We start from the raw sequence: 55,441 nt of genomic DNA on the forward strand, positions 1-55,441 counted from the left end.
GTCCGCGGCCTCGTGCGCCCGCCGCCGGAGCAGCTCCCGGGCCGCCGGGGGCGCCCCGGCCACCAGCGCGACGACCCGGACCGGATCGCTGTGGTGCTCGACCAGCGCCGCCAGCCGCGCCGCCTTCCGGTTGGCCGAGGGCCGGACGCCGAGCCTCGCCAGTACGCGGCCCAGCTCGTCGGAGGCCGCGCCCGCGAACAGCCGCCCGAGCGGCGCGTCGAGCCCCAGGGGCGAACCCCACGTGTTCCGCAGCGGCGCCGCCGTCCGCAACAACCCCTCGCCGGCCGGCCACACCAGGGCGTGGTCGGCCAACTCCTCCAGCACCGCGTCCAACCCGCGGGCGCGGTCGCCGTCCACCGCGTCCAGCAGCCCGGCCAACTCCTCCCGCGACCCGGACGCCGGCGCGACGACGGCCTCCGCCACCTGCAGACCGGGCAACGTCAGCCGCGCCAACGCCAACGCCACCGACGCCGGACGCTCAAGGCGCTCCGCCAACTCCCCCACCGACCGCGGCTCCGGCGCCACCGCGGCATCCGGCCGCGCCACCAGCACCCGCTCCAACCCGGCCGCACCCAGCCCGTACAACCACCCGGCCAGCACCGACCCACCCTCCCCACCGACGGAACACCGCACCCACCGGGCCGCCCCACCCTCCCGGACCCGCCCGCGACCCCCAGCATGGCGCACCCCCGCGAGCGGGGTACGACGAAGCCCCGAAAACCACCCCCCGCCCTCCGGCCGCCCCCGCCCGGCCCCCAGCGCACCGACGCCCCGGCCCGTGCCGTGCCCCCGCCCCGGTGACAGCAGGGCCCGGCGTCGGGCCGGCGCAGACCCGGATCTCCACGCCCTCCACGCACCCCGCGGCGCCCTCACCCCCAAGGGCCCCGGGCCGACCGAGTCCGAGCGGGTCATCCACCACCGGCACCTCGCCTCTCCGGTCGAACCCCCGTACACCGCTGGTGAACGGGACCGGAACCCGGACCAGAGACCAGGGACCGGCCCCGCGGACCGGCTCGTGCCGCCCGGCCGGGTCCCCTCAGGATCGGCGGTGCGGTCGGCGCAGGGTGGTGCGGGCGGGGAGGCAGGTGCCGAGGGCGGCGAGGGAGGCCGTGCCGAGGAGGACCAGGGCGAGTTCGGGAACGGGGACGGCCGCCCCGGCGGTGCCGCGGGTGATCCCCTCGGCGTAGGTGCCGAGCACCGTGAGGGCGACGGCCAGGCCGAGCACGGTGGCGAGGGTGACGGCGGCGGTGGTCTCCCAGCCGAGCATCCGCCGGATCTGGCGGCGGGTGGCACCGGCCAGGGCCAGCGCGGTGAACTCGTGGCGGCGGTCGGCGATGCCCATGGCCAGGGTGTTGACGACGGCGATGGCCACGAAGGTGATGATCAGCCCGAGCATGACGTAGCCGATCTGCGCGCCGGACCGGTCCGTCGCGGCGGCGGAGGCCCGGTCGAGCACCCCGAGCCCGGGGTCGCCGCGCAGGGCGGCGGTGAGCGCCTGCCGGGTCAGGCCGTCGCCGCGGACCAGCAGTTCGTCGTCCAGCGGCACGTCGACGTGGGCGGCGACCAGGTGGTGCGCGAGGGTCAGGTCGCCGAAGCCCAGGCCGCGGCCGTAGAGCGCGACCACCGTCACCTCCGCCGGGGTGCCGTCGGCGAGGGTCAGCCGGACGCGCTGGCCGAGCCGGTAGCCCAGCCCGTCCGCGGCCGCCGCCGTGTCGTCCGCCAGCCGGTCGAGGTCGCCGGCGGTGACGCCGAGGTCCAGGGTGTCGGCCAGCCGCCCGGGGGTGACGGCCTGCACGCCGCGCCGGGTGAGCCCGTCCCGGACCTGACTGTGCAGGACCCGGGTCACCGTCCGGACGCCCGGCACCGCGGCGAGCGCCTCGGCGGCGGAGGCCGGGGCGTGCGGGCCGACCACGAAGTCGGCGGTGCTGCCGCGCTCGCGCTGGGCGGCGGCCGCGTGCCCGGTGGTGGCCTGGGTGAACAGGATGGTGCAGGCCATCGCGATCAGCAGGGTCAGCGGCACGACCACCGACGCCAGCCGGTGCGCCCCGGCCCGCAGGTGCTGGACGGCGAGCCAGCCGCCGGTCCGGGACACGCGCAGCGGCAGGGACAGCACGGCCGCCCCGGCTCCGGCCACCGGCGGACCGAGCAGCGAGAGCGCCGTGCACCACAGCAGCACGGCGAGGAAGCAGACCGGGGTCGACGCCTGGTCGGAGTGCAGGACGGTCAGCAGGGCGGTCAGCACGGTCGCGCCGGCCGTGGCCAGCACCCCGAAGCCGATCCGGACCGGAGCCAGGCGCGGCGGCTCCGTCTCCGCCTCGCCGAGCGCCTCGACCGGCCTGATCGCGGTCGCCCGCCGCGCCGAGATCCGGGCCGCCACCCAGCCGGCCGCCAGCGTGACGGCCGCGGCGCCCAGCGCCGGGACGGGCGAGAACACCACGGGCAGGTTCGCCGGGACGACGCCGAGCGCGACGAACCGGCCGTACAGCCAACCGCCCAGCGGCAGACCGGCGGCGGCACCCGGAGTCCCGGCGGACAGGCCGAGCACCAGCGCCTCGCCGCCGATCATCCTCCGGACCTGCCGCCCGGTCGCGGCCACCGCCCGCAGCACCGCGATCTCCCGTTGCCGCTGCCGGATCGACAGGCCGAAGGTGCCGACCACGATCAGCAGGGCGACCAGCAGCGAGGTGCCGGCCAGCACGGCGCCCGTGCTGACCAGGCGCACCCCGGCCCCGGCGGCGTCCGGGAACTCCGCCCGCCCCCGGTCGTCGCCGGTGCGGACCACCGCGCCCGGGGCGCCCGCCAGCAGCGCCCGGACGTCGGCGGCGGCCGTCGGCGCGGACGGGAAGACGCCGATCGCGCTGACCAGCCCGTCGTGGCCGGCGAGCGTCCGGGCCCGGCCGGTGGTGAAGAAGACCGCGGCCTGGCTGTCGAAGCCCCGCGCGGTGACCCCGACCACCCGCACGCCCAGCGTTCCCGAGGGAGCCCGGACGACCGTGGCGGAGCCGGGCGTCAGGTGCGCCCGGGCCGCGGTGCCCGCGTCGACGACCACCTCGTCGTCGGCGGCGGGCGCGCGGCCGGCGGCCAGGGCGAGACCGGCCAGCGGCGCGGACTCCCAGCCGTGGCCCCACGAACCGCGGTCCAGGCCGCCGGGCAGCAGCGCCGGGAAGGTCACCTCGGTGGCGACCGCCCGCACCGACGGCAGCGCCGCGACGCGCTCCGCGAGGGCGGCCGGCACCCAGGCGCGGTCCGCGATCGGCTTGGCCTTCTCCTTGACCTTGCCCTTCCCCTTGTCCACGGCGGCGTGCACCTCCTGGTCGCCGGACACGACGATCGGCGCGGCCGCGTAGCGCTCCGGCCGGACGCTGCCGACCAGGCCGGTGACCAGCAGCGTCCCGCAGCCGCAGACCAGGGCCGCGGCGCAGAACAGGGCGACGAAGGCGCCGGCGAACCCGGCCCGGCGGTGCCGGAGGGTGGCGAGCGCGAGTCCCAGCATCACCGGTTCCACGCCCCCAGCCGGATCATCCGGTCGGCGACCTTGGCGGCGGTCGGTCCGGTCATGGTGTCGGCGACCCGCCCGTCGGCCAGGAACAGCACCTCGTCGGCGTAGGACGCGGCGACCGGGTCGTGGGTGACCATGACGAGGGTCTGGCCGAACTCGTCGACGGTCTGCCGCAGCAGGACCAGCACCTCACGGGCCGTCATCGTGTCCAGCGCGCCGGTCGGTTCGTCGGCGAACACCACCTCGGGGTCCGAGATCAGCGCCCGGGCGATCGCCACCCGCTGCTGCTGGCCGCCGGACAGCTGGCCCGGCCGGTGGCCGGTGCGCTCCCGCAGGCCCACCCGGCGGACGAGTTCCGCCAGCCGTCCGGCGTCGGCCCGGCGCCCGGCCAGCCGCAGCGGCAGCGTGACGTTCTGCTCGACGGTCAGCGCGGAGACCAGGTTGAACGACTGGAACACGAACCCCGCGCGCTCGCGCCGCAGTTCGGTCAGCTCCTTCTCGCTCAGCCGGGACAGGTCGGTGCCGCCGAGCCGGACGGTCCCGGCGGTCGGGCGGTCCAGGCCCGCCGCGCAGTGCAGGAAGGTGCTCTTGCCCGAACCGGACGGCCCCATCACCGCGGTGAAACCGCCCGCCGGCAGCCGCACCGTCACCTCCCGCAGCGCGGCGACCGCGCCCCGCCCCTTGCCGTAGACCTTGCTCACGGCGTCCAACGTGATCGCTTCGCTCATGCCTCCAGCCTCCCGGCCCGCGAACTCCCTTCCCAGGGAAGGGATCACGCGGCACCCGTGACGTCGTCACGGGTAGGGTCGGGCCGTGATCAGACTCCTGCTGGCCGAGGACCAGCACGTGGTGCGCGGGGCACTGGTGGCCCTCCTCGGGCTGGAACCCGACCTGGAGGTCGTCGCGGAGACGGACTCGGCGGACGACGTGCTGCCCCGGGCCCGGGTCTTCCACCCCGACGTGGCGGTCCTGGACATCGAGATGCCGGGTCGGACGGACGGCCTCCAGGCGGCCGCCGCGCTGAAGGAGGAACTGCCGGCCTGCCGGACGCTGGTGCTGACCTCACTGGGCCGACCCGGGCTGCTCCGCCGGGCCCTGGACGCGAAGGTCGACGGCTTCCTGCTGAAGACCGCGCCGCCCGCCGAACTGGTCGCGGCCATCCGCCGGGTGGCGGCCGGAGGAAGGGTGCTGGACCCGGCCCTGGCCGTCGCCGCCTGGGACCTGGCGGACAACCCGCTCACCCCCCGCGAGAACGACGTCCTGCGCGAACTGGCCGGCGGCGCCGAGCCGCCCGAGATCGCCGCCCGCCTGCACCTGTCCACCGGCACGGTGCGCAACGTCCTGACCGCGGTCGTCGGCAAGCTGAACGCCCGCAACCGCACGGACGCCGTCAGGATCGCCCGCGAAACCGGCTGGCTCTGACCGCCGCCGGCCCCCGCGGCTCAACGCGGCGGCACCTCGGCCCGCAGCAGGTACCAGCCGTCGTCCGGCCCGGCGGCCAGGGTGCCGCCCGCCCCGGCCAGCCGGACCGCCAACCCGCCGATCCCGGAGCCGGGCACGGTGACGTCCGCCCCGGCGCCGTCGTTCTCCACCTCCAGCCGCACCGCCTCCCCGGCCGCCGAGACGGCGATCCGCACGTACCGGGCCCGGCTGTGCCGCAGGACGTTGGTGACGGCCTCGCGCAGCACCACAGCCAGCACGGCCCCCGCCGCGTCCGGTACCGGCCCGTCCTCCAGCTCCACGGTGATCCCGGCGGCCTCCAGCACCGCCGCCGCCGAAGCCAGTTCGGCGCCGAAGGACAGCCGGGGGCCGTCGGCGGCCACCGCCCCCAGCTCGGCCCGGCCGCGCTCGGCCAGCCGCACGATGTCCGCCAGCTCGGCCCGGCAGCGGACCGGATCGGCGTCCGCCAGCCGCCGGGCCAGCTCGGCCTTGAGCAGGATCGCGGTCAGACCGTGCCCGAGCAGGTCGTGCAGGTCCCGGGCGGCGCGCAGCCGCTCGGCGACGACGGCGGCCCGGGCCCGCCCGTCCGCCGTCCGTTCCAGCTCCCGCACCAGCCGGACCAGCCGGAGCACCGCGTACACCACCACGCAGGTGATCAGCACGCTCACGGCGGTCAGCGCCACCGTGGCCGCGCCGCCGCCACCGACGGCCCCGGCGGACACCGCCACCGCGCCGGCCAGCGCCGCGCCCGCGCGCAGCGGCAGGGCGATCAGCAGCGAACCGGCCAGGATGCCGGCCGCGCCGATCCAGTTCCGACCCAGCCAGGGGAGCGGTAGCAGCGCCAGCACCGCGGAGGCGAGCAGCGCGGCGCGGGCGTGCCGCGTCGCGTCCCGGATCGAGAAGCGGACCTGGAAGGCGCAGAAGACCGCCGCGCATCCCGCCCCGAGGAGCAGCCGGGGGCCGGGGACGAACATCAACGCCCTGGCGCAGAACACGGCGAGCACGAACCAGTACAGGCCGAGGGCGGTACGCAGCTCCGGCGGGTCCACGGCGGGCGAGGCCGGCGTCGCGGGCACCGACGCCTCCACCGCGAAGCGCCCGTCGGCCTCCAGCCCCGCCGCCAGTCGGCCGCCGACCGCGCGCACCCGCCCCGCCAGGTCGTCGAGCAGGTCCGCGCCGAGCGCCGCCGTCGGCACGCCGTCGCTGACCACCCGCAGCACCACCCGCCCGGCCCGTTCCTCGGTCGAGACCTCGCACCGTCGGGCGTCCCCGACCCGCACCACCGCGGTGACCGCCTCCCGCAGCACCGTCGCCAACACCGTCCCGGCCGGGCCCAGCGGCTCCCGGTGCCCGATCCGCAGCTCGGCCGCGACGCCCGCCGAACCCAGCAGGGCGCGGGCGCTCGCCGCCTCCGGCGCCAGCGAGAGGCTGCGCAGCTCGGCGGCGGCGGCCCGGACCGCCGCCAGCGTCCGGCGGGCCACGCCGATCAACCCGTCCAGCGCCGCCGGATCCCGGCGCTCCGCCGCCGCCCGGATCGCGGCCATGCCCGGGTCCAACCCCCTCCCCATCGTGGACGCGATGCGCAGCCGCTCGCCGGTGACCGCGGAGGCCGCGAGTTCCAGCCGGGCGTCGTGGACCCGGCCCGCCAGCAGCGCCAGCGCGGTCACGGCGTAGAGCATGCCGCCGCCCAGGGCGACCGTCAGCAGCAGGTCGACGGCCTCCCGCACCCCCGGCGCCCGGACCGCCTCCACCAGCACCGCCCCCACCGCCAACACGGCCAGCAGCACCCGACGCCGCTCCACCAGCGACGAAGCCACCGGTAGGCACAGCAGACCGACCGAGACCCCGAGCGGCCCCACCGCGAGGAACCCGACCCCCACCTCCACGACCGCCCACCCGGCCCACCCGGCCCACCCGGGACGTTTCCGGGTGTGCCGCGACTGCAACCCCACCAGCCCGAGGCAGACCCCCACCACCACCGCCCCCACCACCGGCTCCGCAGCGGCCCGCCCGACCCCCCTCAACAGGTGGGCCAGCACCAGCGCCACCGCCACCGCCCCCACCAACCGCCGCCCCACCAGCCCGCGTCGCTTCCCCACCCGCGCATCGTAGGGGGCCCTCGATCAGGCGGAGGGTGCGGGATTCGAACCCGTGCGGGATTTCCCCCAACGCGCTTTCCCATTCGCCTCGATGTCGTTCACCGGGATCCGCGGCCGTCCTGAACAGCAGTGGAGCGAACCGTTGGACGGGGCTTGGACCCGGTTGGACCGGAGTGAACGAGATCAGAAGTGAGACCACGGGACCGCGCGTCCTACTTGCCGTAGTGGTAGCGACACGCGATGACGCACAAGGTGTCGGTCTGCTCCTCCAGGACGTAGACCAGGCGGTGTTCCTGGTCGATTCTGCGGAACCAGGCGCCGATGAGCTCGTGCCGCAGGGGTTCGGGCTTGCCGATGCCCTCGTTGCCGTTTCGGTGGATGTCGTCGATCAGCAGGTTGATGCGCTTGAGGAGTCGGCGGTCGTCCGCCTGCCAGGACAGGTAGTCGGCCCAGCCGTGTTCGGTGAACTGGACTTTCACGCGCCCTGCTCGGTGAGGTCCCCGGGGTCGATCAGTTCGTGGGTCGCCGTACGGCCTTCCCGGTACTCCCGCAGGGAGTGGCGAAGGTGCTCGGCATTGGCCGGGGACCGTAGGAGGTAATCGGTCTCGCGGAGCGAGGCGTACTCGGCCAGCGAGACGACGACCAGCGGCTCGTGGCCGGCGCGTGTGATGACGAGCTCTTCGGCGTCACTCTCGACGGCGTCCAGCGCGGCGGCGAGGTTGCCGCGGAGCTCGGTGGCACTCATCGTCTTCATGACGTACAGAATAACGTACGTCTAGCGAGTGCGCCGGGGTAGGTGGCGGGGGTCGAGCCATTGCTGCGGCCGAGAAGCCGGAAGCGATGGTGCTGGACGGCCGCACTGTCAGGGGCCGGGATGCGCCGGATGATGCGAACCTGCTCGTCGCGGGGGAGCGATGGCCGCCGAATCCGCCGCGCGTGAGTTCCGGCGCGACATCCTCCGGGAATCCGTACCGCGCTTCCGGCGTGCGGCCAGTGCGCGAGCGGAGCGGACGCGACACGACTGATGGCCGGGCCGAGGAACGCCGAAGGCCCGGACCGCAGTTGCGGTCCGGGCCTTCGATCAGGCGGAGGATACGAGATTCGAACTCGTGAGGGGTTGCCCCCAACACGCTTTCCAAGCGTGCGCCCTAGGCCTCTAGGCGAATCCTCCGTGGGAGAGCTTAGTACACGTGGAGGGGTGGTTGCGACCACGGTCTCGCAGGTGGGTGGTGGGGGTGGCCTGGGGATCGGAGTTGGGGGTGGGTGGGGGGAGTGGGGGTCGGGATCCGCTACTCTTGGGGCAGCCCCTCGCGTGGCGCTATCTCTCTGAACTCCCCCAGGGCCGGAAGGCAGCAAGGGTAGGAGGGCTCTGGCGGGTGCGCGAGGGGTCCTTGCGTTTCGTGGGTGTTGGCGGGTGGGCGGCGGCGTTTGTCGGTTGGTCCCGATATCTTCGAGGGTGTGTCCCTAGCCCTGTACCGCCGCTACCGCCCCGAGACCTTCGCGGAGGTCATCGGGCAGGAGCACGTGACCTCCCCCCTCCAGCAGGCCCTGCGCAACAACCGGGTCAACCACGCGTACCTGTTCAGCGGGCCGCGCGGGTGCGGGAAGACGACGAGCGCCCGCATCCTGGCCCGCTGCCTGAACTGCGAGCGGGGGCCGACCCCGGAGCCGTGCGGGGAGTGCCAGTCCTGCCAGGACCTGGCGACGGGCGGGCCGGGTTCGATCGACGTGATCGAGATCGACGCCGCCTCGCACGGTGGTGTGGACGACGCGCGCGATCTGCGGGAGCGGGCGTTCTTCGCGCCGGTGCACAGCCGCTACAAGATCTTCATCCTGGACGAGGCGCACATGGTGACCTCGGCCGGCTTCAACGCGCTGCTGAAGGTGGTGGAGGAGCCGCCGGAGCACCTGAAGTTCATCTTCGCGACCACCGAGCCGGAGAAGGTGATCGGGACGATCCGGTCCCGCACCCACCACTACCCGTTCCGCCTGGTGCCGCCGGGCACGCTGCGCGACTACCTGGCGCAGGTGTGCGGGCGGGAGGCCATCGAGGTCGAGGACGCGGTGTTCCCGCTGGTGGTGCGGGCCGGCGCCGGGTCGGTGCGCGACTCGATGTCGGTGATGGACCAGTTGCTGGCGGGCGCCGGCGAGGCCGGTGTGACGTACCGGATGGCGACGTCGCTGCTGGGCTACACGGACGCGGCGCTGCTGGACGAGGTGGTGGACGCCTTCGCGGCGCAGGACGGCGCGACGGTGTTCCAGGTGGTCGACCGGGTGGTCGAGGGCGGGCACGACCCGCGGCGGTTCGTGACGGACCTGCTGGAGCGGCTGCGCGACCTGGTGATCCTGGCCACGGTGCCGGACGCGGGGGAGAAGAGCCTGATCGACGCCCCGGCCGACCGGATCGCGATCATGCAGGCGCAGGCCGACCGCTTCGGCCCGGCCGAGCTGAGCCGCGCCGCGGACCTGGTGAACACCGGCCTGACCGAGATGCGCGGGAACGCCGCGCCCAGGCTGCAGCTGGAGCTGATCTGCGCCCGGGTGATGCTGCCCGGCGCGTATGGGGACGAGCTCTCGGTGCAGGCCCGGCTGGACAAGCTGGAGCGCCGCGCCGCGACGGGCGGTTTCGCCGCCCCGGTGGCGTTCCAGCCGATGGCCGCCGCGCCGGAGCCCCAGCCGCAGCAACAGCCCCAGCAGCAGCCGCAGCAGCAGGCCCCGGCGCCCGCAGCCGTCCAGCCCACGCCGGCTCCGCAGGCCCCGCAGACCCCGCAGGCCCCCGCACCGGCCGGTCCCGCTCCGGGCGCCTGGCCGATCCCGCGCAGCTTCTCGCCCGGTGAGCAGCCGCCGCAGCAGCAGGCGGCCGCCCCGGCCCCGATGGCCCCGGCTCCGGCTCCGGCGGCACCCGCGCCCGCGTCCGCCCCGGCCCCCGCGCCCGTCCAGCCGCCGATCGGCGTGCAGCCCTCGGTGGCGGCGCAGCAGGGCGCGGGCCAGATCCGGCAGATGTGGCCGCAGATCCTGGAGGCGGTGAAGAACCGCCGCCGGTTCACCTGGATCCTGCTGAGCCAGAACGGCCAGGTGGCCGGGTTCGACGGCAGCACCCTCCAGGTGTCGTTCGTGAACGCGGGCGCCCGGGACAGCTTCGTCGGCAGCCACAGCGACGAGGTGCTGCGGCAGGCGCTGACGGACGCGCTGGGCGTGGACTGGCGGGTGGAGTGCATCGTCGACCCGTCGGGCGCGACGAACCCGCCGGCCGGTCAGCCCGCGGCCCCGCCCGCCCCCGCGGCCGGCGGCTGGGGCGCCCCGGCCCCGCGCCCGGCCGCCCAGCCGCAGCCACCGCAGCCGCAGCCGCCGCAGCAGTGGTCGGCCCCCGCCCCGCAGGCCCCGGCTCCGGCCCCGGCCGCCCCGGTCCAGCAGGCGCCCGCCCCGGTGCCGGCCCCGTCCGCGCAGCCGCCGTCGCCGCAGCGGCAGCAGCCGCACCAGCCGCAGCCGGTGCAGGCCCCGCCCGCCGTGGCGCCGGAGGACGACGTCCCGGAGGAGGACGACCCGGACTTGAACGAGGACGTCTTCTCCGCCCAGGAGCTGATCGTCCGCGAGCTGGGCGCGACGGTGCTGGAGGAGATCCACCACCGCCCGAACTGACCGCCGCCCCGCGCCGCCCCGCCCCGCGCCGGGCAGGACGGCGGACGGCACCGCGGCCGGGAACTGACGTGGGGCCGACGGACGGCCGCGTAGGCTCGGGGGCGAGGTGCCGGCGCGGGCGGTTTCGGCCGGGCGCGCGCCGGTGTGTGCAGTGTCGACGGATCGAGGAGAGTCCCGTGTTCCCTGGTGGGCAGCCGAACATGCAGCAGCTGTTGAAGCAGGCGCAGAAGATGCAGGAGGACCTCGCCCGGGCGCAGCAGGAGCTGGCCGAGGCGAGGGTGTCCGGTTCCGCGGGCGGCGGCCTGGTGGAGGCGACGGCGACCGGTGCGGGCGAGCTGGTCGCGCTGACCATCTCCCCGGCGGCGGTCGACCCGGAGGACACCGAGACCCTGGCCGACCTGGTGGTGGCCGCGGTCCGCGACGCCGCCGCGGCGGCGCAGAAGCTGCAGGCCGAGCGGATGGGCCCGCTGACCCAGGGCCTGGGCGGCGGCGGTATCCCCGGCCTGCCGTTCTGACACCGGGGGCAGCTGCTCGTCCCCGGAGGGCATTCGGTCCGCTCCGGGGGGTATCCGTCTGCCGCCGACGGGGCACCCGCCCGGCAACCGCCCCTCCCGGCAGTCCCGTGGGCCCGCAGACCTGTAGGCCCGCGGACCCGCGGACCCGCCGGGGCGTGCACGCCGGGCGCACGGTCGGGGACCCCCGGTAACGGGTTGTGTGATTTATGGGCCAGTAGGGCGTCGGGCGGTGTGTCCGGTGCCCGATTCGTTGGATGATGGCACCGGAGAAGGCACCGGAGTGCGAACCCCGGACCCCGGTCGAAGGAAGGCGTGACGGTGTACGAGGGCGTGGTGCAGGACCTGATCGACGAACTGGGCAGACTGCCCGGGGTCGGTCCGAAGAGCGCCCAGCGGATCGCCTTCCACATCCTCCAGGCCGATCCGGTGGACGTGCGCCGGCTGGCGCACGCGCTCCAGCAGGTGAAGGAGAAGGTCCGGTTCTGCGCGGTCTGCGGCAATGTCGCGGAGTCCGAGCGGTGCCGGGTCTGCCTGGACCCGCGCCGCGACCTCGCGGTGATCTGCGTGGTGGAGGAGCCCAAGGACGTGGTGGCGATCGAGCGGACGCGCGAGTTCCGCGGTCGCTACCACGTGCTGGGCGGGGCGATCAGCCCGATCGAGGGGGTCGGCCCGGACGACCTGCGGATCCGCGAGCTGATGACCCGGCTCGCGGACGGCACGGTCACCGAGCTGATCCTGGCCACCGACCCCAACCTGGAGGGGGAGGCGACCGCGACCTACCTGGCCCGGCTGTGCAAGCCGATGGGCCTCAAGGTCACCCGGCTGGCGAGCGGACTGCCCGTCGGCGGGGACTTGGAGTACGCCGACGAGGTCACCCTCGGCCGGGCGTTCGAAGGGAGACGACTGCTCGATGTCTGACCGAACCGACACCTCTGAACTGTCCGGACTGCCGGGCCCGCTGGGCCGGACCGAGGCCCCGGACGACTTCGCGGTGCAGATCGCGGACTCGGTGGAGAGCTTCGTGCTGGCCGTCACCGAGGTCGCCAAGGGCGACGAGCCGGGCAGCGCGATCTCGCTGCTGCTGCTGGAGGTCTCCCAGCTGCTGCTGGCGGGCGGCCGGCTGGGCGCGATCGAGGACGTGCTGCCCGAGGACCGCTTCGAGCCGGACACCGGTCCGGAGCCGGACGGGGTGGAGCTGCGCGAGCGGCTCGCCGAGCTGCTGGCGCCGATCGACGTCTACCACGAGGTGTTCGACCCGTACGGTCCGCCGGAGAAGCCGAGCGCGTTCCGGATCTCGGACGACCTGGCGGGCGTGGTCAGCGAGCTGCGGCACGGGCTGACGCACTACCGCGAGGGCCGGGTCTCGGAGGCGCTGTGGTGGTGGCAGTTCTCCTACCTGTCCAACTGGGGCTCGACCTGCTCGGCGGTGCTGCGCGCGCTGCAGTCGCTGGTCGCGCACGTCCGGCTGGACTCGCCGCTGGGCGCGGTGCCGGACGGCGCGGACACCGACGACGACGGGCTGACGGACGAGCAGCTGGAGCAGCAGGCCGGCGACCTGATGGCGGCCGAACTCGGGCTGTAGGCCCACGCGGTCCGCGGGGGCCCGCCTCCGGGTGTTCCGGGTGTGACGCATCTGTCATCGGCACCCCGGAGGCGAAGATTCCGGGTGGCGGGCGGTGCCCGGGCGGCGATTCTTCGGGGCGGGCGGCCGGGACCCGCAGACCTGCCGGTCGGCGGTGACCAGAGTTCGATATCCGCATCTCACGATGCGGAAAGCGTCGGCCGGAGAACCCCTGCTCGTTAGACTGACCGCGACCTACCACCCCAAGTCGAGGAGCCCCCGTGGGCCTTGTCGTGCAGAAGTACGGCGGCTCATCCGTCGCGGATGCCGAAGGCATCAAGCGCGTCGCCCGCCGCATCGTGGACACCAGGAAGGCCGGCCACGAGGTCGTCGTCGTGGTCTCCGCGATGGGTGACACCACGGACGAACTCATCGAGCTCGCGGAACAGGTGACCCCTATTCCGTCCGGCCGCGAGTTCGACATGCTGCTGACCGCCGGAGAGCGCATCTCGATGGCGCTGCTGGCCATGGCGATCCGGACGCTGGGCTTCGACGCCCAGTCGTTCACCGGCAGCCAGGCCGGCGTGATCACCGACTCGACCCACAACAAGGCGCGCATCATCGACGTGACGCCGGGCCGGATCCGGGCCGCCCTGGACGAGGGCAACATCGCGATCGTGGCGGGCTTCCAGGGCGTGTCGCAGGTCTCCAAGGACATCACCACGCTGGGCCGCGGCGGCTCGGACACCACCGCGGTGGCGCTGGCGGCCGCGCTGGGCGCCGAGGTCTGCGAGATCTACACCGACGTGGACGGCGTGTTCACCGCCGACCCGCGGGTGGTCAAGAAGGCCCGCAAGATCGACTGGATCGCCTTCGAGGACATGCTGGAGCTGGCCTCGTCCGGCTCGAAGGTGCTGCTCGACCGCTGCGTCGAGTACGCGCGGCGCTACAACATCCCGATTCACGTACGATCGTCGTTCTCCGGTCTCCCGGGGACGATCGTCAGCGGCACCAACCCGAACCAGAAGCCCGAAGGGGGCGAGATGGAGCAGGCCATCATCTCCGGAGTCGCCCACGACACGTCGGAGGCCAAGGTCACCGTCGTGGGAGTGCCCGACAAGCCGGGCGAGGCGGCCCGGATCTTCCGCGCGATCGCGGACGCCGAGGTCAACATCGACATGGTCGTGCAGAACGTGTCGGCCGCGGCCACCGGCCTGACCGACATCTCCTTCACGCTGCCCACCCACGAGGGGCAGAAGGCCATCGAGGCGCTGAACCGGGTCAAGGAGGGCATCGGCTACGAGTCGCTGCGCTTCGACGACGCGATCGGCAAGATCTCGCTGGTCGGCGCCGGCATGCGCTCCAACCCGGGCGTCACGGCGACGTTCTTCGAGGCGCTCTCCGAGGCGGGCGTGAACATCGAGCTGATCTCCACCTCGGAGATCCGGATCTCGGTGGTCACCCGCGCGGAGGACGTGCCGGAGGCGGTCCGCGCCGTGCACACCGCGTTCGGCCTGGACAGCGAGAGCGACGAGGCGGTCGTCTACGGCGGCACCGGCCGCTGAGCCGGCGCGGCCCGTCCGGGTTCGCCGGATACCCACACCGCAACGGTTGTGTGCGGGACGGGTGAAGCGGACCAGGCCCGTCCGCCGGGTCTGCCAGAATCCCCCTTCGGAGCCAGTGCGCTCGGGAGGGGGATTCCTCTTCCCGCAAGAATGCCCCCGGGCCGGGGCAACCAGGACAGGGGATCGTGTGTCCAACCATCGTGATGAACGTGACCGGGGCGGCGGTGGCGGCCGCCCTGCCCGGGGCGGCCCGGCGGGGCGGTAGTCGGATGGGCTTTGCCGCGGCGGCAACGGACGCGACCGGGGCCAGCGTCGACCAGCTCACCGACACCTACCGGGCCCACTACCGCTCCCTGCTGAGGCTCGCCGCGCTGCTGCTGGACGACCTGTCCTCCTGCGAGGACGTCGTGCAGGAGGCGTTCATCCGGGTGCACGCCGCCCGGCGCCGGGTCCGCGACCCCGAGAAGACGCTCGCCTACCTGCGGCAGACCGTGGTCAACCTGTCCCGGTCGACCCTGCGCCGCCGCCTGCTGCCCAAGCCCATGCCTGACATGGCCAGTGCAGAAGAGGGGGCTTACGATGCGCTGGAGCGCGACGAACTCAAGGCCGCGCTCCGGGGGTTGCAACGCCGTCAGCGGGAGGTACTGGTGCTGCGCTACTACGCGGACCTGACGGAGGCTCAGGTCGCGGAGGTGCTCGGCATTTCCATCGGCTCGGTGAAGGCGTACGGGTCGCGCGGGCTCGCCGCCCTGCGGGTGCGGATGGAGCAGGGCGATGACTGAGGACGGTCCCGCCCGCCCCGAGGGCGGCCTCCCCGGGGGCGCGCCGAGCGAGGGCGGTCTCCCCGGGGGTGCGCCGGGCGGGCGCCTGACCGAGGACCGGCTCCGCGAGCGGCTGCACCGGGCCGTCGCCGCCGTCGAACCCGGACCCGGCGCGCTGCCCCGGCTGCGCGCCGCCGTACCGCGCCGCCGCGCCGTGCGCCGCCGCGCGGTGGGCGGGGCCGTGGTGCTGGCCGCCGCCATCGCCGCGCTGCCGGTGGTGAACGCCACCCAGCCGTTCAGCCTGTCCGGGGACTCCACCGGCGGGCCGGCCGCGCCCGGCCCCGGCAGCAGCCCGACCAGGACGCCCGACAGCCGGCCCGGCCACCCGCACACCACCGCCGCCCTGCCCCCCACCGGCCCGGCCGCGACCGGCCCCGGGGCCTCCGCCGACCCGTCCGCCGCCACCGGACCCGGCAGCTCGCCCGCCGCCGCACCGGCCTGCACCGGCACCGACCTCGGCCGGGCCGACGTCCAGCAGGCCGCCGCCGACCCGGTCAGCGGCAAGGTGTACGGCTGGTTCCGGCTGACCAACACCGGCACCCGCACCTGCCGGCTCCCCGGCCCCGGCACGCTCGCCCTGGGCACCGGGGCGAGCGGCGTCCGCCTGCTCGCGCACAGCGTCGGCGACCCGGCCGGCTCGCTGCCCGACCCGGCGGCGCTGCCCGCCGACGTCCTGCTCGGCGCGGGCGGCTCGTCCCTGGTGCGCTTCGCCTGGGTGCCCACCCGCTGCCCCACCGCCTCCGACTCGCCCACCGGCCCGGCCGGGCCGCCACAGCCCACCCCGGCCGCCAGCGGCGGCGCGCTGCCCGGCAGCGGCAGCGGCACCGACACCGCCGTCGCCGCCGCCGACCCGGCCCCCGGGCCGACCCAGGCCGCCGTCGCGGCCGACCCGACCCCGACCGCCGACCCGAGTTCCGGCGCGACCGCCGGCCCCCCGCCGGCCGTCGCCTTCGCGCTCGGCTACACCCCCGACCCGATCACCGCCGCGGCGGGCCGCCCGGTCGGCACCACGCTGCCGGCGGGCTGCGGCGGCACGGTCTACTGGACCGGTCCGGAGCCCGCCCCCGGCCCCGCCGGCCAGCCCTCGCCGAGCGCCACGCCCTGAGGCACCGGGACCTGAGGCGCCGGGGCCGTCCGGGCCGTCCGGGCCGCCCAGGTCGTCCGGGCCGTCCGGTGCGCACCGGGACCGGCGCCCCGGTGCGGAGCGGTCACGCCTGCCGGGTGGGCAGCACCACCAGCTGGCGCAGGTTCACGTGCCGGGGGCGGCTGGCCGCGTAGGCGACCAGGTCGGCGACGTCCGCGGCGGCGAGCGTGCCGATCGCGTCGAACATCTCGCCGAGCTGGCCGTCCGGGCCCAGCCCCGGGTTGTCGATGTGGGTGCCCAGCTCGGTGTCGGTCAGCCCGGGCTCGACGTTGGTGACCCGCACGTCGCGCGGGCCGTACTCGCTGCGCAGGGCGGCCGAGAGCTGGGTCAGCGCGGCCTTGGTGGCGCCGTAGACCGCGTAGTGAGGGAAGACCACGTCCGCGCCGATCGAGGAGATGTCGACCAGGTCGGCGGTGGCCCCGGCCGCCGCGGCGGCGACCAGGTCGGGGCCGAAGGCGCGGATCATCCGCAGCGCGCCGGTCAGGTTGGTGTCGATCATGCGGGACCACTCGTCGACCCGGCCGTCGCCGATCGGGTTCGGCAGCATCACGCCGGCCGCGTTGACCAGCAGGTCGACCCGGCCGAAGGCGTCGTGGACGAGCCGCCGCGCCGCGTCGACCGAGCCCTGGTCGGTGACGTCGGCGGCCACCGCGAGCGCCCGCGGCCCGAGTTCGGCGGCCAGCGCGGCCAGCCGGTCGGCCCGGCGGGCCAGCAGCGCGACCCGGACGCCGTCCGCGGCCAGCTGCCGGGCGATCGCCTCGCCGATGCCGCTGGCGGCGCCGGTGACGACCGCGGTCCGACCGTTCAGTGCGGGGTAACCCATGGGAATCGCTCTCCTCGAATCGAGTCCGTGCCTGCGTGCTGCGTGCTGCGTGTCTGCGTGCCTGCGTGCCGCGTCCTGCCGACGGGACGAGTCTGGTCGCGGACGGCGGGGCCACCCAGGGCGCTGTTCTTCCTGGGTCCGGGAGAACCACCTTCGCGGCGGCCGGCGCCCCGGACGTATCGTCGGGGCATGAGCGAACTGGGGGAGTTCCTGCGGCAGCGCCGGGGCCGGATCCGACCGTCCGACGTCGGCCTGCCGGAGCTGGGGCGGCGCCGCCGGGTGCCGGGGCTGCGCCGCGAGGAGGTCGCGCAGCTGGCGGGGGTGAGCGTCGACTACTACGTGCGGCTCGAACAGGGCCGGGGCGGCGGCGTCTCCGCGGAGGTGCTGGACGCGGTGGCCCGGGTGCTGCGGCTGGACGGCACCGAGCGCGGCCACCTGCACGCCCTGGCGCACCCGCCGCGCGGGGCGTCCCGGCGTCCGCCCCGGCAGGTCCGGCCGGGGCTGCGGCTGGTGCTGGACGCGCTGGCGACCCCGGCGTTCGCGCTCGGCCGCTGCATGGACGTCCCGGCCTGGAACGCCCCGGCCGACGCGGTGATCGGGTTCTCCGAACTGCCGCCCGGCGAACGCAACATGGCCCGGCACGCCTTCCTCACCGAGGCCGGTGGGCGGCTCTACCGGGACTTCGAGCGGGTCGCCGCCGAGACCGTCGCCCACCTGCGGCTGGACGCGGCCCGGCACCCCGACGACCCCGACCTGGCCGCGCTGCTGGCCGAACTGACCGCCGGGAGCCCGCTGTTCGCCGAGCTGTGGGCCCGGCACGGCGTCCGGGAGAAGGCGTCCGGGCACAAGCTGCTGTGCCACCCGCGGGCCGGGGAGCTGGACTTCGGGTACGAGACGCTGGCCCCGCCCGGCGAGCCGGGGCTGCTGCTGGTCGTCTACACCGTCGAGCCGGGCTCGGTGACGGCCGAGCGGCTGGCGGTGCTCACCGCGGCCGTGCCGTCGGGCCCGGGCCCGGCCCTCGGCCGCTGACCGAGGCCGTACCGCAGGCCGGGCCCGTCTCGATCCGATCCGATCCGGCCGGGCCCGTCTCGATTCGATCCGATCCGGCCCGTCTCGATCCGGCCCGGCCCGGCCCGCTGACCGCGCGGCCGTCGGCGGCGCCCGCCGCGGCCGGTCAGATCCCGAGGGCGTGCGCGCGGGCCCGGGCCCGCTCCAGCAGGGCGTGCACCTCGGCCTGGCGGCGGCCAGGGCGGTCGTTCCACACGTCGGGGGAGGGCACGGGGCGGCCGGTGGCGTGCAGCACCTCCATCACCTGGGCGCGGGCCCGGCGCACCGTGTACGCGGTGCCGTAGCCGTGCGCCAGGACGGCGGTCTGCGCGCCCAGCAGGCAGACCCGGCCCCGGTCGTCCCAGAGCGCGCCCTGCGTCCAGCCGGCCTCGGCGAGGTAGCGGGAGGTCAGCCGCAGGTGCCCGGCGACGGTGACCTCGGCCGGGCGGGCCGGGCGGCGGGCCAGCAGGTCGAGCAGCGAGCGGCGGGGCAGCGGGTGCCCGTGGTTCCAGGGCTGCCGGACGCTGCCGTGGACGCCGGGCGGGTACGGCGCCGGGGCGGCGGGCCCGGACGGTCCGGACGGTCCGGGCAGCGGCGCGGCGGGCCCGGGCAGCCCGGCCAGGTACCGCTCGATCTCCTCGACCAGGCCCAGCTCCCGCGCGAGTTCGCGCGCGTCGAGCCGGTCGAGCGGGGGCGCGGGGACGGTCACGGGGAGACTCCTCCGGTCGATATGTCCGTGTTTGTCACGGTACCGTTGATAGCCCGTCAGGCCCCGCACCGCACCAGCTCCGTGTCCGAACCGATCCCCTCCGCCGCGCCGATCCGTTCCGATCACCCCCCGGCATCGGGTTGGATGAGGACATGAACGAGCAGACGAACGTCGTTCCGGAGTGGGAGCAGCGGTTCCGGGCGGCGCGGGTCTCCCTGCCCGACTGGGCGGACGAGGCACCCGACCGGGCGCTGTACGTGTCCAACGCGACCGGCACCTACGAGGTGTACGCGTGGGACCGCTCCACCGACGAGCACCGCCGGGTCACCGACCGGCCCAACGGCACCACCGACGCCGAACTCGCCCCCGACGGGCAGTGGATCTGGTGGTTCGACGACACCGACGGCGACGAGTTCGGGGTCTGGCGCCGCCAGCCCTTCGCGGGCGGCCCCGACCAGGAAGCGGTCCCGGGCGTGCCCGCCGCGTACTCGGCGGGCCTGGCGCTCGGCCGCGACGGCACCGTGGTGGTCGGCACCTCCACCGACGACGAGGGCACCACCCTGTACCTGCGCCGCCCGGGCGCCGCCGAGCCCGAGGTGGTCTACCACCACGCCGAGTACGGCGGCGTCGGCGACCTCTCGCACGACAGCACCCTGCTGGCCGTCGACCACACCGAGCACGGCGACGCGATGCACTCGGCGATCCGGGTGCTGCGCCTGGCGGACGGCGCCACCGTCGCCGAGCTCGACGAGGTCACCGGCCGGGCCGAGCCGCGCGGCGTCGCCTGCCTGGGCTTCGCGCCCGCCCCCGGCGACACCCGGCTGCTGGTCGCCCACCAGCGCACCGGCCGCTGGGAGCCGATGCTGTGGGACGTCGCGGCCGGCACCGAGACCGAGCTGCGGCTCCGCGACGAGCGGGGCCGCCCGTTCCCCGGCGACCTCTCCGCGCAGTGGCGGCCGGACGCCCGCTCGCTGCTGATCGAGCACGAGTACGAGGCCCGCTCGGAGCTGTTCTCGTACGACCTGGCGGCCGGCGAGCTGACCAGGCTGGACACCCCGCGCGGCACCGTCGCCGGGGCCACCGCCCGCCCCGACGGCACGGTGGAGTTCCTCTGGTCCTCGGCCGCCGAGCCGTCCGCGGTGCGCTCCACCTCCGGCGCGGTGGTGCTGCGGGCCCCCGGCCCGGTCCCGCCCGGCTCGGTGCCGGTCGAGGACGTCTGGGTGGACGGCCCCGGAGGCCGGGTGCACGCCCTGGTGCAGCGCCCGGCCGGGGACGGCCCGCACTCGACCGTCTTCGAGGTGCACGGCGGCCCGACCCACCACGACAGCGACTCCTTCGCCGCCGGACCCGCCGCCTGGCTCGACCACGGCTTCGCCGTCGTCCGGGTCAACTACCGCGGCTCCACCGGCTACGGGCAGGCCTGGACCGACGCCCTCACCGAGCGGGTCGGCCTGATCGAGCTGGAGGACATCGGCGCGGTCCGCGACTGGGCGGTCGCCTCCGGCCTGGCCGACCCGGACCGGCTGGTGCTCTCCGGCGGCTCCTGGGGCGGCTACCTCACCCTGCTCGGCCTCGGCACCCAGCCCGACCACTGGACGCTCGGCCTGGCCGCCGTCCCGGTCGCCGACTACCTCACCGCGTACGACGACGAGATGGAGGCGCTCAAGTCCCTGGACCGGACGCTGTTCGGCGGCACCCCCGAGGAGGTCCCGGAGCGCTGGCGGGCCTCCTCCCCGCTGACCTACGTCGAGCGGGTCAAGGCCCCGGTCTACCTCTCGGCCGGCCTCAACGACCCGCGCTGCCCGATCCGGCAGATCGACAACTACGTGCGGAGGCTGGAGGAGCTCGGCAAGGTCCACGAGGTGTACCGCTACGATGCCGGGCACGGTTCGCTGGTCGTCGACGAGCGGATCAAGCAGCTCCGGTTGGAGATCGACTTCGTCCGGCGCCACCTGGCGCCCGGCACCGTCCGGTGAGCTGCGGCCCGGTGGACGAGGGGGACAACTGATGGGTGGACGCGCCGCGCTGGCCGTCGTCGCGGTCGGCGCCGTCCTGCTGACCGCGGCCGGCTGCTCGTCGAACAGCGGGAGCCACGACTGCGTCCAGGCCGCGGGAGCCGTCGCCGCCGACACCGGGCTCACGCTCGCGGGCCCGGGCAGCGGTCACGCCGCTGCCCGCGGGCCGCTGCTCGCCGGTGCCGACACCGGCAGCGTCGTGCTTGCCAAGAGCGGTGGCGGCAGCCGCAGTTCCAAGGGCGGCTCCAGCAGCCGCGGCTCGAAGGGCTCCAAGAGCTCCGGCTCCAAGAAGACCACCGGCTCCAGCGGCTCCGGCGTCACCCACTACAGCGGCGGCGGCAGCACGGTGGTGCACCACTACCACCACCGCACCACGGGCTCCACCCGCACCGACGACTACGTCGACGACTGCGGCAACCCGTCGCCCGCGCCGGGCATCGTGGGCGGCGACTTCCGGGACGACTGCGCCACCCCGGTCACCGGCACGCCCTCGCCCGCGCCCACCGGCACCGGGGCGGTCGCCGCGGCCCCGCCGGTGCCGTGCGGCACCCCGGGCGCGAGCGTCCCCGCGACGGGGCTGCCGACCGGGCCGCCGTCGAAGCCCCCGTCCCCGGCCGCGGCGCCGTCGCCGTCGAAGTCCCGCTGACGGGGCGCCGACCGGCGGCGGGTCAGTCCAGGACCGGGTCCAGCCCGAGGGCCCGGTCCTGGGCGGCCTCCGCCTCGCGGCGCACGAGCCGGAACCACATGAACACCACGAACCCGGCGAAGACGAACCACTCCAGGGTGTAGCCCAGGTTCTGGAACGCCCGCAGGCTCAGCCCGTCCCCGCCCTGCGGCTGCACCGTGGGCACCGCCGTCAGCCCGGCCTGGACGTCGTCCGCCGCGACCCAGCCGTCGTACACGGGGTAGGGCAGCACGTTCACCAGGGTGGCCGGGCTGATCGTGCCGAGCTGCCCGGCGGGCAGACCGCCCGCCACCGCGCCGCCGCTGCCGCTGTTCTCCGGGGCCTGCAACCGGCCGGTCACACTGACCTGCCCGCCCGGCGCCGCCGGCACCGCCCCCGGATCGCCCGCCACCCAGCCGCGCACCACCGCCACCGCCCGGCCCCCGTCGGTGACCAGCGGCGTCAGCACGTAGGAGCCCTGCCGGCCGCCCACCGTCCGGTCCGGAACGAGCAGTTGGTGCGCGCCGTCGTACGTGCCGGTGACCCGCACCGCCCGGCCCACCGTGTCGGTGCCGACCTTCGCCGCCCCGTCCGGCAGCACCGCCGCCAGCGGCTCCACGTCCGCCCGCGCGGAGGCGGCCGCCGCCCGGTCGTTCTCCTGATAGGTCGAGACCCGGGACTCGAAGCGGTCCAGCTGCCAGGTGCCCAGCATCAGGCAGACCACGATCGCCGCCACCGCGACGACCGTGCCGACGAGCCACCGCGGGCTGAGCAGGAACCGGTACACCCCACCACGGTAACCACTCCTGACATCTCCCCCGATCGCGGGTCACCACCACCCCTCCGCCACGACACCCCCGGAAGGGGAGCGCCGCCGCCCCGCCGCCGGGCACCCCGCCGCCGGGCACCCCGCCGCCGGGCACCCCGGCGCCGGACGCCCCGGCACCGGACGCCCCGGCACCGGCCCGCGTGCCGCCCTGCACCACGAGCGCGCTGCCCGTTGCCACAGTCTCCGCCGGGACGGCACTTCCAAGGCGTGAGAGCCGCCGCTCTGCCGCCGGACGTCCCGGCCCGGGACCGAGTGTCGGCCTTGCATCACCGCCGCGCGGCCCGCGACCGCCCAGGGCCTCGGCGCGGCCGGGCCCGGCCGCCCGGTGGCCGTGGTCCCCCCGACCCTGCCCGCCTCGGGCGACCGTCCGCCCTGTGCCCAGGCTCCCCGCCCCCACGCCGACCTGCGGCCGGTCCTCGGGCGTACCCCTCCCACCCGTCTCTCTCCAATCCGGGATATCCTCCCTGATGTGAGAAACGAAGACCTCCCGGGCGAGGAGGACCACCGCCTGGCCGCCCGTCTCGCCGCCCTGCGCGCCGACCGGGGCTGGTCGTTGGACGAGCTCGCCCGGCGCAGTGGTGTCAGCCGCTCCACGCTGTCCCGGCTGGAGCGTGCCGAGCTCAGCCCCACGGCCGCCCAGCTCGGTCGGCTCTGCGCCGCGTACGGCCGTACCGTCTCCCGGCTGCTGGCGGAGGTGGAGGCCGAGCCGCCCGGTCTGCTGCGTGCCGCCGACCAGCCGCGCTGGCACGACCCGGCCACCGGGTTCGTCCGGCGTTCCGTCTCGCCGCCGCACCCGGGGCTGCGCGCCGAACTGGTCGAGGGCACCCTCCCGCCGGGCGCGGTCATCTCCTACGACGCCCCGCCCGTCCCCGGCCTGGAGCAGCACCTGTGGGTGCTGGACGGAGAGCTGCACCTGGAGTTGGACGGCACCGTGCACCACCTCGCCGCGGGTGACTGCCTCCGCTACCGCCTGCACGGCACCTCCGGTTTCCACTGCCCCGGCCCCCACCTCGTCCGCTACCTGATCGCCCTGGTGCTGCCATGACCCCGACCCCGCTGCTGCTCACCCCCGAGGCCCTGGACGCCCGCCGCGACGCCCTCGCCGACCTGCTGCTGGACGCGGTGGCCGGCGGCGCCTCGGTCGGCTTCCTGGACCGCACCGCCCGCCACGAGGCCGCCGCCTGGTGGGACGGCCTGCGTCCGTCCGTCGCCGCCGGCACCCGGCTGCTCTGGGTGGTCGAGGACGCCGCCGGGCGGGCCCTGGGCACCGTCTCGCTGATCCGCGAGGAGAAGCCGAACGGCCGCCACCGCGCCGAGATCGCCAAGCTCCTGGTCCACCGCACCGCCCGCGGCGCGGGTCTCGGCCGCCGCCTGCTGGCCCACGCCGAGCGGGCCGCCCGCGACACCGGCACCACCCTGCTCCTGCTCGACACCCAGACCGGCAGCCCCGCCGAACACCTCTACCGCACCGCCGGCTGGACCGCCTTCGGCACCGTCCCCGCCCACGCCGCCACCCCGGACGGCACGCTCGCCGACACCACCTACTACTACAAGCGCCTCGACCGCTCCGCCGACCACTGACCCGCGCCCCGGGCCCCGCGCCCGCCGCCCGATGGCAGAAAAGGTGGGGTACGTGTCCTTGCTGCCACCGCCCCTGCCCGCCAGCATGGGGCCATGCCGACCCGCAGTGTGCTGCTCGTCCTGTTCGACGGGGTGCAGAGCCTCGACGTCAGCGGCCCGCTGGAGGTGTTCCACGGCGGTGGCTACCACGTCACCACCGCCTCGCCGGGCGGCCGTCCGGTGCGCACCAGCAGCGGTCTCACCCTGCTGCCCGACACCGACCTCGACCTGGCCGCCCCCGCGCACACCCTGCTGGTCCCCGGCGGGGCCGGCGCCCGCGGCGAGGTCGCGCCCGGGCTGTCGGCCCGGATCGCCGCCCTCGCCGCCGACGCCCGGCGGGTGGTCTCGGTCTGCACCGGCACCTTCCTGCTCGCCGCGGCCGGCCTGCTGGCGGGCCGCCGGGTCACCACCCACTGGCGGCACTGCGCGACGCTGGCCGCCCGCCACCCCGAGCTGACCGTCGACCCGGAGCCGATCTACGTCCGGGACGGGCGCTTCCTGTCCTCGGCCGGTGTCACCGCGGGCATCGACCTGGCGCTGCACCTGGTCGAGGAGGACCTCGGCCGGGAGGTCGCGCTGGCGGTGGCCCGGGAGCTGGTGGTGTTCCTGCGCCGTCCCGGGGGCCAGGCCCAGTTCTCGGTCCAGTTGTCGGCGCAGCTCTCCGAACGGGACCCGGTGCGCGAGGTGCAGCGCTGGATCACCGAGCACCCGGAGGCGGACCTGTCGGTGGAGTCGCTGGCCCGCCGCGCCTCGCTGTCGCCGCGCCAGTTCGCCCGGGTCTTCACCGCGGACGTCGGCGTCACCCCCGGCCGCTACGTGGCCGACGCCCGGCTGGAGGCGGCCCGCCGCCGCCTGGAGGACACCCGGGACGGCGTCGAGCAGATCGCCCGGGCCTGCGGCTACGGCTCGGCCGAGGCGATGCGCCGGGCCTTCGCCCGCACCCTGGCCACCACCCCGGCCGACTACCGCCGCCGCACCCGCTGACGGCCACCGCCGCCAAGCCGCCGCACCGGGGCCGAGGTCACCACTGCGACCAGGGCAGGGTCCAGCCGCTGAGGCCGTTCGCCGGGTCGAGCGGCTGCTTCTTGACCGAGTTCCGGACGATCACGACATCGCCGATCTTCGAGGCGGCGTAGACCTTGCCGGCGGGGGAGTTCTCGTCGCCCTCCGGGGTGTCGAGGATGCCGATGCAGCCGTGGCTGATGTTCCCGTGGCCGGCCACCCCCTGGGCTTCCGGGTTGCCGTGCAGGTAGGTGCCGGAGGAGGTGAGGCGCATCGCGTGCGGGTCCACCGTGTCGTAGCCGGGGCCCTTGAGGCCGACCTGCCCCTTGGAGGTCATCCTCTCCATCCGGCTCTTGGCCGAGATGACCATGGTGCCGTTCCAGGACGGGTTGTCGTCGGTGCCGGCGACGATCGGGATGGTCTGGTCGGGCTTGCCGTCCTCCTTGACCACCATCCGGTGGGCGGCGGCGTCTACCTCGCTGATCCGGGAGCGGGCGATGGTGAAGTGCTCGTCGCGCTGGGTCGCGCCGTACACGCCGGGTGCCAGTTCCACGCTCTTGGTGCGCAGGTGGACCTGGACGGTGGTGCCGGGCTTCCAGTACTCGGCGGGGCGCAGGTCGAGCCGGGTGTCGTTCTCGAACCAGTGGCCCCTGACCTGGGTGCCGTCGGAGGCCTCGACCACGATGGCCTGCTCGACCGCCGCCTTGTTCTTGACCTTCACGCCGCCGAAGTCGACCGAGATGATCATGCCGACGCCGAAGTCCTGGCCGGTCACCACGTTGTCCTCGACCTTGGTGGTCTTCTTGGGGACGAGGGTGGTGAAGGTGCTGGTGGCGGCGGTGGCCACGCCGTCGGCGTCGGTGGCCTCGGCGTTCACCCGGTAGGTCGAGCCGACCGAGAGCCCGCCGGTGACCGGGGTCCAGGTGAGGCCGTCGGGGGCGAGGGCGCCCTCGACCGGCTTGCCGTCCTGGTCGGTGACGGTGACGCCGGTCAGCTTGCCGGTCGCCACCGAGACCTTGACCGCCCCCGGGGCCACGTCCTTCGCGCCGTCCCCCGGCTCGATCGACAGCACGGCCGCGGACGCCTTCGCCCGCGCCGAACCGCTCTCCCCGCCCCGGCCCGCCCCGCCGGAGTCACCCCCGGCACCGGCGTCCCCGCCTCCGCTCCCGCCGGCACCGCACGCGGCCAGCAGCAGCACCCCGCTCAGCACCGCGCCCATCATCGAAACCCGTCGCACGACGGCCCCCCTCCCACCGGTCCATCCGGCTTTCCGGAAGAGGTACACGCACCGAGGGACGCCCGGGTTTCGGCCGCCGGCCCCGAGAAGTGTCACGATTCCGCACGGCCGCCCGCCGTCAGCCCCCGCCACCCGCCGTCAGCCCTCGCCCTCGCCGTCCGGACGCTGGAACTCCGGCTGGTCCAGCAGCCGCAGCCAACTGCCGTCCGGCTGCTGCCGCACCACCTGGGCGCGGGCCCCGGCGCCGTCCTTGGGCGGGGTGGCGGTCAGCGCGATGCCGTCCGCGGCCAGCGTGGGCAGCGGCGGTTCGGGCGTGAACTGCGGCCGGTGGGCGAGGACCCGCTCCCAGAGCGCCTGGATCGCGGCCCGGCCGACCGTCAACTGCCCGGGCGGGTAAGCCATCACCGCGTCCTCCTCGTACAGCGCGGCCACCCCGGCGGCGTCGCCCGCGTTGGAGCGCTCCACGAACAGCCGGGTCAGGTCCTCGGGCCGCATCGCCTTCTCGTACGCGTTCACCGCTGCCTCCTGGTCGTCGTCCTGCGGTGCCTCCAGCCTTCCGCCGCCCGTGCCAGAAGTCCAACAGCTGGTTCTGCTCAGTACTAGAATCAGTACGCATGGAGCTGAGGCAGCTGGAGTACTTCGTCGCGGTCGCCGAGGAGCGCAACTTCACCCGGGCCGCCGAGCGGGTGCACATCAGCCAGTCCGGGGTGAGCGCTCAGATCCGGCAGCTGGAAAGGGAGTTGGGCGCCGAGCTGTTCGACCGCTCGGCCCGGGTGGTGACGCTCACGGTGGCGGGCAAGGCGGCGCTGGAGCACGCCCGGCAGGCGCTGGCCGCGGCCCGCGCGGTGGGGCAGGCGGTCGGCGAGGTCACCGACCTGGTCCGCGGCAGCCTGTGCCTGGGCATGGTCGCGGGCTGCACCCTCACCCCGCTCTTCGACGGCCTGGCCGCCTTCCACCGGGCCCACCCCGGCGTCGAACTCGCCCTGCTGGAGGGCGACTCCGAGCACCTCACCGAGGCCGTCCGCTCCGGCGCCCTCGACCTCGCCCTGATCGGCCGCCCCGCACCCGCGCCCGACGGCCTGGACGCGCACGTGGTGGTCAGCGAACCCCTGGTCGCCGCCGTCCCGCCCGGCCACCCCCTGCTGGACGGGCACGGGGACGGGGACGGCCCCACCCTCGCCGAGCTGCTCGCCCACCCGCTGGTCTGCATGCCCCGGGGCACCGGCCTGCGCGCCGTCCTGGACCGGGACTGCGCCGCCCGCGGCCTGACCCCCCGGATCGCCCTGGAGGCCGGCGCCGCCACCGCGATCGCCGACCTGGCCGTCCGGGGCCTGGGCGTGGCGGTGCTCAGCCGCTCGATGGCCGCGGCCTTCCCGGCCCTGGTGCCCGTCCCGGTCCGCGGCCTGACCACCCCGGCGCTGCTCGCCCTGGTCAACCGCCCGTCCCCGCCCCCGGCCCTGCGCGCCCTGCTCTCCGCGCTGCGCCGCGCCTTCCACCTCCCGGCGTGACGACGGGCCGCCGGAGGCGCTCCGGCGGCCCGTCCCCTCCCACCCCTCAGTTCACGAAGGCCAGTTCGTGCGGCGTGCCGTTGAACCGCAGCCCGCCGTCCTCGGTGACGGTCACGATGTCCTCGATCCGGACGCCGAACCGCCCTGGCAGGTAGACTCCCGGCTCGATCGAGAAGCACATGCCGGGCACCAGCGGCTGGGTCTCGCCCTCGACCAGGTACGGCGGCTCGTGGGTGGTGAGCCCGATGCCGTGGCCGACCCGGTGGATGAAGTACTCGCCGTACCCGCCGTCGGTGATCACCTTGCGGGCCACCCGGTCGATGTCCTGGCAGGTCACCCCGGGCGCGACGGCGTCGAACGCGGCCTGCTGGGCGCGCCGCACCAGGTCGTGGACGGCGAGCACCTCCGCGGGCGGCTCGGTGCCGACGAAGACGGTGCGGGTGGTGTCGGAGCCGTAGCCGTCCTTCAGCCCGCCGAAGTCCAGCACCACGGTGTCGCCGCGCCGGATCAGCCGGTCCCCGGCCTCGTGGTGCGGGTTCGCCCCGTTCGGCCCGGAGCCGACCACGGTGAAGTCGACCTGGCTGTGCCCGTGCTTGACCAGCAGCGCGGCCAGGTCGGCGGCCACCTGGTTCTCGGTCCGCCCGACGAAGGGCATCCCCAGGATCTCCCCGTACGCCAGGTCCGCCGCTGCCCCGGCCGCGGCCAGCCGCTCCAGCTCGTCGTGGTCCTTCACCGCCCGCAGCATCGGCAGCACGTCGGTCAGCGCCGCGTACGAGCTGCCCGGCAGCGCCCGCTGGAGCCCGAGCAGGTGCATCGCCCAGGCGTTGTCGGAGATCCCGTACCGGCCGCGGCCGTCCAGGTTCGGCGCGAGCGCCGCGTACGGGTCGGAGCCGTCCGTCCAGTCGGCCATCCGGACGGCCTCCGCGCCCGGCGCCGCCTCGGCGTCCGGGCGCTCCAACGTCGGTACCAGCAGCACCGGTTCGGCCCCGGCCGCGACTACCAGGGCGGTCAGCCGCTCGGTCGTCGCGGTGGGCCGGTAGCCGGTCAGGTAGGCCAGGTCGGGGCCGGGGGTGACGACCAGTCCGGCCAGCCCGGCGTCCGCGGCGGCGGTCGCGGCGCGGGCCATCCGGGCCTGGAAGTCGGCGGTGGTGAACGGCTCGGGCATGTGCTCTCCCTCTCGGTCAGCGGCGGGCGGGCGGCGGCGGGCGGTCGGCGGTCGGTGGTGGTCGGTCAGCGGCGGGCGGTCGGCGGCGGGCGGTCAGCGGCGGGCGGCGGCCGCGTAGTGGCGCAGGAACAGCGCCTCCACCCGGGCCATGTGCTCGATCTCGGACGGGTCCACGCTCTCGTTGGGCGCGTGGATCAGGCAGCGCGGCTCCTCCACGCCCATCAGGATGAGCTCCGACTCCGGGTACTGCGCCGCCAGCACGTTGCACAGCGGGATCGACCCGCCCTGCCCGAGGAAGGACAGCGGCTTCCCGTAGACCTCCCGCGCGGCCCGGTCGAGCGCCCCGTACGCCGCGCCGTCGGTGGCGGCCTTGAACGGCGAGCCCTTCGACTCCGGCTCGACCGTGACCCGCGCGCCCCACGGCGCCGCCGCCACCAGGTGCGCGGTCAGCGCGTCCTGCGCGGCGCCCGGGTCCATGCCGGGCGGCACCCGCAGGCTGACCCGGGCCCGGGCGGTGCCGGGGATCGCCGCCGCCGAGCCGACCACCGGCGCGCAGTCGATGCCCAGCACCGTCACCGCCGGGCGGGCCCACAGCCGGTCCGCGACCGTCCCGGAGCCGGTCAGGCCGACGCCCTCCAGCACGCCCGCGTCCGCGCGGAACTGCTGCTCGTCGTAGCCGACGCCCTCCCAGGTCCCGCCGTTCTCCAGGCCGTCGATCCGGGTGCCGCCCTCGGCGTCGCGCAGCGAGTCGAGGATGCGGACCAGCGCGGCCAGCGCGTCCGGGGCGGGGCCGCCGAACATCCCGGAGTGCACGTCCGACGCCAGCGTCCGCACCGTCACCACGACGTTCGCCAGGCCGCGCAGCGAGGTGGTCGCGGTCGGCACCCCGACCGCCGCGTTGCCGGTGTCGCACACCAGCAGCACGTCCGCGTGCAGGTCCTCCGGGTGCTGCGGGACGTACGCCTCCAGGCCGCCGGTGCCCTGCTCCTCCGAGCCCTCCGCGACCAGCTTGATCCCGACCGGCAGGTCGTCGCCGAGCGCCCGCAGCGCGGTGAGGTGCATGACGATGTTGCCCTTGCAGTCCGCGGTGCCGCGCCCGTACCAGCGCCCGTCCCGCTCGGTCAGCTCGAACGGGGGCGTGGTCCAGGCGGAGTCGTCCAGCGGCGGCTGCACGTCGTAGTGGCAGTACAGCAGCACGGTCGGCGCGCCGGGCGGCGGCGGGCGGTGCCCGAGGACGGCGTGGCTGCCGTCCGGGGTCTCCGCCAGCCGGACGTCCCGCAGGCCGGCCTCGGTGAACGCGGCGGCCACCCACTCGGCGGCCTCCCGGCACTTCTCCGGCGGCTGCTGCCGCGGGTCGGCGACCGAGGGGATGGCGACCAGCTCGGCCAGGTCCCGCTTCGCCTGCGGCATCAACGCCGCGATCCGGTCGGCGAGTTCGGTGTCGGTGCTCATCTGCTCCCCCTCAGTTCCGGACCGTGTCATCGGTCTTGATGTCCTTGATCTTCTCCTGGTAGTCGTCCAACCGGTCCGGGCAGTAGACGCTCAGCACCAGCGCCTCCGCCTGCACCGTCCGGGCGGCGACGATGACCGGCCGCTGCCCGGGCCCGGCGGCCCCGTTCGACATCTGCAACCGCTGGAAGCCGGTCTTCAGCGCACTCGCCGGGTCCTGGCACACCGCGCCGCCGTCGGTCCCCAGGGTGCGGGCGACCTGGCCGCGGTCCGGCGTCGGGTAGTCGTTCTCCTGGAGCTTCGTGATCAGCTGGTCGGCCTTCCGGTACGACTCGTTGGTGGCGTGCTGCTGGGTGAACGTCAGCAGCCCGATCACCACCATGGCGACCAGCACCACGACCGCGCCGACGTAGATCCACCTGTGCTCGGAAGCCATCCGGGTGCTCATCCGCCCACCTCGCTCCGCCCGCTCACGCTCCGCCCGCTCCATCCGTCCTGTCCGCTCCGCCCGCTCACGCTCCATCCGCTCCGCCCGCTCACGCCGCCTCCTCCTCGATGGCCGCGGCCGCCGCCGGGTCGCGCCACTCGGGCTTGCTGGCCTTCAGGAAGCCGAACGGGACGATCACGCCCAGCAGCAGCAGACCGCCGCCGACGATCCCGATGTACGCCCAGACACTGCCGCCGCCGAACTGCGAGGACGGCACGAACCCGATCACCATCGCCGCCGCCGAGGCCAGCAGGCCCACTACGCACAGCACCCCCAGCGCCGGGGCGCGGTAGCCGCGCGGGTGGTCCGGCCGGAGCCGGCGCAGCCGCATCGCCGCCAGGAACATCAGCAGGTAGACGATCAGGTACACCTGCGTGGTGATCACCGAGAAGATCCAGTACACGCTGGAGACGTTCGGGATCAGCGCGTACATCAGCGCGATGGCCGTGGTCACCACGCCCTGCGCGACCAGGATGTTCTGCTGCACCCCGTGGCTGTTCAGCTTCTGCAGCGAGGGCGGCAGGTAGCCCTCCTGCCGGGAGATCATCAGCAGGCCCTTCGACGGGCCGGCCAGCCAGGTCAGCATGCCGCCCAGCGAGGCCGCGACCAGGCCGACCGCGACCAGCGGCGTCAGCCAGCCGATGTGGAAGTACTGGAAGAACGCGTCGAACGCCTGCATCACGCCCGCCGTCAGCGACAGCTGGTCGGCCGGCACCACCCAGCTGATCGCCAGCGCGGGCAGGATGAAGATCAGCAGCACCAGGCCGACCGCCAGGAACATCGAGCGCGGGAACTCCTTGCCCGGGTTCCTCAGCGAGGAGACGTGCACCGCGTTCATCTCCATGCCCGAGTAGCTCAGGAAGTTGTTGACGATCAGCACCAGGCTCGCCAGGCCCGTCCAGGCCGGCAGCAGGTGGTCCGCCGACATCGGCGCCGCCGAGCCGTTGCCCTGCCCCAGGAACACGAAGCCCAGCACCACCAGCAGCGCGCCCGGGATCAGCGTCCCGATGATCAGCCCCCAGGACGCCAGGCCCGCCACCGCGTTCGTCCCGCGCGAGGACACCCACACGCCGGTCCAGTACAGCACCATGATCACGATCGCGGTGTACAGCCCGTTGCTGGCCAGGCTCGGGTCCACCACGTACGCGATCGTGCTGGCCACGTACGCCAGCAGGCTCGGGTAGTAGAAGATCGTCATCGCGAACTGGCACCACACCGCCAGGAACCCCAACGGCTTCGACAGCCCCTGGGCCACCCAGTTGTAGACCCCGCCCTCCCAGCCCGACGCCAGCTCCGCCGAGACCAGCGCCGTCGGCAGCAGGAACACGATCGCCGGCACCACGTACAGGAACACGCACGCCAGCCCGTACACCGCCATCGTCGGCGACGACCGCAGGCTCGCCACCGAACTGGTCGTCATCAGCGCCAACGTCACCCAGGTCATCCTGGGCGCCGCCACCGCCTTCACCCGCCGCCCCGCAACCGCCGCCGCCCCCTCCGGACCCGGCACATCCGCCGCGCTCATCCACCGCCTCCTCCCGCCGACCCCGCCCACCGGAGCCCGCCCCCCCACCCTCCGGCCCCCGTCCCCACCCCGCATCCGATAACCCGTCACCACCCCCTCCCCCCTCACCGGAACGGCCCAACGGCCCACCCTGACGGGCCGTCGGAACCGGGAGCGGATCGCTAGAGTTCGCCGGCCGCCCGCAGGATCCGGTTCCACCACTCCAGCCGCCCGACCTCCTTCGAGTCGTGCACCTTCCGCGGCCGGAGCCGCTCGTAGCCGGCGACCAGCCGGTCGGCCTTCCGCCGGGTCAGCAGCGGCACCTCGTGGCGGACGACCCCCTCCCACCTCGCCGCGTGGCCTCCGGCTCCTCCCGGTGCAGCAGCTCGACCGGCAGCTCACGGCCGACCGCCCACACCACCAGGTCGGGAGCGTCGGCCAGCAGGTGCCAGTGCGCCTTCGACCGGACCCGGCTCATCGCCTCCACCTCCTCCAGCACCGCCCGCCGGACCGCGATCGCGGTCCGGACCCCGTCGGCCCGGGTCCGCTCGTCGAACAGCGACCGGAACGCACGGCTCGACTGGTCCCGCCACACCTCGTTCCGGCCCTTCCGGTCCAACGCGAGGAACCCCAGCTCCGGCCCGGCCTCCCGGACGAGCAGCGCCAGCGCGGTGGTGGCCTCCCCCACCGAGTAGGACTCCCGGACCGGCCCGCTCCACACCGCCCCCCGCCGCAGCCGGAAGAGGACGCCCCGGCGGGCGAACTCGTCCGCCAACCCGCGCATCACGGGGTTGCGCACCAACAGGTCCTGCGGCGTCGCCGGGTTCTGGAACAGGTGCGCCCGGTCGTGCGCGGCCCGGGCCCGCTCCCGCGCCCCGCCGGTGACGATCCGCACGTCCACCACCGCCCGGGCCAGGTGCTCGGGCGACAGGTCCGGCGCGTGCCGCTCGGCCACCCCGAGGGTCTGGTTCCCGTCGATGCACTCGACCCCGAACAACTGGACGTGCCACACGCTCCGGTCCCGGTCCAGGCAGAAGGAACGCTCGTCCACACCGAGCACCACCCGCCCTCAGACCCCGAACGACTCCGGATCCTCCCGCAGCACCCTCCCGCGCTCCTCGTTCTCCGCACCCGCCACCAGCCCCCGCCGCGCCCCCGTCACCACCGACGCGAGCCCCGCCAACTGGTCCGCCGTCACCCGGACGTCCCACTGCTCGGCCCCCACCTGCCACAGGCACGGCGTCCTCAGCCACGGCCCGTCGTACATCAGCGGAACGCTCGTCGGCTCCTGCGAATCCGGAAACGCCTGCGCCATCGCGTACACGTTCATGCCCACCACAACGCCCCGGAGCCCCCCGGGTGACGCCCCGCACCCACCCCGCAGGCCCACCCCACCCGCACAACGAGGAAGGGCCCTGCCGGATCTCTCCGGCAGGGCCCTTGCCTGCTACTACGAAGTCGGGGTAGCGGGATTTGAACCCACGGCCTCTTCGTCCCGAACGAAGCGCGCTACCAAGCTGCGCTATACCCCGGTCCTGCGGTGTTGCCTTCCGTGTCCGGCGCAACGAGTAGAACTCTACAGGAGGTGGGGCCAGAGACGAAATCCGGTTTCGGGGCTGGTCAGCGGGGGGCGGGGGTGAGGGTGAGGAGGGTGGCTTCGGGGGGGCAGGCGAAGCGGAGGGGGGTGTAGCGGTTGGTGCCGCAGCCGGCGGAGACGTGGAGGTAGGAGCGGTGGTGGGGGGTGGTGTGGGTGGAGAGGCCCTTGACGCGGTCGGTGTCGAGGTCGCAGTTGGTGACCAGGGCGCCGTAGAAGGGGATGCAGAGCTGGCCGCCGTGGGTGTGGCCGGCCAGGATCAGGGGGTAGCCGTCGGCGGTGAAGGCGTCGAGGGAGCGGAGGTAGGGGGCGTGGACGGCGGCGAGGGAGAGGTCGGCGTCGGGGGAGGGGCCGCCGGCGACGGCGGCGTAGCGGTCGTGGCGGATGTGCGGGTCGTCGAGGCCGGTGAACTCGATGTCGAGGCCGGCGACGGTGAGGCGGCCGCGGGCGTTGTTGAGGTTGAGCCAGCCGGCCTGGTCGAAGCCGTCGCGGAGCTTCTGCCAGGGGTTGTGGACGGCGCCGCTGATGCCGCGGCGGCCGCTGCCGTCGGGGTTGTTGAGGCCGTGGACGCCGCTGCGGAGGGCCTTGAGGTAGCGAGTGGGGCTCTTGGGGGTGGGGCCGTAGTAGTCGTTGGAGCCGAAGACGTAGACGCCGGGGAAGTCCATCAGCGGGCTGAGGGCGTCCAGGGCGGCGGGGACCGCGAGCGGGTCGGAGAGGTTGTCCCCGGTGTTGACGACCAGGTCGGGGCGGAGGCCGGCCAGGCTCTTCAGCCAGCGCTGCTTCTTGGCCTGGCCGTTGACCATGTGGATGTCGGAGACCTGGAGGATCCGGACCGGCCGGGCACCGGCGGGCAGGATCGGGACCTCGACGCGGCGCAGCCGGAACGAGCGGACCTCGTACCCGGCGGCGTAGACGAGACAGGCGGCGCCGGTGGCGGCGACACCGAGCGGGACGGAGTACAGCGGTCGCATCGGTCCATGGTCGCAGACGGACCGAACGGGCCGACGGGCACCCGGGGGTGGAGCGGTCCGACGGGGCGTCAGGGGCGGGGCGGACGGTAAAGGAGCGGCGGCGGGGCGGGGCAGGTGCCAGAATCGACGGCATGACGACGCTCAAGGAGCAGCTGCAGGAGGACCTCACGGCTGCGATCAAGGCACGGGACGAGCTGCGCTCGTCCACCCTCCGGCTGACGCTGTCCGCGGTCACCGGCGCGGAGGTGGCGGGCAAGCAGAAGAAGGAGCTGTCCGACGCCGAGGTGCTGCAGGTGATCGGCAAGGAGGCGAAGAAGCGTCGGGAGGCCGCGGAGGCGTTCCAGGGCGCCGGCCGGGCCGAGCAGGCGGAGCGGGAGCGGGCCGAGGGCGAGGTGCTGGACGCGTACCTGCCGAAGCAGCTGACGGACGAGGAGCTGGCGGCCGTGGTGGCCGCCGCGGTGGCGGAGTCCGGGGCGAGCGGCCCGCAGGGCATGGGCGCCGTGATGAAGCTGGTGCGCCCGCAGGTGGAGGGCAAGGCGGACGGCGGCCGGGTGGCCGCCGCCGTGAAGGCCGCCCTGGCCGGCTGAGCGCCGGGGAGTGGCCTGGGGGAGCGGCCTGAAGAGGAGCCCGAGGAGCTGAAGGGCTGACGGGAGCCGCGAACGCCGAACCGCCCGCGAGGAGGATTCCTCGCGGGCGGTTCGCGCGTTCCGATGACAGGCAGTGCGTTCCGGGGCCGCCGCGGCTAGTGGCGGCCGGGCTTGCCGGTGTTCCCCCCGATGACGCCCGGCGGGAGGCTGATGCCGCCGTTGGTGGCGCCGCCGGTGGGCCAGCCGGGGAGGTTGGTGTTCCCCGGGTTCCCGGTGTTCCCCGGGTTCCCGGTGTTGCCGGGGTTCCCGGTGTTGGGGGTGGTGTTGCTGGTCTGGGTGGCGTTGTCGCCGGAGGGGGCGGAGGGGGTGTCGCCGGGGGGCGACGACGGCTGGCTGGGCTGCGGGATGTCGACCTTCTGGAAGCTGGTCACCGGGCTGCCGTCCAGGGCGTCGTTCATGGCCATCTGCCAGATCGGGCCGGGGCCGTCGGAGCCGTAGACCGCGCTGAAGGAGTGGCCGCCGATGCGCATGTTGCGCATCGAGACGTTGCCGCCGACGCCGCCGAGCCAGACCGAGGTGGCCAGGTTCGGGGTGTAGCCGGTGAACCAGGCCGCGTAGCGGTTGTCGGTGGTGCCGGTCTTGCCGGCGATCTGGCGGCCGTCGTCGAGGCCGAGGGCGGAGCCGGTGCCCTTCTCGGTCACGCCGAGCAGCAGGGTGTTGATGCCGTCCGCGGTGGTCTGGGACATCGCCTGGGTGCAGTTGGCGCCGGGGACGCCGAGCTGCTTGCCCTCGCCGTTGGTCACCGAGGTGATCGCGACCGGGGAGCAGTAGAGGCCCCGGGCGGCGAACGCGGCGTAGGCGGTGGCCATCTGCAGCGGGCTGACCTCCTGGGTGCCGAGCGTCATCGAGGCGACCTGCTGGATCTTGCTGCCGTTGGCCAGGGTGCCGAGGCCGAGCTTGTCGGTCATCTGCTTCACCGGGCACAGGCCGACCTGCTGTTCGAGCTGGATGAAGTAGGTGTTGACCGACTTCTGCATGGCGATCTGCAGGCTGTACGGGCCGTGCTCGCTGGTGGACTCGTTGGTCAGCGTCTGCGGGTCGTGGGTGGTGCCCTCGCAGGTGGTCATCCTGGGGTACTCCATGCTGTAGGGCGAGGGGTACTCCTGGCTGATCGGGACACCGGACTCCAGCGCGGCCGCGGCCACGATCGGCTTGAAGGTCGAGCCGGGGGAGAAGCCGTTGCCGCCGCCCATGGACGCGCCGACGTTGAGGTTCAGCACGGTCTGGTTCTTCGAGGTGTCCAGGCCGTACGGGCGGGTCTGGGCCATGGCGAGGATCTTGCCGGTGCCGGGTTCGATCATGGTGCCGGCCGAGGACACCGGGTCGGTCACGTAGACCTTCTTGGTGACCGCGTTGTACATGGCCTTCTGCTTGTCCGGGTCGATGGTGGTGTTGATCTTCAACCCGCCCTGCGACCACAGCTTCTGGCGGTCCGCCGTGGTGGCGCCGAACGCCGGGTCCTGCTTGACCACGTGGCGCACGTAGTCGCAGAAGAAGCCCATGCCCTGGTCGGCGGTGATGCAGCCGTTCTGCGGCTCGGAGTACTTGATGCCGAGCGGCGCGTCCAGGGCGGCCTTGGCCTGCTCCGGGGTGATGTGCTTGTACTCCAGCAGCTTGTTGATCACCGTGTTGCGGCGGGTCTGCGCGGCCTGCGGGTGGGCGATCGGGTCGTACGCCGTGGGGTTCTGCACCAGGCCGGCCAGCATCGCGGCCTCGGGGACGGTGAGGTCCTTGGCGCTCTTGCTGAAGTACCGGTTGGCGGCGGCCTCGACGCCGTACGCCTGGTGGCCGTAGAACGTGATGTTCAGGTAGTTGGTGAGGATCTGGTCCTTGCTCAGGTCCTCTTCCAGCTTGATGGCGTACTTGAGCTCCTGGATCTTGCGGCCCAGGCTCTTCTTGGTGGCTTCGAGGAAGGCCGCCTGGTCGTCGCCGGCCTGCTCGACGAAGACGTTCTTCACGTACTGCTGGGTGAGCGTGGAGGCGCCCTGCGCGGTGGTGCCGGACTCGGCGTTCTTGGTGATCGCGCGGAGCACGCCCTTGAGGTCGACGGCGCCGTGCTCGTAGAACCGGGCGTCCTCGATGTCGACCTGGGCCTGGCGCATCACCGGGGCCATCTGGTCGGCGGTGAGGATGGTGCGGTCGCGGTCGTACACCTTGGCGATCAGGCCGCCCTTGGCGTCGTAGATCATCGACGCCTGGGAGAGGGTGGGCTGCTTGAAGTCGTCCGGGATGTTGTCGAACGAGTCGGCGGTGTCCTTGGCGGTCAGGCCGAACGCTCCGACGGCGGGCAGCGCCATGCCGGCGACCAGGACGCCGGCCAGGATCGAGCCGCCGAGGAACTTGACGCCGTTGCCTGCCTTGTCCGTCAGGGAGCCGGTGGATCGCGTGGGTGCCATGGAGAGAACCCTACGTGCCGGAATCCCGTACAGGGGGGCAGGTGTTCGCCTACGCTTGTCACAGAACTGCGACAGCTTCGCTCTGTCCATCGTCATCACTCTTGTGAGTGATGAGCTTTGTCCGATTCGCGGCGTTCTGTCCGTGATCCGGACGGATGCGTGGCGGGTCGCTGTCGCACACCGTGACGAAAACGCCCCTTCCGGCCCCGGCAAGCCCCCCGACCTGCAATCACTCCAACGAGTGAGCTGCTGGACACCCATAGTCCGATCGGGTCATTCGAGATTGGGCATACAGGGGCTGTTGCGCTGTGCCGTTCTTCCGTAACGTCCTCAACTGGCAACGGTGAATATGCCGTTGCCGCCGTGGGGGAGCCCCGAATCGGGAGAGGACGGCGCCGGGATGGGCTGGGTGGACGACTGGAGCGCGCAGGCGGCGTGCCGCACGAGCGATCCGGATGAACTGTTCGTGCAGGGGGCGGCGCAGAACCGCGCCAAGGCGGTGTGCAGCGGGTGTCCCGTGCGCACCGAGTGCCTCGCGGACGCGCTCGACAACCGGGTCGAGTTCGGCGTCTGGGGCGGGATGACGGAACGCGAGCGGCGGGCGCTGCTGCGCCGGCGGCCGACCGTGGACTCCTGGCGCCGGCTGCTGGAGACCGCGCGCACCGAGTACGAGGAGTCGTTGGCGACCGGGGTGGTCCTGCGGGACTACGCCCAGGCGGTCTGACGCTCCGTCAGGAGGCCGTGGCGGGCGGGTCGTCGACCCGCCCGGCGGGCTCGAAGGTCCGGGCGGCGGGCCGGGCTCACCCGGTGGGCTCGTGCGGTTCGGTGGGTTCGACGGGTGCTTCGGCGGGTTCTTCGGTGGGGGTGCCGAGCAGCTCGCCGACGGCCCGCAGGCCGTCCAGGTCGTGGACGTCGCCGGGGAGGGCGGCCACCTCGACGATCGGCACGTCCGGGTAGACCGAGGCGAAGCGGTTGCGGGTGCGCCGCTCCCTCGTCATGACCTGCATCCGTTCGGCGTGCAGCCGCAGCAGCCCGGCGGCCAGCGTCTCGGCCGCCACGGTGGCGTGCGGCGTGCCGTTCTCCTCCAGCGCCTCGGCGGCGGCCAGCGCGCGTTCGGCGGTGAGCTGCGGGGCGCCGGTGGAGTGCACCCGGTTGAGCACCAGGCCGGCCAGCGGCATCTCGTCGGCGGCCAGCCGGTCGACGAAGTAGGCGGCCTCGCGCAGCGCGTCCCGTTCCGGGGCGGCGACCACCAGGAACGCGGTGCCCTCGGCCTTGAGCAGCTGGTAGGTGCGGTCGGCGCGCTCCCGGAAGCCGCCGAACATCGAGTCCGTCGCGGAGACGAAGGTCTGGATGTCGGTGAGCAGCTGGGCGCCGAAGATCTTGCCGAGGGTGCCGCTGATCAGCCCCACGCCGACGTTGAGGAACTTCATCGCGGAGCGGCCGCCGACCTTGGCGGGGGCGGTCAGCAGCCGGATCACCCGGCCGTCCAGGAAGGAGCCGAGCCGGCTCGGGGCGTCCAGGAAGTCCAGCGCGGAGCGCGACGGCGGGGTGTCGACGACGATCAGGTCCCAGCGGTCCTCGGCCCGGAGCTGGCCGAGCTTCTCCATCGCCATGTACTCCTGGGTGCCCGCGAAACCGGCCGACAGCGACTGGTAGAACGGGTTCTCCATGATCGCCCTGGCGCGTTCGGGCTCCGCGTGGGCCAGCACGACCTCGTCGAAGGTCCGCTTCATGTCCAGCATCATGGCCTGGAGCTCGCCCTCGCCGCGGGTGCCCTTGACCACCCGCGGGGTGTTGTCCAGCTCGCTCAGGCCCATCGACTGGGCCAGCCGGCGGGCCGGGTCGATGGTCAGCACCACGACGCGCCGCCCGCGCTCGGCGGCGCGCAGGCCGATCGCCGCGGCGGTGGTGGTCTTGCCGACGCCACCGGAGCCGCAGCAGACCACGATCCGGGTCTCCGGGTCGTCGATCAGGGTGTCGATGTCCAGCCCGGTCATGCCGCTCCCTGCTTCGCGCCGATCGTCGTGCCCGTGCCGTCCGCCGTGCTCGTGCCGTTCCCCGCGTCAGTGCCCGTGCCCGTGCCCGCGCCGTCCGCCGCCCTCACGCCGCTCCCTGCCGCTTCAGCTCGCCCGCCAGCCGGTACAGCCCGGCCAGGTCCATGCCCTCGCCGATCAGCGGCAACTCGTAGGTGGGGAGCCGCAGTTGCTGGAGGTCGGCGCGCTGGGCGCGTTCCAGTTCGACCCGCTCAGCGTGCTCCCTGGCCTGCTCCAGCAGCGGGTCGAGCAGCGGCTCGACGTGCGCCCGGACGGTCTCCGGCTTGCGCGAGCGCCCGCCCAGGCCGACCTCGCCGAGGGCCAGCGCCACCTCCTCGCGGTGGTCGCCGTCGGCCGCCGCCACCGCCGCCGCGTCCAGTATCGGCGGGCGCACCATGTTGACCAGCACGCCGCCGACCGGCAGGCCGGACTCGCGCAGGTCGGCGATCCCGTCGACGGTCTCCTGCACCGGCATCTCCTCCAGCAGGGTGGTGAAGTGCACCGCCGTCTCGGCGGAGCGCAGCACCCGCATCACCGCCTGCGCCTGGGAGTGGATCGGCCCTATCCGGGCCAGGCCCGCCACCTCGGAGTTGACGTTCAGGAAGCGGGTCAGCCGGCCGGTCGGCGGGGCGTCCATCACCACCGCGTCGTAGCGGCGGCGGCCGTCCGGGCCCTTGCGGCGGGCCGCCTCGCACGCCTTGCCGGTGAGCAGCACGTCGCGCACGCCCGGGGCGACGGTGGTGGCGAAGTCCACGAAGCCGACCTTCTGCAGGGCCTTCCCGGCCCGGCCCAGCTTGTAGAACATGTCCAGGTACTCCAGCAGCGCCTGCTCGGTGTCGATCGCCAGCGCGTGCACCTCGCCGTGGCCCTTGCCGGGCAGGCCGAGCTGGGCGGGCGTCACGGTGGCCACCCGGCGCTCCTCGTACGGCAGCGCGGCGATCTGGAACAGCTCGGCGATGCCCTGCCGGCCCTCCACCTCGATCAGCAGGGTGCGGCGCCCGTCGGCGGCCAGGGCCAGGGCCAGCGCGGCGGCCACCGTGGTCTTGCCGGTGCCGCCCTTGCCGCTGACCACGTGCAGCCTGACGCCCTCCCAGTCCGGCTCGCGCGGCGCTGCCTGCTCGGTCGGCCCCGCCGTACCGCTGGTGCCCGCCACGCCCGCTCTCCGTCCGCCGCTGTCCGTCGCTGTCCGTCGCTCTCGGTCGGGGCCCCGGGGCACCCCTCACCGCGAGGGTAACCAGCGAGCGGTCCCGATGCCGGGAGCATCCCGGGCACCCCGGCGAATCATGCCCCCTTTGTGTCCCACCTCACACCGGTCCGGGCGGCTAGAGTCACCCCCATGACCAAGTGGGAATACGTCACCGTGCCGCTGCTCGTGCACGCCACCAAGCAGATCCTCGACACCTGGGGCCAGGACGGCTGGGAGCTCGTCCAGGTCGTCCCCGGGCCGAACCCGGAGCAGCTGGTCGCGTACCTCAAGCGCGAGAAGGAGTAGCCATGGGCCAGGTCGAGCAGAGGCTCGCCGAGCTCGGGCTGACGCTGCCCGAGGTCGCCGCCCCGGTCGCCGCGTACGTCCCGGCGGTGCGCGACGGCGTGCACGTGCTGACCTCCGGGCAGCTGCCGTTCGTCGCGGGGAAGCTCCCGCTGACCGGCAAGGTCGGCGCCGAGGTCACCGCGGAGGACGCCAGGGAGCTGGCGCAGGTCTGCGCGCTGAACGCGCTGGCCGCGGTCAAGTCGGTGGTCGGTGACCTGGACCGGGTCGAGCAGGTGGTCAAGGTGGTCGGCTTCGTGGCCTCCGCCCCCGACTTCACCGGGCAGCCCGGCGTGGTCAACGGCACCAGCGAGCTGCTGGGCAAGGTCTTCGGCGAGCGCGGCGTGCACGCCCGCAGCGCCGTCGGCGTGGCGGTGCTGCCGCTGGACGCGCCGGTCGAGGTCGAGCTGACGGTCCGGGTCCGGGACTGATCCGGGCGCTGGCCGGGGCCCGTCACCGCTTCCGCGGTGGCGGGCCCTCCGCGTGCCGGGCGGCGGGCCGGGGGGCGCCGGGATGAAGGGCGCCTGGCGGCGGGCGGCGGGTTGTTCCGGGGCGGGGCGGCGGCGGTTAACATCCGTGAACATGCTGGAGATGCCGCCGTCCTGGCCCGCCCGAATCCGCGCCCTGGCCGCCGGGGAGCTCGCCCCCGTCCCGGCCCGGGCCGCCGCCACCGTGGTGCTGCTGCGCGAGGGCCCGGCCGGGCCGGAGGCGTACCTGCTGCGGCGGCGGGCCACCATGGCCTTCGCCGGCGGGATGTACGCCTACCCGGGCGGCGGGGTCGACCCGCGCGACCGGGAGGTGCGCCCGCCGTGGGCCGGGCCGTCCGTCGAGCGGTGGGCCGAGCGGCTCGGGGTGGACGGGCCGACCGCCTGCGCGGTGCTGTGCGCGGCCGTCCGGGAGACCTTCGAGGAGGCCGGGGTGCTGCTGGCCGGGCCGGACGGGCGGACGCTGGTCGAGCCCCGGGACTGGGCGGCCGAGCGGGCCGCACTGGAGCGGCACGAGGTCTCGCTGGCCGAGTTCCTGGCCGCGCACCGGCTGGTGCTGCGCAGCGACCTGCTGGCGCCCTGGGCGCGCTGGGTGACCCCGGAGTTCGAGGAGCGCCGCTTCGACGCCTGGTTCTTCGTCGCCGCGCTGCCGCCCGGGCAGGCCGCCGCGGACACCGTCGGCGAGGCCGACCGGGTCGCCTGGCTGACCCCCGCCGAGGCGGTGGCCGGGTTCGAGGCGGGCGAGTTCGGCATGCTGCCGCCGACCGTCACGGTGCTGCGCGAGCTGCTGTCGCTGCGCACCGCGGCCGAGGCGACGGCGGTGGCGGCGGGGCGCCGGGTGGAGCGGGTGCTGGGCCGGGCGGAGGTGGTCGGGGACCGCATGACGGTGCGCTGGGACGGGTATGACGAGCTGACTATCGACGGCGTGTTCCCGGCGTGAGAACCTTCCCCCGGAGCGATCACCGGCCCCGCCGGGAGAGCCGCTCCCGGGCCGTCCGCGCGTCGGCCCGTACCGTCGACCAGCAACCGCACCGACTGCTCCGACCTCGGAAGGAGACTCCGATGGCCCACAACGACGTGGCTCGCCGGACCTCGGCCACCCCCGTCCGCACCGTCACCCCCCGGGCCGCCGCCTGCGACGGCAGCGCACCCGCGGAGACCGCCCGCCTGCTGACCCGCGACCTGCCCGGACGGGCCCTGCACCGCCCGCTCCCGTCGCGCCGGCTCGGCCTCGTCGAAAGGGACGCCGCATGAGCGCACCCCACCGGGCGGCCCCGGGCCGCCGTGCCACCGAGGACGCCGCGTGAGCGGCCTGCTGCCGGGCGACCCCGCCGACACCGTCGGCGGGGTCGCCACCCCGCGCGCCCAGTGCGTGCTCGCCCCCAACCCGTCCCCGATGACGCTGGACGGCACCAACACCTGGCTGCTCTCCGAGCCCGGCTCCGAGCTGGCCGCCGTGGTCGACCCCGGCCCGCTCGACGAGGCCCACCTGCGCCGGATCGTCGACACCGCCGAGCGGCAGGGCAAGCGGATCGCCCTCACCCTGCTCACCCACGGCCACCCCGACCACGCCGAGGGCGCCGCGCGGTTCGCCGAACTCACCGGCACCGCCGTCCGCGCCCTCGACCCGGCGCTGCGGCTCGGCGAGGAGGGCCTGCACGGCGGGCAGCACCTCGACGTCGGCGGCCTCGACCTGCGGGTGGTCGCCACCCCCGGCCACACCTCCGACTCGCTGACCTTCCACCTGCCCGCGGACGGCGCGATCCTCACCGGCGACACCGTCCTGGGCCGCGGCACCACGATGGTCGCCCACCCCGACGGGCGCCTGGGCGACTACCTCGACTCGCTGCGCCACCTGCACGTGATGGCCGCCGAGCACGGCGTGCGCACCGTGCTGCCCGGCCACGGCCCGGTGCTCGCGGACGCGCTGGGCGCCGTCGACTACTACCTGGCCCACCGGGCGTCCCGGCTCGCCCAGGTGGAGACCGCGGTCGAGGACGGGTGCCGCACGGCGGCCGAGGTGGTCGCCCGGGTGTACGCCGACGTCGACCCGGCGCTGTGGCCCGCGGCGGAGCTGTCGGTGCGCGCGCAGCTCACGTACCTGGAGGACCGGGGCCTGATCTAGGGCCGCGTCGGGGACCTTCGCCCCGACGCGGAGCGAGGCCGCCACGGGGGCAGGTGAACCTGCCGTCCGTGGCGGCCTCGCGGTGCGTCCGGGTGCGCGCGGCTAGCGCGAGCGGCGGGAGAGCCGTTCGACGTCGAGCAGGACGACCGCGCGGGCCTCCAGCTTGAGCCAGCCGCGGCCGGCGAAGTCGGCGAGCGCCTTGTTGACCGTCTCGCGGGAGGCGCCGACCAGCTGGGCCAGCTCCTCCTGGGTGAGGTCGTGCGCGACGTGGATGCCCTCGTCGGACGGGACGCCGAAGCGGCGCGAGAGGTCGAGCAGGGCCTTGGCGACGCGGCCGGGCACGTCGGAGAAGACCAGGTCGGACATCACGTCGTTGGTGCGGCGCAGGCGGCGGGCGATGGCGCGCAGCAGGGCGATGGAGACCTCGGGGCGGGCGTGCAGCAGCGGGAGCAGGTCGCCGTGGCCGAGGCCGAGGAGCTTGACCTCGGTGAGGGCGGTGGCGGTGGCGGTGCGCGGGCCCGGGTCGAAGAGCGAGAGCTCGCCGATCATCTCGGAGGGGCCGAGCACGGCGAGCATGTTCTCGCGGCCGTCGGGGGAGGCCCGGTGCAGCTTGACCTTGCCCTCGACCACGACGTACAGCCGGTCGCCCGGGTCGCCCTCGTGGAACAGCGACTCGCCGCGGGCGAGCGTCACCTCGGTCATGGAAGCGCGGAGCTCGGCAGCCTGGTCGTCGTCGAGTGCCGCGAACAGCGCGGCGCGCCGCAGAACGTCGTCCACGAGCTTCCTCCTGCTGGTGTCTGGGCAGTGCTACTCACCACCAAGGATGACGCATGTCGCTCCGATCATATGAGGAGGGGGTGTGCCGAGGTGGGGCCTACGCGGCCATTCGCGCAGTTCGGGTGGGCGTTTCCCGGCTCGGCGGGCTACCCGCCGAGGGCCCGGCGGGCGAAGGCGCGGGTGCCGGCGACGTGGTGGCGGGCGAGGGCGGCGGCGGTCTCCGGGTCGCGGGCCTTGATGGCGTCGAGCAGCTGCTGGTGCTCGGTGCACATCGGGAGGCTGGTCTCGACGTCGGAGGTGAGCCGGAACAGGCGGCGCAGCCGGCCGTCGAGCGGGGCCATCATGTCGCGCAGCAGCGGGTTGCCGGAGAGTTCGACGATCTCGCGGTGGAAGTCGGCGTTCAGGCTGACCGTCTCGCGCAGCCGGCCGGCCGCGGCGGCCTTGCGGGTGCGGGCCAGGACGCGTTCGAGGCCGCGGATGCCGGCGGGGGTGGCGTGCAGGGCGGCGAGGCTGGCGGCGAGGGCTTCGAGGGATTCGCGGACGGCGAAGAAGTGCTCGGCCTCGGCGGGGCCGAAGTCGGCGACGACGGCGCCGCGGCGGGCCTGGACGGTGAGGAAGCCCTCGCGTTCGAGGCGCTGCATGGCCTCGCGGACCGGTATCCGCGAGACGCCCATGCCGTCGGCGAGTTCGCGTTCGACCAGGCGCTGCCCGGCGGGGTACTCGCCCTCGATGATCCGCTCGCGCAGCTGGACGTAGACGAGGTCCGCCAGCGACTGGTGGGCGTCGCCGAGGGTGTCGGTCATCGGGAGGGCTCCAGGCGGAAGCGGGCGGACGGAGCGGGCAGTGGACCAGATCATTCCAGATCGGTTCCGACTCCCTCTTGTCTGGTATTCGGTATACCAGATAGCTTGGCCGCTCACCGCCCCCGACGAGCCCAGGAGCCCACCCGTGACCACCCTCCCGCCAGGGCCGCAGCTGCTGCTGGACGCCACCCTCCCGGACGGCTCCCGGGCCGACCTGCGGATCGCGGACGGCCGGATCGCCGCCCTCACCCCCGTCCCGGCCGGGCGCGAGCGGGTCGAGCCGGGGGCCGGCGAGGTCGCGCTGGACGGGGCGCTGCTGCTGCCCGCGCTGGTCGACGGGCACGCCCACCTGGACAAGACCTTCCTCGGCGCGCCCTGGCAGCCGCACCGCCCGACGTCCACCCTGCGCGAGCAGATCGCCGCCGAGCGGGCGCTGCGCCGCGAGGTGGCCGGGCGGACGCCGGTGGCCGACCGGGCGGAGGCGCTGGCCCGCCGGATGGCCGCGCTCGGCACCGGCTTCGTCCGCTCGCACGTGGACGTCGACCCGGACACCGGGCTGGACCACCTGCACGCGGTGCTGGAGGCGCGCGAGCGGGTCCGGGAGCTGATCGACGTGCAGCTGGTGGCGTTCCCGCAGAGTGGCGTGGTGGCCGAGCCCGGGGTGGCGCGGCTGCTGGACGCGGCGCTGCGGGAGGGCGCCGAACTGATCGGCGGACTGGACCCGTTCGGCTTCGACCGGGACGCGGACGGCCAGCTGGACGTGGTGTTCGGCCTGGCCGAGCGGCACGGCGCGGGCGTCGACATCCACCTGCACGACGGCGGCGGGGCCGGCGCGGCGCAGCTGCGGGCGATCGCCGACCGGACGGCGGCGCTGGGCCTGGGCGGGAAGGTCGCGGTCAGCCACGCGTACTGCCTCGGGCAGCTGGCCGGGCCCGAGCTGGCCCGGACCGCCGGGGCGCTGGCGGCGGCCGGGGTGGCGGTGATGACCAACGGCCCGGCCCGGAGCATGCCGCCGGTGAAGCTGCTGCACGAACTGGGCGTGCTGGTGTTCGCCGGCTCCGACAACATCCGCGACGCCTGGTGGCCGTACGGCACCGGCGACATGCTGGAGCGGACCACGGTCATCGGCCTCCAGGGCGAGCTGATGACCGATCAGGACCTCGCGCTGGCGGCGGAGTTCGCCACCGGCCACGCCGCCCGGGCGCTGGGCGTCGCGGAGTACGGGATCGCCGCCGGGCGGCCCGCGAACCTGGTGGCCGTCGCCGCGGGCTCGGTGCCCGAGGCCGTCGCCGCGCACCCCGAACGGCTGCTGGTGCTGCACCGCGGCCGCACCGTCCTGGACCGCCTCGGCGGCCCCCCGCAGTAACGCGGTCACCCCCCTGCCGCAGTCACCCCCACGCACCCCCACGCACCTGCGCAGCACCCCGGAAGGAACCCCCGCCATGACCCTCAGCTCCTCCGCCGCCCGGGCGTCCGCCCCGGCCGAGCCGCCCGGACCGCCCGGCTCCTCCGGCTCGCCCGACCCGTCCGGCCGGCTGGCCAAGGGCCTGATCGGCACCACCGACCTGGTGTTCTTCGTGGTCGCCGCCGCCGCGCCGCTGACCGTGCTGGCCGGGATCGCCCCGTTCGCGATCGGGGTGGGCGGGGCGTCCGCGCCGGCCGCGTACCTGATCTCGGGCGCGCTGCTGGTGCTGTTCGCCGCCGGGTTCACCGCGATGAGCCGGTACGTGCGCAACGCGGGCGCGTTCTACGCGTACGTGGCGCGCGGGCTGGGGCGCACCCTCGGCGTGGTCACCGCCTACGTGGCGGTGGTCAGCTACAACCTGATCACCCCGGGCGTGGCCGCCGCGTTCGGCTACTTCGCGGCCGGGCACATCGAGCAGCGGACCGGCGCGCACGTGCCGTGGTGGCTGCTGTCCGGGGCGTGCGTGCTGGTGGTCGGCGTGCTCGGCTGGCTGAAGGTCACGCTGTCGGCGAAGGTGCTGGGCGTGGCGCTGGTGCTGGAGGTGCTGTCGCTGCTGCTGATGGAGGGCGGGGTGCTGGCCGACCGGGGGACGGCCGCGCTCGACCCGGTCTCCTTCGACCCGTCGCTGCTCACCCAGGCCGGGGTGGCGGGCATGTTCGTGCTGGTGATCGGTGCCTTCACCGGCTTCGAGGCGACCGCGATCTACGCTGAGGAGGCCCGCGACCCGGCCCGCACCGTGCCGCGCGCCACGTTCATCGCGATCGGCTTCCTGGCGGTGTTCTACGCCCTGGGCACCTGGATCGTGATGGGCGCGTACGGCACCGACGACGCGGTCGCCCGGGCCCGCGCGGACGGCGGCCCCGACCTGACCTTCCGGGCCGCCGAGCGCTTCGTCGGCCTCTGGCTGTCGGACACCATGCACGTGCTGATCATCGTCTCGGCGTTCGCCTCCGCGCTGGCCTTCCACAACGCCGCCGCCCGCTACCTGTACGCGCTGGGCCGGGAGGGCCTGCTGCCGCGCCCGCTCGGGCGGGTCTCGCCGCGGACCGGCTCGCCGGGGACGGCGGTGCTGGTGCAGTCGGTGTTCAACGCGCTGGTGATCGGGCTGGGCGCGGTGCTCGCGGTCGACCCGTACCTGGTGGTGCTGCTCTGGTCGAACAGCGTCGGCGTGCTCGGGATCATGGTGATGCAGGCGCTGGCGGCGGTCGCGGTGTTCGCGTTCTTCCGCACCGACCGGCGCGGGATGTCCGCGTTCCGGGTGGTCTGGGCGCCGCTGCTGGCGGCGGGCGGGCTGGCCGTGCTCAGCATGCTCGCGCTGTTCAACTTCGACCTGCTGACCGGGCGCACCGGGCTGGTCAACTGGCTGCTGCTGGTGCCGCTGCCGGCGGTCGCGGCGGCCGGCTGGCTGGTCGCCCGGCGGATCCGGCGCACCGACCCGGAGCGGTTCGCCCGGCTGACCGAGGTCGACGTCGAACGCGGCTGAGCGGGCCCGCGGACGGCGGTGGCGGCCCCGGCGCGGGGGCGGCCACCGCCGCCGCGGCGTGCTCCGGCCCCGGTGGCGGTCCCGGTGGCGGCTCCGGCCCCGGCGGTGGCCCCGGCCCCGGCGGTGGCTCCGAGCGGGACGGTGGTGGCCCCGGGCGGGGCGGTGGTGGCCTCGGGCGGGCGGCCACCGCCGTCGCGGCGGGCCTCAGGCGACCAGCGCGCTGTGCTCGGCGACCACCCGGCCGGCCTTCACCACCAGCTCGCGCGGCGGCAGGTCGACCACCACCTGCGGGACGCACTCGCCGTCCACCAGCAGGAAGTCGGCGGGGGAGCCGGGCGCCAGGTCGGCCCTGGGCAGGCCCAGCAGCTCGGCGCCGCCGTGCGCGGCCAGCTCCAGGCAGTCGGTCAGCTCCCGGTCGGTGCGGGCGTCGGTGGTCCAGCCCAGCAGGTGCGTCCGGTGCAGCATGTCGGCGTTGCCGTACGGGCTCCAGGAGTCCCGGACGCCGTCCGAGCCGAGGCCGACCCGCACCCCGCGCGAGCGCAGCGCGCGGAACGGCAGCACCTGGTGCGCGGACGGGGCGACCGTGGTCAGCGCGATCCCGGCGTCCGCCAACAGGTCGGCGGTGCGGTCGAGTTCGGCGGCGGACAGCTCGGCCAGGCAGAACGCGTGGCTGGCCGTCACCCGGCCGCGGAGCCCGGCGGCGACCGTCCGGGCGGCGAGCGCGCGCAGCGGGCCCAGGCCGGTCGCGCCGAGGTCGTGCAGGTGCACGTCCAGCAGCACGCCGTACCGCTCGGCCAGGCCGAACAGCAGGTCGAACTGCTCGCGGCCGTCCGCGCCGCCGCCGTCGAACCCGGCCGGGTCGATGCCGCCGACCGCGTCCACCAGGCCCTCGCGGGCCGCGGCGGTCAGCAGCTCCGCCGTGCCCGGGGCGCGCACCACGCCGTGCTGCGGGAACGCCACCGACTGCACGTCCAGCTTCCCGGCCAGCCGCTCGGCGGCCTCGCGCAGGCCGGTCGCCCCGGCCAGGCCGTACGCGGGGGCGACGTCCACGTGCGCGCGCACGGCGCGGGTGCCGCGGGTCACCGCGTGGGCGAGCAGGCGGTGCGCGCGCACGCCGACCGGGGACCGCTGGTGCGCGGCCAGCTCGACGTCACCGGCCACGTACTCCGGCAGGCCGTGCGCCGGGCGGCGGCTGTACCAGGGCTCGCCCCAGCCGGTCTTGTCCGGGTGCAGGTGGGCGTCGACCAGGGTCGGCAGCGCGATCCGGCCGCCGCCCTCCACCACCACCGGGCGGGCACCCGCGGGCGGCCCGGCCGCCAGGACGCCGTCCACGGCGACCAGGTCGGTGACCGGGCCGCCGAACGGGCGGACCTGGCGGAACAGCGTGACGTGCATGGTGGCGCTCCCGGGGTGGTGCTGAGGGCTCTGTCCGGCACCAATCAAACCGCTTCCGGGCGGGCAGTCAACTTGCTTGTGCTGTAGGCGAGTTGGCGATTCATGCTGCCCGAACGACGGCCCGCCGGCCGGGGTCCGGACCGGGGCCCGGGGCGCCGGACCGGGGTGGTGCGGGCAGCGGGGTCGGCGCGGACGGGCGGTCGGCGGGGACGGTCAGCACCGGGCAGGGCGCGTGGGCCCGGCAGTGGTGGGCGGTACGGGTGCCGCGCAGGTGCGGCAGGCCGTGGCGGCGGTGGGGGCGGTGGTGGCGGCCGTCCGCGCCGAGCAGCAGCAGGTCGCCCGGGCCGCCGACCTCCGCCACCAGCGCGGCACCCGCCGGGCCGGACGCCACCACCGGACGGACCACCACCCCGTCCGGCCAGCCCCCGGCCGCCTGCCGCAGCGCCGCGTCCAGCAGCCGCCGGGCCGCCGCGTCGTCCGGCGGGCGCCCGGCCAGCAGCGGCACCAGCACCGCGCCCCGGGCCGCCGCCTCCGGCACCGCCCGCCGCAGCGCGGCCAGACTGCCCGGCGAACCGTCCACGCCGACCACCACCCGCGGTTCCCGCCACTGCGCCATGACCGCCGCCTCCTCCTCGTCCTCCCTCCAGTGAACGCCCGGACGGGGCGGCCGGGCGTCAAGGCGGCGTCGGGAAACCGGCGGTGGACGTCAGGGAGGTGTCAAGGCGCGGCCCGCAGCCCGTCCGCCCGGGTCTGCTGGTACCGGGACGCGGGCCCGGCGACCGGAAGGCCGGGCCCGCGCACCCGGCGGAACGGCCGCGGCGGACCGGACGGGACGACGGGCCGGAAGGGAACGGAGGACGGGATGGCACAGCCGGCGCGCATCGTGGTCGGAGTCAGCGGGTCGCTCGGCAGCCTCGCCGCGCTGCACCGCGCCGTCGCCGAGACCCGGCGGGCCGGGCCGGACGCGCACCTGCTGGTGCTGCACGCCTGGGAACCGCCCGGCGGCGAGTTCGGACACCGGCGCTCGCCCTGCCCGCCGCTGCTGTCCGCCGCCCGGGCCGCCGCCGAGGAGAACCTGGCCGCGGCGCTGGCGGAGGCGTTCGGCGGGGCCGGCCCCGGGGTGCCGCTCACCGCGCGGACGGTGCGCGGCGAACCCGCCGCCGTCCTGCTCGCCGCCGCGGACCGGCCCGGCGACCTGCTGGTGCTCGGTCCGGCCGGCCCCTGGTGGCACCGCGGCCTGCGCGGCCCCCTCCCGGCCCGCTGCGTGCGGAAGGCCCGCTGTCCGGTGCTGGTGGTGCCCAGGCCCGAACTCGCCCTGGCGCTGGACGGGTTGAGCCGACGGCGGGTGAACGCCGAACTGCGCGGGCTGGTCGGCGCGGACGCGCGCGCGGGCGCTGCGGGGCGGCGGCGGGGCGAAGGTGGCCTGACGCGGCACTAGGCCCGGTCCGGTCGGTCTTGTCGGATCGGCGCGCGGCGTCGGGCGCCCGGCAAGACCGGCCGGACCGGGCCTGGCCGAGCGGCTGCCGACCGCCGGCTCCGGCGTTCCCGCCGGGCCGCGTGAGCGCTGCGGGGCGACGAGCGGCGGCGGCCGGAGCCGTGGGGGCCCGGCCGCCGCGAACGGGGGGCGGGCGGGGCCCGGACGGTGCGTGGGGGCACCGTCCGGGCCGCGCCCGGTCCGGGGGGCGGGAACGCGCGGGGGCGCGAGCGGGTCGTGGAAGCGCTCCCGAGAAAGATCCGTGCGCTTCTTCTGTCCGGGCGGTGGATCGAAGTACAAAGGAGACAGCGGAAGTTCGGGCTGTGGGGGCCCGGGCGTCCGCACCCGGGGCGGCCCGGGCGGTGCGTGGGGGTACTGCCTGGGCCGCCGGGTTCCGCCCCCGGTCTGCGCCGGTCTCCGCCGGTTCCGGCGCGGGCGTTCCACAATGGACGGCATGAGCGTGCACGAGGACGGGCTTCCCGCGCTGGGCCGGCTGCTGGCCGGCGGCGGCGTGGTGGTGCTGAGCGGGGCCGGGCTGTCCACCGAGTCCGGCATCCCGGACTACCGCGGGCCGGACGGCGTCCGCCGGAACCGGGCACCGATGACGTACCAGGAGTTCGTCGCGGGGGAGCCGGCCCGGCGCCGCTACTGGGCGCGCAGCCACGCCGGCCGGGCGGTGATCGCCCGGGCCCGCCCGAACGCCGGGCACCTCGCGGTGGCCCGGCTGCGCGACACCGGCCGGGTCTCGGCCGTGATCACCCAGAACGTGGACGGCCTGCACCGCGCCGCGGGCACCGCCGACGCCGTCGAACTGCACGGCGGCCTCGACCGCGTGGTCTGCCTCGACTGCGGCGCCGTCACCGCCCGCACCGCCCTCGACGAGCGCCTCGCCGCGCTCAACCCGGCCTTCCGGGAAGCCGGTTCGCGGATCAACCCGGACGGCGACGTCGAACTGCCGGACGGCCTGGTCGCCTCGTTCGCCGTCGCGCCCTGCACCGCCTGCGGCGGCGTGCTCAAGCCGGACGTGGTGTTCTTCGGCGAGAGCGTCCCCAAGGACCGGGTCGAGCACTGCTACCGCCTGGTCGACGAGGGCCGCGCCCTGCTGGTCCTCGGCTCCTCGCTGGCGGTGCTCTCCGGCCTGCGCTTCGTCCGGCACGCCGCCAAGACCGGCAAGCCGGTGGCCATCGTCACCCGCGGCACCACCCGCGGCGACGACCTCGCCGACATCCGGATCGACCGCCCGCTCGGCGCGGCCCTCACCGAGCTGGCCGCGCCCTTCGCGGAGTAGCGGTAGCCGCCGGGGCGCGGGGCGCCGGACGCGGAGCGCGGGTGGCGCCGGGAGCCGGCAAGACGGCGTCAGGGGTGGTCGGAGCCGTCAAGGCGGCGTCAAGGCGGCCCGGGCGGCCGTATGGGGCGCGTCAGGAACGGCGGGGACGGCCGGTTCCGCTGCTTGGCTCGGGGTGTCGGCGAACGCGCCGGCCACCGTTCCGAGCCACCCTGGTGGATGCCATGTCAGACCTGCTCTACGTCGGTGTCACGGCCGCCGTGTTCGCCGTCATCGCCCTGATCGCCCGGGGGGTGGAGAAGCTGTGAGCGCCGAGCACATAGCGGGTCTCCTCGTCGCCGCCGCGCTGGTCGGGTACCTCGTCCTCGCGCTGATCCACCCGGAGAAGTTCTGACATGGGCCCCACTCCTGCCGGGTGGCTCCAGGCCATCGCCCTGGTCGGCGCGCTGGCCCTGTGCTACCGCCCGCTCGGCGACTACATCGCCGGGCTGCTGACCTCCGCCCGCCACCTGAGAGCCGAGAAGGCGCTGTACCGGGTGGTCGGCGTCGACGCCGACGCCGACCAGCGCTGGCCGGTGTACCTGCGCTCGGTGCTGGCGTTCTCGGTGCTGTCGGTGCTGTTCCTGTACGGGCTGATCCGGCTCCAGACGCACCTGCTGCTGAGCCTGGGCGTGCCCGAGATGGACGCGCACCAGGCGTGGAACACCGCCGTCTCCTTCACCACCAACACCAACTGGCAGTCGTACAGCGGCGAGGCCGCGATGGGCCACCTGGTGCAGATGGCCGGGCTGGCGGTGCAGAACTTCGTCTCGGCGGCGGTCGGCATCGCGGTGGTGGCCGCGCTGATCCGCGGCTTCACCCGCCACCGCACCGACCGGGTCGGCAACTTCTGGGTCGACCTGACCCGGATCTCGCTGCGGCTGCTGCTGCCGCTCGCGGTCCTCTTCGCGCTGGTGCTGGTGGCCGGCGGCGTGGTGCAGAACCTCCACGGCTTCCACGAGGTGACCACCCTCACCGGCGGCTCGCAGCCGATCCCCGGCGGGCCAGTGGCCTCGCAGGAGGTCATCAAGCTGCTGGGCACCAACGGCGGCGGCTTCTACAACGCCAACTCGGCGCACCCGTTCGAGAACCCGACCGGCTTCACCAACCTGGTCGAGGTGTTCCTGCTGCTGGTGATCGCCTTCGCGCTGCCGCGCACCTTCGGCACCATGGTCGGCGACCACCGCCAGGGCTACGCGATCGTCTCCGTGATGGCGCTGTTCTGGGTGGCCTCGGCGGCCCTGGTCACCTTCTTCGAGCACCAGCACTCCGGCAGCGCGCTGCAGGCGGCCGGCGCGGCGATGGAGGGCAAGGAGCAGCGGTTCGGCATCGCGGCCTCCGGCCTGTTCGCGGCGTCCACCACGCTCACCTCGACCGGCGCGGTCAACTCCTTCCACGACTCGTTCACGCCGCTCGGCGGCGGGCTGACCGTCTTCAACATGATGCTCGGCGAGATCGCGCCCGGCGGCACCGGCTCCGGCCTGTACGGGATGCTGGTGCTGGCGATCGTGGCGGTGTTCGTGGCGGGCCTGATGGTCGGCCGGACCCCCGAGTACCTGGGCAAGAAGCTCGGCGGCCGGGAGATGAAGTTCGCCTCGCTGTACATCCTCACCACCCCGGCGATCGTGCTGATCGGCGCGGGCACCGCGATCGCGCTGCCCGGCGAGCGGGCCGGGATGCTGAACGACGGCGCGCACGGCTTCTCCGAGGTGCTGTACGCGTTCACCTCGGCCGCGAACAACAACGGTTCGGCGTTCGCCGGCATCACGGTGAACACCACCTGGTACGACACGGCGCTGGGCCTGGCGATGGTGTTCGGCCGGTTCCTGCCGGTGGTGTTCGTCCTCGCGCTGGCCGGCTCGCTGGCCCGGCAGCGGCCCGTCCCGGCGGGTGCGGGCACGCTGCCCACGCACCGGCCGCTGTTCGTCGGCCTGCTGGCGGGCGTGATCCTGATCGTCGTCGGCCTCACCTACTTCCCGGCCCTGGCCCTCGGGCCGATCGCAGAAGGTCTCCACTGATGTCCACCAGCACTGTTGAACCCGCCCCGCACCGGGCCGCGGCCGGCCTGCTCGATCCGAAACAGCTGCTCGCCGCGCTGCCCGACGCGGTGCGCAAGCTCGACCCCCGGGTGATGGTGAAGAACCCGGTGATGTTCGTGGTCGAGGTCGGCTCGGTGGTCACCACCGTCGCCGCGATCGCCGACCCGTCCGTCTTCGGCTGGGCGATCACCGGCTGGCTCTGGCTGACCACGGTCTTCGCCAACCTGGCGGAGGCGGTCGCCGAGGGCCGCGGCAAGGCGCAGGCCGACACGCTGCGCCGCGCCAAGTCCGGCACCGTGGCGCGCCGGCTCGCCGACTGGCCCGCCGCCCGGACGGAGGAGGAGGTCCCGGGCACCGCACTGAAGTTGGGCGACCACGTGGTGGTCGAAGCCGGGCAGGTCATCCCGGGCGACGGCGACGTGGTGGAGGGCGTCGCGTCCGTGGACGAGTCGGCGATCACCGGCGAGTCCGCGCCGGTGATCCGGGAGTCCGGCGGCGACCGCAGCGCGGTGACCGGCGGCACCCGGGTGCTGTCCGACCGGATCGTGGTGCGGATCTCC

55 protein-coding genes, 2 tRNA genes and 1 other RNA gene (2 of these 58 running past the window's edge) are annotated in these 55,441 nt (G+C 75.0%); 30 read left to right on the plus strand and 28 right to left on the minus strand.

The window, feature by feature from the left end; translation table 11 throughout:
* The 3 genes from K353_RS12830 to K353_RS12840 all read right to left on the minus strand — a co-directional run.
* Positions 1-600, minus strand: partial view of a WYL domain-containing protein gene (locus tag K353_RS12830; RefSeq protein WP_233533542.1) — the 5' portion only. It extends 1,869 nt beyond the left edge of the window; 600 of the gene's 2,469 nt are visible here — the first part of the coding sequence; the start codon lies at positions 598-600; the stop codon falls past the left edge of the window.
* Positions 601-1,036: 436 nt separating this feature from the next.
* Positions 1,037-3,493, minus strand: a complete 2,457-nt coding sequence (locus K353_RS12835; RefSeq protein ID WP_111553895.1) for an ABC transporter permease — start codon at positions 3,491-3,493, stop codon at positions 1,037-1,039.
* On the minus strand, positions 3,493-4,227 hold the full coding sequence (locus K353_RS12840) for an ABC transporter ATP-binding protein (protein ID WP_199528081.1): 735 nt from the start codon (positions 4,225-4,227) through the stop codon (positions 3,493-3,495). Before K353_RS12840 ends, K353_RS12835 begins: the two co-directional genes overlap by 1 nt.
* Positions 4,228-4,312: 85 nt before the next feature.
* Here K353_RS12840 and K353_RS12845 point away from each other — a divergent pair, with 85 nt between their 5' ends.
* Complete coding sequence (locus K353_RS12845) at positions 4,313-4,921, plus strand: DNA-binding response regulator (protein WP_111553724.1); 609 nt, start codon at positions 4,313-4,315, stop codon at positions 4,919-4,921.
* Positions 4,922-4,941: 20 nt separating this feature from the next.
* Here K353_RS12845 and K353_RS36525 read toward each other — a convergent pair whose 3' ends face one another.
* The 4 genes from K353_RS36525 to K353_RS12865 all read right to left on the minus strand — a co-directional run bounded on the left by K353_RS36525 (position 4,942) and on the right by K353_RS12865 (position 8,209).
* Positions 4,942-7,038 (minus strand): histidine kinase, encoded by a 2,097-nt coding sequence (locus K353_RS36525; protein WP_146616454.1) that lies wholly within the window; start codon positions 7,036-7,038, stop codon positions 4,942-4,944.
* A 212-nt stretch (positions 7,039-7,250) separates the two neighbouring features.
* Positions 7,251-7,517 carry a Txe/YoeB family addiction module toxin gene (locus K353_RS12855; RefSeq protein ID WP_111553726.1) on the minus strand — a complete coding sequence of 89 codons (267 nt, stop codon included), beginning with the start codon at positions 7,515-7,517 and terminating at the stop codon, positions 7,251-7,253.
* The gene (locus K353_RS12860; protein WP_199528082.1) at positions 7,514-7,792 is read right to left on the minus strand and encodes a type II toxin-antitoxin system Phd/YefM family antitoxin; all 279 of its coding nucleotides are present in this window, start codon (positions 7,790-7,792) and stop codon (positions 7,514-7,516) included. Before K353_RS12860 ends, K353_RS12855 begins: the two co-directional genes overlap by 4 nt.
* A 332-nt stretch (positions 7,793-8,124) precedes the next feature.
* Positions 8,125-8,209, minus strand: a tRNA-Ser gene (locus K353_RS12865).
* A 131-nt stretch (positions 8,210-8,340) separates the two neighbouring features.
* Between K353_RS12865 and ffs the strand changes: the two genes are divergently transcribed.
* The 8 genes from ffs to K353_RS12905 all read left to right on the plus strand — a co-directional run bounded on the left by ffs (position 8,341) and on the right by K353_RS12905 (position 16,244).
* Positions 8,341-8,431, plus strand: an RNA gene (gene ffs / locus K353_RS12870) — signal recognition particle sRNA small type.
* 65 nt (positions 8,432-8,496) lie between these two features.
* The gene (locus tag K353_RS12875; RefSeq protein ID WP_111553728.1) at positions 8,497-10,677 is read left to right on the plus strand and encodes a DNA polymerase III subunit gamma and tau; all 2,181 of its coding nucleotides are present in this window, start codon (positions 8,497-8,499) and stop codon (positions 10,675-10,677) included.
* A 200-nt stretch (positions 10,678-10,877) separates the two neighbouring features.
* A complete protein-coding gene (locus K353_RS12880; RefSeq protein ID WP_370447598.1) occupies positions 10,878-11,192 on the plus strand; it encodes a YbaB/EbfC family nucleoid-associated protein in 315 nt (104 codons plus the stop codon).
* 318 nt (positions 11,193-11,510) lie between these two features.
* Entirely contained in the window at positions 11,511-12,110 is a 600-nt protein-coding gene (gene recR / locus K353_RS12885; RefSeq protein ID WP_100838613.1) for a recombination mediator RecR, read from the plus strand.
* Complete coding sequence (locus tag K353_RS12890; protein WP_111553729.1) at positions 12,103-12,774, plus strand: DUF5063 domain-containing protein; 672 nt, start codon at positions 12,103-12,105, stop codon at positions 12,772-12,774. Before recR ends, K353_RS12890 begins: the two co-directional genes overlap by 8 nt.
* Positions 12,775-13,034: 260 nt before the next feature.
* Positions 13,035-14,318 (plus strand): aspartate kinase, encoded by a 1,284-nt coding sequence (locus K353_RS12895; RefSeq protein ID WP_111553730.1) that lies wholly within the window; start codon positions 13,035-13,037, stop codon positions 14,316-14,318.
* Between the two features lie 203 nt (positions 14,319-14,521).
* The gene (locus K353_RS12900; RefSeq protein WP_370447595.1) at positions 14,522-15,100 is read left to right on the plus strand and encodes a SigE family RNA polymerase sigma factor; all 579 of its coding nucleotides are present in this window, start codon (positions 14,522-14,524) and stop codon (positions 15,098-15,100) included.
* Positions 15,093-16,244: a hypothetical protein gene (locus K353_RS12905; RefSeq protein ID WP_111553731.1), complete on the plus strand. Its 1,152-nt coding sequence runs from the start codon at positions 15,093-15,095 to the stop codon at positions 16,242-16,244. Before K353_RS12900 ends, K353_RS12905 begins: the two co-directional genes overlap by 8 nt.
* A 103-nt stretch (positions 16,245-16,347) precedes the next feature.
* Here K353_RS12905 and K353_RS12910 read toward each other — a convergent pair whose 3' ends face one another.
* Positions 16,348-17,106 carry an SDR family oxidoreductase gene (locus K353_RS12910; protein ID WP_111553732.1) on the minus strand — a complete coding sequence of 253 codons (759 nt, stop codon included), beginning with the start codon at positions 17,104-17,106 and terminating at the stop codon, positions 16,348-16,350.
* A gap of 189 nt (positions 17,107-17,295) precedes the next feature.
* Here K353_RS12910 and K353_RS12915 point away from each other — a divergent pair, with 189 nt between their 5' ends.
* Entirely contained in the window at positions 17,296-18,135 is an 840-nt protein-coding gene (locus K353_RS12915) for a helix-turn-helix transcriptional regulator (RefSeq protein WP_111553733.1), read from the plus strand.
* A 145-nt stretch (positions 18,136-18,280) separates the two neighbouring features.
* Here K353_RS12915 and K353_RS12920 read toward each other — a convergent pair whose 3' ends face one another.
* The gene (locus K353_RS12920; protein ID WP_111553734.1) at positions 18,281-18,862 is read right to left on the minus strand and encodes a hypothetical protein; all 582 of its coding nucleotides are present in this window, start codon (positions 18,860-18,862) and stop codon (positions 18,281-18,283) included.
* Between the two features lie 152 nt (positions 18,863-19,014).
* Between K353_RS12920 and K353_RS12925 the strand changes: the two genes are divergently transcribed.
* Together K353_RS12925 and K353_RS12930 are read left to right on the plus strand one after the other, a co-directional pair.
* Positions 19,015-20,838 (plus strand): prolyl oligopeptidase family serine peptidase, encoded by a 1,824-nt coding sequence (locus K353_RS12925; RefSeq protein ID WP_111553735.1) that lies wholly within the window; start codon positions 19,015-19,017, stop codon positions 20,836-20,838.
* A gap of 31 nt (positions 20,839-20,869) precedes the next feature.
* Positions 20,870-21,523, plus strand: coding sequence for a hypothetical protein (locus tag K353_RS12930; protein WP_111553736.1), 654 nt, complete (start codon positions 20,870-20,872; stop codon positions 21,521-21,523).
* Between the two features lie 22 nt (positions 21,524-21,545).
* Here K353_RS12930 and K353_RS12935 read toward each other — a convergent pair whose 3' ends face one another.
* Positions 21,546-22,328 carry an SURF1 family protein gene (locus K353_RS12935; RefSeq protein WP_111553737.1) on the minus strand — a complete coding sequence of 261 codons (783 nt, stop codon included), beginning with the start codon at positions 22,326-22,328 and terminating at the stop codon, positions 21,546-21,548.
* Between the two features lie 511 nt (positions 22,329-22,839).
* Between K353_RS12935 and K353_RS12940 the strand changes: the two genes are divergently transcribed.
* The 3 genes from K353_RS12940 (at position 22,840) to K353_RS12950 (ending at position 24,974) form a co-directional block, all read left to right on the plus strand.
* Positions 22,840-23,415 (plus strand): helix-turn-helix domain-containing protein, encoded by a 576-nt coding sequence (locus tag K353_RS12940; RefSeq protein WP_111553738.1) that lies wholly within the window; start codon positions 22,840-22,842, stop codon positions 23,413-23,415.
* Positions 23,412-23,951, plus strand: a complete 540-nt coding sequence (locus tag K353_RS12945; RefSeq protein WP_111553739.1) for a GNAT family N-acetyltransferase — start codon at positions 23,412-23,414, stop codon at positions 23,949-23,951. The genes K353_RS12940 and K353_RS12945 overlap by 4 nt, the downstream gene beginning before the upstream one ends.
* Positions 23,952-24,044: 93 nt before the next feature.
* A complete protein-coding gene (locus K353_RS12950) occupies positions 24,045-24,974 on the plus strand; it encodes a GlxA family transcriptional regulator (RefSeq protein ID WP_111553740.1) in 930 nt (309 codons plus the stop codon).
* Positions 24,975-25,011: 37 nt separating this feature from the next.
* On the opposite strand, the gene K353_RS12955 is transcribed toward K353_RS12950, so the two are convergent.
* Positions 25,012-26,229, minus strand: a complete 1,218-nt coding sequence (locus tag K353_RS12955; protein WP_233533543.1) for an Ig-like domain-containing protein — start codon at positions 26,227-26,229, stop codon at positions 25,012-25,014.
* Between the two features lie 138 nt (positions 26,230-26,367).
* Positions 26,368-26,724: a nuclear transport factor 2 family protein gene (locus K353_RS12960; RefSeq protein ID WP_370447599.1), complete on the minus strand. Its 357-nt coding sequence runs from the start codon at positions 26,722-26,724 to the stop codon at positions 26,368-26,370.
* Positions 26,725-26,843: 119 nt separating this feature from the next.
* Between K353_RS12960 and K353_RS12965 the strand changes: the two genes are divergently transcribed.
* A complete protein-coding gene (locus tag K353_RS12965; RefSeq protein WP_111553742.1) occupies positions 26,844-27,737 on the plus strand; it encodes a LysR family transcriptional regulator in 894 nt (297 codons plus the stop codon).
* Positions 27,738-27,783: 46 nt separating this feature from the next.
* Here K353_RS12965 and K353_RS12970 read toward each other — a convergent pair whose 3' ends face one another.
* The 9 genes from K353_RS12970 to K353_RS13005 all read right to left on the minus strand — a co-directional run bounded on the left by K353_RS12970 (position 27,784) and on the right by K353_RS13005 (position 34,907).
* Entirely contained in the window at positions 27,784-28,902 is a 1,119-nt protein-coding gene (locus K353_RS12970) for an aminopeptidase P family protein (protein ID WP_111553743.1), read from the minus strand.
* Positions 28,903-28,995: 93 nt separating this feature from the next.
* Complete coding sequence (locus K353_RS12975; protein WP_111553744.1) at positions 28,996-30,354, minus strand: dipeptidase; 1,359 nt, start codon at positions 30,352-30,354, stop codon at positions 28,996-28,998.
* Between the two features lie 10 nt (positions 30,355-30,364).
* Positions 30,365-30,787 (minus strand): hypothetical protein, encoded by a 423-nt coding sequence (locus K353_RS12980; RefSeq protein ID WP_233533544.1) that lies wholly within the window; start codon positions 30,785-30,787, stop codon positions 30,365-30,367.
* 100 nt (positions 30,788-30,887) lie between these two features.
* Entirely contained in the window at positions 30,888-32,363 is a 1,476-nt protein-coding gene (locus K353_RS12985; protein ID WP_111553746.1) for an APC family permease, read from the minus strand.
* Positions 32,364-32,524: 161 nt separating this feature from the next.
* Complete coding sequence (locus K353_RS34310; protein ID WP_158585398.1) at positions 32,525-32,665, minus strand: hypothetical protein; 141 nt, start codon at positions 32,663-32,665, stop codon at positions 32,525-32,527.
* Positions 32,653-33,393: a hypothetical protein gene (locus K353_RS12990; protein ID WP_146616455.1), complete on the minus strand. Its 741-nt coding sequence runs from the start codon at positions 33,391-33,393 to the stop codon at positions 32,653-32,655. The genes K353_RS34310 and K353_RS12990 overlap by 13 nt, the downstream gene beginning before the upstream one ends.
* A gap of 18 nt (positions 33,394-33,411) precedes the next feature.
* Positions 33,412-33,672 carry a hypothetical protein gene (locus tag K353_RS12995; RefSeq protein WP_111553748.1) on the minus strand — a complete coding sequence of 87 codons (261 nt, stop codon included), beginning with the start codon at positions 33,670-33,672 and terminating at the stop codon, positions 33,412-33,414.
* Positions 33,673-33,800: 128 nt separating this feature from the next.
* Positions 33,801-33,874, minus strand: a tRNA-Pro gene (locus K353_RS13000).
* Between the two features lie 88 nt (positions 33,875-33,962).
* On the minus strand, positions 33,963-34,907 hold the full coding sequence (locus tag K353_RS13005; protein WP_111553749.1) for a metallophosphoesterase: 945 nt from the start codon (positions 34,905-34,907) through the stop codon (positions 33,963-33,965).
* A gap of 131 nt (positions 34,908-35,038) precedes the next feature.
* On the opposite strand from K353_RS13005, the gene K353_RS13010 reads away from it, so the two are divergent.
* Complete coding sequence (locus K353_RS13010; protein WP_111553750.1) at positions 35,039-35,494, plus strand: GatB/YqeY domain-containing protein; 456 nt, start codon at positions 35,039-35,041, stop codon at positions 35,492-35,494.
* Positions 35,495-35,649: 155 nt separating this feature from the next.
* On the opposite strand, the gene K353_RS13015 is transcribed toward K353_RS13010, so the two are convergent.
* The gene (locus K353_RS13015) at positions 35,650-37,950 is read right to left on the minus strand and encodes a transglycosylase domain-containing protein (RefSeq protein ID WP_111553751.1); all 2,301 of its coding nucleotides are present in this window, start codon (positions 37,948-37,950) and stop codon (positions 35,650-35,652) included.
* Between the two features lie 400 nt (positions 37,951-38,350).
* Here K353_RS13015 and K353_RS13020 point away from each other — a divergent pair, with 400 nt between their 5' ends.
* Complete coding sequence (locus K353_RS13020; protein ID WP_030919726.1) at positions 38,351-38,674, plus strand: WhiB family transcriptional regulator; 324 nt, start codon at positions 38,351-38,353, stop codon at positions 38,672-38,674.
* Between the two features lie 76 nt (positions 38,675-38,750).
* On the opposite strand, the gene K353_RS13025 is transcribed toward K353_RS13020, so the two are convergent.
* Positions 38,751-39,947 (minus strand): ArsA family ATPase, encoded by a 1,197-nt coding sequence (locus tag K353_RS13025; protein ID WP_111553752.1) that lies wholly within the window; start codon positions 39,945-39,947, stop codon positions 38,751-38,753.
* 103 nt (positions 39,948-40,050) lie between these two features.
* A complete protein-coding gene (locus tag K353_RS13030; RefSeq protein WP_111553899.1) occupies positions 40,051-41,061 on the minus strand; it encodes an ArsA-related P-loop ATPase in 1,011 nt (336 codons plus the stop codon).
* A 258-nt stretch (positions 41,062-41,319) separates the two neighbouring features.
* Between K353_RS13030 and K353_RS34845 the strand changes: the two genes are divergently transcribed.
* The 5 genes from K353_RS34845 to K353_RS13050 all read left to right on the plus strand — a co-directional run bounded on the left by K353_RS34845 (position 41,320) and on the right by K353_RS13050 (position 44,121).
* Positions 41,320-41,475: a DUF4177 domain-containing protein gene (locus K353_RS34845; RefSeq protein ID WP_014136749.1), complete on the plus strand. Its 156-nt coding sequence runs from the start codon at positions 41,320-41,322 to the stop codon at positions 41,473-41,475.
* Between the two features lie 2 nt (positions 41,476-41,477).
* A complete protein-coding gene (locus K353_RS13035; protein WP_111553753.1) occupies positions 41,478-41,942 on the plus strand; it encodes a RidA family protein in 465 nt (154 codons plus the stop codon).
* 151 nt (positions 41,943-42,093) lie between these two features.
* Positions 42,094-42,936, plus strand: coding sequence for an NUDIX hydrolase (locus K353_RS13040; protein WP_111553900.1), 843 nt, complete (start codon positions 42,094-42,096; stop codon positions 42,934-42,936).
* Between the two features lie 122 nt (positions 42,937-43,058).
* Positions 43,059-43,250, plus strand: a complete 192-nt coding sequence (locus K353_RS13045) for a hypothetical protein (RefSeq protein WP_111553754.1) — start codon at positions 43,059-43,061, stop codon at positions 43,248-43,250.
* Between the two features lie 49 nt (positions 43,251-43,299).
* Positions 43,300-44,121: an MBL fold metallo-hydrolase gene (locus K353_RS13050; RefSeq protein WP_111553755.1), complete on the plus strand. Its 822-nt coding sequence runs from the start codon at positions 43,300-43,302 to the stop codon at positions 44,119-44,121.
* Positions 44,122-44,223: 102 nt separating this feature from the next.
* On the opposite strand, the gene K353_RS13055 is transcribed toward K353_RS13050, so the two are convergent.
* Positions 44,224-44,898: a Crp/Fnr family transcriptional regulator gene (locus K353_RS13055; RefSeq protein WP_033220149.1), complete on the minus strand. Its 675-nt coding sequence runs from the start codon at positions 44,896-44,898 to the stop codon at positions 44,224-44,226.
* A gap of 146 nt (positions 44,899-45,044) precedes the next feature.
* Positions 45,045-45,701, minus strand: a complete 657-nt coding sequence (locus K353_RS13060; RefSeq protein WP_111553756.1) for a GntR family transcriptional regulator — start codon at positions 45,699-45,701, stop codon at positions 45,045-45,047.
* Between the two features lie 145 nt (positions 45,702-45,846).
* Between K353_RS13060 and K353_RS13065 the strand changes: the two genes are divergently transcribed.
* Together K353_RS13065 and K353_RS13070 are read left to right on the plus strand one after the other, a co-directional pair.
* Positions 45,847-47,067: an amidohydrolase gene (locus tag K353_RS13065; protein WP_111553757.1), complete on the plus strand. Its 1,221-nt coding sequence runs from the start codon at positions 45,847-45,849 to the stop codon at positions 47,065-47,067.
* Positions 47,068-47,143: 76 nt separating this feature from the next.
* On the plus strand, positions 47,144-48,649 hold the full coding sequence (locus tag K353_RS13070) for an APC family permease (protein ID WP_111553758.1): 1,506 nt from the start codon (positions 47,144-47,146) through the stop codon (positions 48,647-48,649).
* A 204-nt stretch (positions 48,650-48,853) separates the two neighbouring features.
* Here K353_RS13070 and K353_RS13075 read toward each other — a convergent pair whose 3' ends face one another.
* Positions 48,854-50,092, minus strand: a complete 1,239-nt coding sequence (locus K353_RS13075) for an amidohydrolase (protein WP_370447596.1) — start codon at positions 50,090-50,092, stop codon at positions 48,854-48,856.
* Positions 50,093-50,144: 52 nt separating this feature from the next.
* The gene (locus tag K353_RS13080) at positions 50,145-50,660 is read right to left on the minus strand and encodes a universal stress protein (RefSeq protein ID WP_111553760.1); all 516 of its coding nucleotides are present in this window, start codon (positions 50,658-50,660) and stop codon (positions 50,145-50,147) included.
* Between the two features lie 246 nt (positions 50,661-50,906).
* On the opposite strand from K353_RS13080, the gene K353_RS13085 reads away from it, so the two are divergent.
* The 5 genes from K353_RS13085 to kdpB all read left to right on the plus strand — a co-directional run.
* Positions 50,907-51,482, plus strand: a complete 576-nt coding sequence (locus K353_RS13085) for a universal stress protein (protein ID WP_111553761.1) — start codon at positions 50,907-50,909, stop codon at positions 51,480-51,482.
* 481 nt (positions 51,483-51,963) lie between these two features.
* A complete protein-coding gene (locus K353_RS13090) occupies positions 51,964-52,806 on the plus strand; it encodes an NAD-dependent protein deacetylase (RefSeq protein WP_111553762.1) in 843 nt (280 codons plus the stop codon).
* Between the two features lie 301 nt (positions 52,807-53,107).
* Positions 53,108-53,197 (plus strand): K(+)-transporting ATPase subunit F, encoded by a 90-nt coding sequence (kdpF, locus tag K353_RS34315; RefSeq protein WP_014136735.1) that lies wholly within the window; start codon positions 53,108-53,110, stop codon positions 53,195-53,197.
* 1 nt (position 53,198) lies between these two features.
* Complete coding sequence (kdpA, locus tag K353_RS13100; RefSeq protein WP_111553764.1) at positions 53,199-54,860, plus strand: potassium-transporting ATPase subunit KdpA; 1,662 nt, start codon at positions 53,199-53,201, stop codon at positions 54,858-54,860.
* Positions 54,860-55,441 carry the beginning of a potassium-transporting ATPase subunit KdpB gene (gene kdpB / locus K353_RS13105; RefSeq protein WP_111553765.1) on the plus strand. It continues 1,506 nt past the right edge of the window, so only the first 582 of its 2,088 coding nucleotides appear in the window; the start codon lies at positions 54,860-54,862; its stop codon lies beyond the right edge, outside the window. Before kdpA ends, kdpB begins: the two co-directional genes overlap by 1 nt.

The sequence above is a fragment of the Kitasatospora sp. SolWspMP-SS2h genome (assembly GCF_003259315.1).
In the GTDB taxonomy this organism is placed as follows: domain Bacteria; phylum Actinomycetota; class Actinomycetes; order Streptomycetales; family Streptomycetaceae; genus Kitasatospora; species Kitasatospora fiedleri.

Coding starts and splice junctions, on each gene's coding strand:
- K353_RS12835 (WP_111553895.1), bottom strand. CDS start 3,493: ATGCTGGGACTCGCGCTCGCCACCCTCCGGCACCGCCGGGCCGGGTTC.
- K353_RS12980 (WP_233533544.1), bottom strand. CDS start 30,787: ATGGCTTCCGAGCACAGGTGGATCTACGTCGGCGCGGTCGTGGTGCTG.
- K353_RS13040 (WP_111553900.1), top strand. CDS start 42,094: ATGCTGGAGATGCCGCCGTCCTGGCCCGCCCGAATCCGCGCCCTGGCC.
- K353_RS12900 (WP_370447595.1), top strand. CDS start 14,522: ATGAACGTGACCGGGGCGGCGGTGGCGGCCGCCCTGCCCGGGGCGGCC.
- K353_RS12840 (WP_199528081.1), bottom strand. CDS start 4,227: ATGAGCGAAGCGATCACGTTGGACGCCGTGAGCAAGGTCTACGGCAAG.
- kdpA (WP_111553764.1), top strand. CDS start 53,199: ATGGGCCCCACTCCTGCCGGGTGGCTCCAGGCCATCGCCCTGGTCGGC.
- K353_RS12970 (WP_111553743.1), bottom strand. CDS start 28,902: ATGCCCGAGCCGTTCACCACCGCCGACTTCCAGGCCCGGATGGCCCGC.
- K353_RS12975 (WP_111553744.1), bottom strand. CDS start 30,354: ATGAGCACCGACACCGAACTCGCCGACCGGATCGCGGCGTTGATGCCG.
- K353_RS13060 (WP_111553756.1), bottom strand. CDS start 45,701: ATGACCGACACCCTCGGCGACGCCCACCAGTCGCTGGCGGACCTCGTC.
- K353_RS12925 (WP_111553735.1), top strand. CDS start 19,015: ATGAACGAGCAGACGAACGTCGTTCCGGAGTGGGAGCAGCGGTTCCGG.
- K353_RS13005 (WP_111553749.1), bottom strand. CDS start 34,907: ATGCGACCGCTGTACTCCGTCCCGCTCGGTGTCGCCGCCACCGGCGCC.
- K353_RS34845 (WP_014136749.1), top strand. CDS start 41,320: ATGACCAAGTGGGAATACGTCACCGTGCCGCTGCTCGTGCACGCCACC.
- K353_RS13015 (WP_111553751.1), bottom strand. CDS start 37,950: ATGGCACCCACGCGATCCACCGGCTCCCTGACGGACAAGGCAGGCAAC.
- K353_RS12985 (WP_111553746.1), bottom strand. CDS start 32,363: ATGAGCGCGGCGGATGTGCCGGGTCCGGAGGGGGCGGCGGCGGTTGCG.
- K353_RS13090 (WP_111553762.1), top strand. CDS start 51,964: ATGGACGGCATGAGCGTGCACGAGGACGGGCTTCCCGCGCTGGGCCGG.
- K353_RS12890 (WP_111553729.1), top strand. CDS start 12,103: ATGTCTGACCGAACCGACACCTCTGAACTGTCCGGACTGCCGGGCCCG.
- K353_RS13045 (WP_111553754.1), top strand. CDS start 43,059: ATGGCCCACAACGACGTGGCTCGCCGGACCTCGGCCACCCCCGTCCGC.
- K353_RS12945 (WP_111553739.1), top strand. CDS start 23,412: ATGACCCCGACCCCGCTGCTGCTCACCCCCGAGGCCCTGGACGCCCGC.
- K353_RS12860 (WP_199528082.1), bottom strand. CDS start 7,792: ATGAAGACGATGAGTGCCACCGAGCTCCGCGGCAACCTCGCCGCCGCG.
- K353_RS12965 (WP_111553742.1), top strand. CDS start 26,844: ATGGAGCTGAGGCAGCTGGAGTACTTCGTCGCGGTCGCCGAGGAGCGC.
- K353_RS13085 (WP_111553761.1), top strand. CDS start 50,907: ATGGCACAGCCGGCGCGCATCGTGGTCGGAGTCAGCGGGTCGCTCGGC.
- K353_RS12995 (WP_111553748.1), bottom strand. CDS start 33,672: ATGAACGTGTACGCGATGGCGCAGGCGTTTCCGGATTCGCAGGAGCCG.
- K353_RS13080 (WP_111553760.1), bottom strand. CDS start 50,660: ATGGCGCAGTGGCGGGAACCGCGGGTGGTGGTCGGCGTGGACGGTTCG.
- K353_RS12905 (WP_111553731.1), top strand. CDS start 15,093: ATGACTGAGGACGGTCCCGCCCGCCCCGAGGGCGGCCTCCCCGGGGGC.
- K353_RS12880 (WP_370447598.1), top strand. CDS start 10,878: ATGCAGCAGCTGTTGAAGCAGGCGCAGAAGATGCAGGAGGACCTCGCC.
- K353_RS12910 (WP_111553732.1), bottom strand. CDS start 17,106: ATGGGTTACCCCGCACTGAACGGTCGGACCGCGGTCGTCACCGGCGCC.
- K353_RS12950 (WP_111553740.1), top strand. CDS start 24,045: ATGCCGACCCGCAGTGTGCTGCTCGTCCTGTTCGACGGGGTGCAGAGC.
- K353_RS13025 (WP_111553752.1), bottom strand. CDS start 39,947: ATGACCGGGCTGGACATCGACACCCTGATCGACGACCCGGAGACCCGG.
- K353_RS12930 (WP_111553736.1), top strand. CDS start 20,870: ATGGGTGGACGCGCCGCGCTGGCCGTCGTCGCGGTCGGCGCCGTCCTG.
- K353_RS12915 (WP_111553733.1), top strand. CDS start 17,296: ATGAGCGAACTGGGGGAGTTCCTGCGGCAGCGCCGGGGCCGGATCCGA.
- K353_RS13070 (WP_111553758.1), top strand. CDS start 47,144: ATGACCCTCAGCTCCTCCGCCGCCCGGGCGTCCGCCCCGGCCGAGCCG.
- K353_RS13035 (WP_111553753.1), top strand. CDS start 41,478: ATGGGCCAGGTCGAGCAGAGGCTCGCCGAGCTCGGGCTGACGCTGCCC.
- K353_RS13010 (WP_111553750.1), top strand. CDS start 35,039: ATGACGACGCTCAAGGAGCAGCTGCAGGAGGACCTCACGGCTGCGATC.
- K353_RS13020 (WP_030919726.1), top strand. CDS start 38,351: ATGGGCTGGGTGGACGACTGGAGCGCGCAGGCGGCGTGCCGCACGAGC.
- K353_RS12960 (WP_370447599.1), bottom strand. CDS start 26,724: ATGCGGCCCGAGGACCTGACCCGGCTGTTCGTGGAGCGCTCCAACGCG.